Below are 57,671 nucleotides of genomic sequence, written 5' to 3' on the forward strand. Positions count from 1 at the left end.
GATCGCGATAACGCTGAGGTCGAAGTGGAAGATTTCCAATGTCGCAAGTGCACCAGCCGCCGCAGCTGGAAGACCGGTCAAGATCGTCAGCGGGTGGATGAAACTCTCATAGAGAATGCCGAGCACGATATAGATCGTCATGATCGCCGCGCCGATCAGCAATCCCTGATTGGACAGCGCCTGCTGGAACACCTTTGCCGTGCCGGTGAAGGACGAAGTGATACTGTCCGGCACATTGAGCTGCGTTTTAATCGAATTGATTTCCTCGACTGCTTTACCCAAGGCGATGCCTTGCGGCAGGTTGAAGGAAATCGTCACCGCCGGAAGCTGGCTCAACTGGCTCACAGCGAGCAAACCGGCACGTCGTTCAACGTGAGCAAAAGCCGACAATGGAATGAGTTTGTTGGTTGTGGTTGAACGCACCTGCATCTGGTCAAGTTTGTCCGTTGTCCACGGAATTTCCGGGTCCAGTTCTAGGATGACCTCATAGCTGTCGCCCGTCGAAAAGATAGTCGAAGCCTGATTTGTACCGAAAGCGTAGTAGAGCGAGTTGCGAAGCTGAGTCGAGGTGATACCAAGCAGCCGCGCTTTATCCGCATCAATGATGAGATTTGCCTGCAGCGCATTGTTCTGCAGATCACTGGTCACATCGGCAAAATACTGGCGGTCTTGCTGCATGGACAACAGAAACTTTTGCGACCAGGCATAAAGATCATCCGCATTGATACCCTGCAAGACAAACTGATACTGAGCGCGCGAGGATGTGCTGCCAATGCGGAGATTCTGGATGGCAATCGGATAGCTGTTAATTCCCGGAACTTTCGCCAGCGACTGACGCAGGTCGGTCAACAGAGGATCAAGCGCCAGACGTTCGGATTTGGGTTTCAGCTCGACGAAAAAGCTGCCTTGGTTGAGGCTGGATGAGTTGAACCCGCCGCCAATGGTGGACGCCACATGCGCAACGTAAGGTTTGCTCATGAGCACATCGGCAACCTTCTTCTGCAAGGCCACCATGGCATCGAAAGAAATATCCTGCCGCGCTTCCGTCGAGATCGAAAGCTGCCCGATATCTTCGGTCGGCAGGAAGCCTTTATCGATTGTGGAAAAGAGATAGAGTGTTGCGACAACGGTCAGGAAGAAGACACCAAGGACAACCAGGCGAAAGCGCAGACAGATGTCGAGCATCCAGCGGTAACCGTTGAGAACGGCATCAAAGGCGCGCTCCGTCAGTGGAGGCTTTTCACTTTCACTTTCCTTGTGCGCCGGAAGATGGCTGCACAGCATCGGCGTCAGGGTGAGCGATATCAATGCCGAGGCAACAATCGCGACGGTAACCACCACGGCAAATTCATTGAAGATACGGCCAACCACGCCGCCCATCAGCAAAACGGGGATGAACACCGCCACAAGCGACGCAGTGATGGAGACAATGGTGAACCCGATTTCCTCGCTGCCTTTGAGTGCGGCTTCGCGCGGCGGCATACCCTCTTCAATATGCCGGGATATGTTTTCCAGCATGACAATGGCGTCATCCACGACCAGCCCCACGGACAGTGTCAGGCCCAGCAGAGAAATATTATCGATGGAAAAACCGAACACATACATCACGCCGAGCGTCGCAATGAGGGAGAGCGGGACGGCAACGGTTGGAATGAGCGTTGCCGCAATACGCCGCAAGAAGACGAAAATGACCATAACCACCAGACCGATGATCAGAACAAGTGTGAACTGCACATCGGTTACGGCCTGCCGAATGGAGGTGGACCGGTCATTCAGCACATTCAGCTTTGTGGATGCACCAAGCTCTTCAGAAAACTTTGGCAGCATCGTTCGGACGCGGTCAACCACATCCACCGTGTTGGCGCCGGGCTGACGGAAAACCGCAAGCACCAGCGATTTCTTGCCGTCAAAACGGCTTTCCGTCTGCGTGTTCGCGACGGAATCAACCACACGCGCCACGTCCCCCAGACGGACGGGCTTGCCATTGGGCGATGCCACGAAAATCTGACGGAACGTGTCCGCATTTTTCGACTGGGTGTCAGCTTCAATCGCCATTTGCTGGGTGGGGCTTGTCAGCGTTCCAACCGGCGCGATCGAGTTGTTATCGGCAACCGCATTCGTCAGTTCGTCAATGCCGATCCCGCGCGCGGTCATCGCATTGGGATCGACCTCGATGCGCACGGCAAATTGTTTGGCACCAAAAACCTGTACCTCACCCACACCATCAACCGTGGACAGCGAGGGCGAAATGACTTGCTCGGCATAGTCATCAAGCTTGGAAAGTTGCGCCGTGTCACTCTGCAATGCCAAGAGCAAGATAGGCGCATCCGCAGGGTTGGTTTTACGGTAGCTCGGCGGCGTCGTCATGTTTGCAGGCAGCTGTTTCAGCGTGCGCGCAATGGCAGCTTCAACATCCGCTGCAGCCTGATCGATGTTTCTGTCGAGTTCGAATTCAATAGTGACGCGGGTCTGCCCCTGCGTACTCGTGGCGCTGATCGTTGAAACGGACGGGATCGTTTCAAATTGCTTGATCAGCGGCGTTGCCACAGCATTGGCCATGGTATCCGGCGCAGCGCCGGGCAATTGCGCCGACACGGATACAACCGGGAAATCAACCTGTGGAAGTGCCGCCACAGGAAGAAATTGGTAGGCAAAAAGTCCGGATGCAGCGAGCGCCACAGAAAGCAGGATTGTTGCAATCGGCCTTTGAATAAAGATCGAGGAAATGTTCATCGAACGGTGTCCGTCTTGATCGGATCAGTCGCGCTCGTGTCATTTACCGAAACCGTGGGGTTGCCGCTGCTTTCGTCAGCCAGGGTTTCAATAACGGTCGAACCATCCTGCAGATGCAGCTGGCCATCAACAACCACATGATCGCCCGACTTCAATCCTGCGGTGGTCACCGCAGTATCGCCCACCGTCTCGACAACAGTAACCATTTGTTTCGCAACGGTCTTGTCCGGTTTGACGACAAAAGCAAAAGTTCCGTCGCTTCCCTGTTGGATCGCAATGAGAGGCACCGTTACAGCGCCCTTATGCGTGCCGATTTCGACGGTAGCAGTCACATATTGACCGGGCCAAAGTGCACCGTTTTCATTGGTGACCTCAGCCTTCAGCACAATCGTACCGGACGCGGTATCAACACTGGAATCGACGAAATTGAGTGGCCCTGACGCCACGACATTCTTGCTGCCCGGAACTCTGATCAGAACATTGAGCGGTCGGTCTTTCATGGCATCCCGCAATGTCGGCAGATCGCTTTCCGCAACAGTGAACGAAACCCGAAGCGGAGCCATGCGGGTGATCGTCAGAAGACCAGCGCCAGTATCGGCGGTGCGAACAAGATTGCCGACCGACGTGTTGACCACGCCCACACGACCGTCAATCGGAGCCGTAATCGTCATATAGGAAAGCTGCACCTCGTCCGCCTGTATCTGGGCATTGTCCATGCCTATCGAGGCTTTGAGCGCATTTACAGCGGCAAGAGCCTGATAGGCCTGTTGCAGCGTGCCAATTTTGCGGTTTGACAAATCCTGCGCTGCGGCAAGATCCTGGCTTGCAGATTCCAGATTGGCCTGATCCTTGGCCAATGCTGCCTTGTCCTTATCGATCGTCGCTCGGATGGTACGGTCATCAAGCTGGAAAAGCACATCGCCCGTTTTCACCATCTGGCCGTCTTGGACATTTGTAACCGTTACCACACCATCAGCTTGCGGCTTGATCACAACCGTAGCGATTGGTTCGATGTTGCCAACAACCGTCTTGGTGATCGGAACATCCTGCGTCTTGGCCGTCGCAGCGACAATTGACGGAACAGCAGCCGAGCGCCCTTTACCTGCAGGTTTTCCGGCGGCTGCAGTGGTGGTGGCAATTGCCTTGCCGGCTGGTGGTGAACTCGTATGAGGGAGTAGGTACACGTAGCCGAGCCCGGCCAATATTACGAATACGACCGCGAGACCAAGACGTTTCACTGCACGCTACCTCCGGGGCACCGCCCACAAGCCAGACAACTTTATGCAACCGACTCTCTCACCTTCCCCACATCTTGTCGAATGACCATTTTGTCATGTTTGCTGCGGTGCACGCGCCCGTGCTGTGGCCATGCCGGGTAGAAGCCTTCTACCCTTGAAGTCACAGACGCCCGATCAGCCGCGAACCTGTCAGGGTTGTTGGGCGCCTGTTGTCGTCACAAACAGAGAATAGAGCGATTTCGTTGCCGTGATGAACAAGCGGTTACGGCGCGGGCCGCCGAAAGTCAGATTGGAGACCGTTTGCGGCACCTTGATCTTGCCGAGCAGCACGCCATCGGGGCCAAAACAATGAATGCCGTCCGCCGCACTTGACCAGAGATTGCCAGCCATATCGACGCGCATGCCATCGGGAATACCATTGTCGATGTGGGCAAAGACACGTCCATTGCTCAACGTGCCGTTGTTGACGACGTCAAAGACCCGGATATGCCGTGGAGCGCCTTCCTTGTGACTGGCGCCGGAATCGGCGATATAAAGCAATTTCTCATCCGGTGAAAAGACCAGGCCGTTGGGCTGAAGAAAGTCAGTGACGACTGTCGCGATATCACCAGTTGCAGGATCCAGCCGATAGACATTGCGCGATGGCTGTTCCGGGTCCGATTTATAACCCTCATAGTCAGACAAAATACCGTAGGTCGGGTCGGTAAACCAAATACCGCCATCCGAATGCACCACAACATCATTAGGCGAATTAAGCCGCTTGCCCTGATACTGATCGGCGAGGACAGTAATGCTGCCGTCGGCTTCCGTGCGTGTTACCCGGCGCGTGCCGTGTTCGCACGATACAAGGCGCCCTTCGCGGTCGCGCGTATTGCCATTTGTGAAATTGGACGGCTCCCGAAAAACCGAAACGCCGCCGCCCGGCACCCACCGCAGCATGCGCTGGTTCGGGATATCACTCCACAAAAGACAGTTGCTGTCATTGAGCCATACCGGGCCCTCTGCCCATCGGCAGGAAGAATACAATTCTTCAAGGTCGGCGCTGCCGACGATAAGGGAGCGGAAACGGGGATCATGGATTTCGTAGAGTGCGGTATTGGTCATTGACGGGGTACACCACTTTTAACGTTTAACGGAAGAATCGCGTCCACCGGCGAGTACGATAACGCCGATGATTATAATGCCGGTCATGATAAGGCGGATGCCAGCGTCGAACCCATAGGTGTTCAGCATCGACACGACCAGAAACATGAAAAGGGAAGCGCCCCATATGCCGGGCACATTGGAATCGCCGCCAGCGACAGCGGTTCCGCCGATCACCACGACGGCGATCGACATGAGCAGATATTCGGATCCCATATTGAGTGCCGCACCGCCTGAAAAGTTTGCCAACAGGTAGCCGCAGACCGACGCCAGAACCGCGCAGAGCACATAGGTGGCAATGCGAACACCATCGACAGGAATGTCGGTCATGCGGGCGGCCAGAATGCTTTGGCCGATGGCCGAGACCCAGCGGCCATAAATCGTCTTTTGCAGAAGGATATAGGCAAGTATCGACAGGCCAAGTGCGATCAGCGCAACATTGGGGATCCCGAGCGTGCTCGACGTGGTGAAATCAGCCAAAGCGGAAGGCGGCTTGATGCGCAGGCCGCGATTGGTCCAGATCGCCGTGGATTGCACGATGAAACTCATCGACAGGGTAGCAATAATGGGCGGAATGCGCAGCAGCTTAATCAGGCCGTAATTGCCAATTCCAATGGCGATGCCGATCCCGATTGCGATCAGCAAACCCGGCACGACCATTGAATTGTCAACGTTCATGACCTTCAGCGCAACCGTACCCGCCAGGGTCATCGTTGCGGGTACGCTGAGATCAATATTGCCCGGTCCGAGCGTGATGACAAACATCTGCCCAATGCCAACAATGATGGAAAACGCCGCAAAGGTCAGCGCCGCCTGGCTGAGACCAATCGTGCTGGCACCGCCGGTAAACATAATCGTAATAAACCAGACGATTGCGGTGGCAACGAACGACCATATCCACGGTTTGCGGAATAGAAGCTTTATCGCGGTCATGCGGATTTCCCCCGCTTCTCCAACCGGTTGAACAGCAACCGAAGGGCAAGAACAATAATCAGGATCGCACCCTGAGCGCCAATCTGCCAGTCCGGCGAAATACGCAGGAATGACAGGAACGAGCCCGCGAGTGTCAGTGTCAAAGCACCGATGACCGCGCCAATCGGCGAGACCCGGCCGCCAACAAACTCTCCGCCGCCTAGAATAACGCCGGCAATGGAAAGCAGTGTGTAACGCAGAGCGATATTGGCGTCAGCTGAAGTCGTGAGACCAACCAGTGCAATCCCGGCAAGAATGGCAAAGAATGCAGCCAGCGCGTAAATCGCAGCACGCGCCCGGACAATGGACCAGCCTGCCCGTTCGACCGAGCGGGCATTGCCGCCGACGCCGCGCAATACGACACCGAATGATGAGCGCATGATCAGAAAGTGAGCGCAAAGCGCGATGACGATGCTTGCAATGATGGCGGTCGGAACAAAAGGCGGCTTGGACGTCATGAGTGCCCGCGCCCATACGGGTGCCTGACCGCCCGGTGCAGGCAGGATCAGAACCGCCAGTCCGCCCCAGATAAAACTCATGCCCAGAGTGACAACGACAGATGGCAAATCCCGCACATGGATCAGAACTCCGAGCGCAGCATAAACGAGTATTGCTGCACCGAGGATCACGATCCCGAGCAAAGGATTTGTGTTCAGGAACGTCGCTACGACGCAGGCAACAAAGCTGACGAATGTTCCCATCGAAAGATCAAGATCATTGACCGTCAGGATCAGCATCTGCGCAATCGTCGCCAGCGCAATCGGCACGGCAAGATTAAACAGCAGGTTCATGCCGGAATAGCTCATCGCCCGCGGTTGCAGGGTGAAGATGACGATCAGCAAAATGGTGAGTGACAGTGCGGGGATCAACAGGCGAACCGCATCCCGTGTGAACAGATTTCTCATGCGGCAGCACCGATGAATGAGGCGGCCAGAACGTTTTTTTCCGTCACATCATCACCGGAGAGTTCCGCGACAATGATGCCATTGTTGAACACATAGACGCGGTCACACAGGCAGATCTCATCCATTTCCGTGGAATACCAGACAAATGTGCGGCCATTTTCCGCTTCCGACCGCAGAATCGAATAGACTTCCTGTTTTGTGCCGACGTCAACGCCGCGCATCGGATCATCCATCAGAACAGCGGCTGCCCGCGTCGCCAGCGCTCGGGCGAACAGGACTTTCTGCTGATTACCACCCGAAAGTGACAGGATACGGTTTTCAACATCCTTGGTACGAATTTCGATCCGCGACTTCCAGGATTGAACCAGCTCCGCTTCGCGTGTTTGACTGACGAACCCTTTGGACGAAAGGTCTGGCAGATTGCCAACGGACAGGTTCTTCTGGATACTCCAGAGCGGAAACACGCCGTTCAAGGTACGGTCGCCGGCAACAAAGGTCACCCTTGGCGTGCGTTCACGCAGCCAGCTGCGGCTATGTTTGAGATAAAGATCAATCAATGTTTCCGTCTGGCCGTGACCACCGAGCCCGGCCAAGCCAATGATCTCGCCCTTATGCGCCCGGAATGGCAGACCCTGCCCCCGGCGCTTGGCTGCAGAAAGGACAGGCTCATCATTGATGGCGATCCGGACAATTCTCGCCGAAGGCCCCTTCACCACGCTGCCCATGGATTCAACAAGGCTATGTTCGGTGAATTCGGACGACGGTCTGCACGCGACCACCTTGCCATCTTTCATGACGACAATCCGGTCGCAGGTGGAAAGGATTTCACCAAGGATGTGCGAAATGAAAATCACCGAACCACCGGCTTTGACGAAGGTTCGCACATAGTTCAAGAGTTGTGCTGCAAGGCCGGCATCGAGTGATGACGTGGGTTCATCCAGAATGATTAGCCGCACCTTTTGCGCCACTTCGGAAAAGGCAGTGGCGATCTCCACCATCTGCCGTTCAGCAATGGTCAGGTCACCCACAAGCGCAGTTGCCGGGATGTGATGGCCGGGGAAAATATCATCGAGCTTGGCACGAACAACCGCGCTTGCCCGTTTGCGCCAGCCCCAACCTTTCAGGCTGTGATACATGACGCGGGTGTTTTCGGTGACGGTGAGGTTCGGGCAGAGCGAAAGCTCCTGAAAAACGCAGCGCACTCCATGATCGCGCGCGACCTTCACGCTGTATTTTTCGACCGGCTTTCCATCCAGCGTAATACGCCCTTCATGCGGTGTGAGACCGCCATTGATAACATTGACAATGGTGGACTTGCCGGCACCGTTGTGCCCGACAAGGCCGATGCACTCACCGGCGCGGATCGTAACAGTAACGCCGTCCAGTGCCTTGACGGCACCAAAACTGATCCGGGCATCCGTCACCTCGATCACCGCATCCTGCGGCTCAACAACAGTCATCATTGAAATCCCTGATATCGCGGAAGTTCTGCCCGACACTATGGTCAGGCAGAACAGATCCTGTCGAGCGGCAGAACCTATTTGGCAGCGGCGATGGCCTTCTGTGTGTCTTCCAGCGAGTATTCCACATTCGCCACGCCGCCCTCCTGCGTTTTCGCAAGGTTGGCTTCCAGAGTATCCTGATCAATCTGCAGCAGAGGCACGACGAGGTCCTTCTTCACCTGCTTGCCGTCAAGGATTTGCTGGGCGACCCAGAATGCCAAGGTCGAGACACCAGGAGCGATAGAAACCGACATGGTCTCGTACTTGCTGGCATCCTTCTGCTTTTTCCACCAGACCAGTTCGTCCTGACGATTGCCCATGACAATCACAGGGGTCGGCCGCTTGGCAGCTTCGAAGGCTTGTGCCGTACCGTAGCCATCGCCGCCTTGGGTAACAACACCAGCGATTTCGGGCAAGCTTGGGAGGACGCCTGCCACGGCGCGCTGCGCAACGTCCTGCGCCCAATCGCCATGGACCGACCCGGCGATCTTGAATTGCGGAAACTGTTTGACGCCTTCATGGATACCGGCGGAGATTTCATCATCAACCGAAACGCCCGCAAGACCACGGATTTCCAGAAGATTGCCGCCTTTCGGAAGCTTCTTGGATAGATATTCAACTTGCTTACGGCCCATTTCCTTGAAATCGACCGCAATGCGCCATGCGCAAGGCTCCGTCACGATACCATCAAAGGACACCACGGTAATGCCGGCATCGCAGGCTTCCTTCACGGCGCCGTTAAGCGCAGTCGGAGACGCTGCATCAACAACGATGGCGTCATAGCCCTGCAAAATCATGTTCTGGATCTGCGCCGCCTGTTCTGTCGCCTGATTTTCCGCTGTTGTAAAAGAGTCAGCAGCAGCCACAACGCCTGACTTGACCGCTTCACCAGTTATTTTTGTCCAACTGGTCAACATGGCCTGACGCCAGGAATTTCCGGCATAGTTGTTGGACAAAGCAATTTTCTTGCCTGCCGTATCCGCCATCGCCACGCCCGGCACTGCCGCGCAAGCAAGCGCCACCGATGCCAACAGAATATTGGTAATCTTCATTGTTCTCTCTCCCAATTGTTACCATTTTCGAACAGATCTTGAACGGCACTTCGCCGGTCCAAGACTTCCTCCTGTCGAATTCTTCTCCCTCAAGATTTTCAAGATGAGTTATGGAGCAAGACTTGTATAGGCGCATTCAGGCAGGCATTTTGCGGGTTGTGCGATAAATGGTGCGGGATCACGCAAGACGAAATGCTGTGAGCGGGCGCTTTATTTAGACAAAAGTCTATGACTCGAAACTGCGTGGGTGATGCGATAGAAACAGTTCCAGCGGGAGATGCAACAATGTTGAAGATGGCGCCAGCGGCGCTGCTCAATCACTATATGGGAATTTCGCGGCTATTGGCCGGTCAGTTAGAGTTCCGCTCGGCTATACGCGCCGTTGCAGCAGAAATTTCGCATATCATTCCCCACGACCATCTCGACGTCTGCATCATCATGCATGGCGGAAAATATCACACCGCCTATGAAACCGGGCTCGAAACCGCATGGGGAAACACCCCGCCTGCGCTTGTCTCAGGCAGTCCGATCCGCGCTCTTCTCTGGGCGAGGTTCCCTATCAGTTGACTGATGATGCCTGCAACGACCCGCGTTTCAATTTCAAGGGTTCCTTTATCCGGCCAGTGTTCGAGCAGGGCCTGCGCAGCCGTATCCATGTACCTCTGAAAGTTGAGGGAGATATCATCGGCGCACTTAGTTGTTCGTCGCATCAAACGGGTCTCTACACCATGGACGATGTCGAGAATGCGCGTTCCATTGCCGATCTTCTATCCGCCTATTTCTTCGCCTTGCGCGCCGCCGAACAGGCACAGCAATCGGCCATTGTCGAAGCGGAAGCCCGTGTCCGGGAAGAAGGCCTGCGCCTTGGCGCGCTCAATTTGACCGAAGCGCTCGAGAGGGAACGCCAGCGTATCGGCATGGATTTGCATGATCAGACATTGGCGGACCTGACCCGTCTTGCCCGGCGTTTGGAGCGCCTGGCGCACGAGCCGCATGTCTCCGGCGAAGAGCTGGAGCCGCTTGTCCGCAGCCTGCAGCACAGTATGCAGGATTTGCGGCAGATCATCGAAGATGCCAAACCCTCGGTTCTCCAGCTCTTCGGCTTCAGTCAAGCCGTTGAAAATCATCTCGACCGGTCGGTGCGTGAGAGCGGTACCGGGGTTTCCACCGAATTGATTGACGAAACCAAGGGGATCATTGATCAACTCGATGAGACCATATTGATCGCTCTCTTTCGCATCACACAGGAAGCCATCAACAATGCCATTCGCCACGCCCACGCCAGACATCTTTTGGTGCGGCTGTTCGAACGGGGCGGCAGCATCTCCATCGAAGTCATCGATGATGGTTGCGGCCTGAAAACAGGACGGCGTTCTGGCGGCGGTATCAATAATATGAAAACGCGTGCACGGCTGATTTCGGCGAAGTTTTCAATTGGTTCCAACAGAGAGAATCTTGGAACCCATGTCACTGTTCATTTGCCACTGGCCACCCTGCGCGAGCGCCAATTGTGAGGAAGCCTTGATGAAAGTCCTGATTGTCGAGGACGATCCACTGCACCGGTCCTATCTGCACGAGGCGGTGAATGCAGCCCTCCCTGAGTGCGATACCATTGTTGAAGCCGAAAACGGCACCGAAGCGGAAAGGCTTGCGCGCGATCACAAGTCGGCTCACATCGTCATGGACCTGCAGATGCAGACCAGAAATGGCATCGAGGCTGCCCGGACCATCTGGAAGGAGCGGCCGGATACCCGCATCCTGTTTTGGTCGAACTATTCGGATGAAGCCTATGTGCGCGGCGTTGCCCGTATCGTGCCGGATGGCGCCGCCTTCGGCTATGTCCTCAAATCGGCTTCGGAGGAACGGCTGAAACTTGCTCTGCGCAGCATCTTCATTGAGGCTCAGTGCGTTATTGATCGCGAAGTGCGCGGCATGCAGCAAAAAAGTCTTGGCCAAACAAAAGGTGTCAGTGACAGCGAGTACGAAATCCTGATTGATATTGCGCTGGGATTGACAGACCGGGCCATTGCACGCCGCCGCAATCTTTCATTGCGCAGTGTCCAGAACAGATTGCAGCAGCTCTACGAAAAGCTCGACGTCTACCAGAGTTCATCGGATGAGCAGGACGAAGGCCGTTTCAACCTGCGGGCACGCGCCGTCGCTGTGGCATTGCTGCGTAAGCTTCTGAACTACAATGCTCTGGAGCGCGCTGAGACCGAGCTTGCCGAGTGGCTTGATATTCGAAACTAAACCGCAGGAAAGTCTGGGATCAATTCTTCTGCCGGCATGGATTGCAGCAGGGTTTCGCGGGCTGAGCGCAAATGGTTGCGGCAGGCAATATCGACCTTCTTCGGATCGCGTGAGCGCAGAGCGCTGATATAGTCCAGATGCTCTTCCAGCGCCTTGGCGTTGCGCGCCCGCTCGTTCACTTTTCTCCATTGATAATGGTAGTGAAACACGATCGCGATCACGTCATAGAAATCGATGACAAAGCGATTGCGCGAGGCCGAATGGATCATCCGGTGAAAGCGCTCGTCCAGTTCGGAAAAATCGAGATAGCGGTTCTCGATATCGCGCAGCAGCACATGGTGATCCGCCTCCAGAACATCCAGTTCGTGCAACGCGGGATGGTCTTCAGGCAGCTTCGTGAACGCTACCGCCGACCGCAGCTCAAATATTTCGCGGATTTCGAACAACTCAAGCGCGAATGAACGCGTAAAGCCTTTCAAGACCCAATGGCTGTTCTTGCGTTTTTCGATAAGACCAAAACGGCTGAAGCGGATCAGGAATTCCCGCACACTTGATGTACCCACACCAATATCCCGCGCCAATTCCAGCTCGTTGATTTGCATGCCGGGTTGCGAGCCGCCAGCGAGAATGCGCTGCATGAAACTGCGCTCGATGACCTCCGAAAGAGAATCTGTTTCTTCATCCGGGAAGTAATCTGCTTTGACAGGCTTGCGCAGCACGGTCTTGCTGCGTTTCGTCCATTCAATCAGCCCCTTCTCCACCATGGTGCCGAGGATGGCGCGAACCGTTGTACGGCTGATGCCGAGCTTTGCTCCGAGTTCAGGCTCTGAAGGAAGTGTCTCGACCTCCTTGAGAAGCAGAAGGCATTTATTGTAGCCTTCCTTGAACACCGTATTCTGCTTTGACATTTTGCCTCTTCATCTGTGCGACCGAGCACCATCCAGACACAGCCCATTGTGTTTTATCCATAATAAACGTTGACGGCAAAATGTATTTTGTCGATAAAAGACGAATTGCACGGATATTGACATCTCGCATCCTTGCTTTCACCATTAACTGGTTCTGGGAGGAGCAGTTGGATATCCGTAAAATTGGCAAAACGCCTCTGGCCGTTACAAAGATCGGCTTTGGCGGGGCTGCAATCGGCGGGCTTTACCGCGAATGCACGCGCGATGCAGCGATGGAAACGCTGCAGGCGGCGTGGGATGCTGGTCTGCGCTATTTTGATACGGCTCCCTTTTACGGTTTTGGGCTTTCGGAACGGCGGACCGGCGATTTCCTGCGTGACAAGCCGCGCGACACATACGTACTTTCGACCAAGGTTGGCCGGTTGTTACGGTCTGTCCCGGAGGATCAGGTGCCGGATCATTCCTATGTAAAGCCGCTGCCCTTCGCCGTGGACTATGACTACAGCTATGACGGCATCATGCGGTCCTTCGAGTTCAGCTTTGCCCGCCTTGGCTTGAACCGCATCGATATTCTCTATGTGCACGATATCGGCGTCTATACACACGGAGCGGCGAAGAATGCGGTTTATATGGGCCAACTTCTTGGCGGCGGACTGAAGGCACTTGAAGAACTGAAATCCTCCGGCGCCATTTCCGCCTATGGGCTTGGTGTCAACGAGGTGGATGTCTGCCTCGATGTCATTGCCAAACATCCGATTGATTGCATTCTTCTTGCCGGACGTTATTCCCTGCTCGACCGCTCCGCTGAGCGCGGCTTGCTGGACGTCTGCCGCGAGCAGCAGATATCTCTGGTGATCGGCGGTGTGTTCAATTCGGGAATTCTGGCAACGGGCCCGATTCACGGTGCCAATTTCGACTATGGTCCCGCATCCGAGGATGTTCTGGATCGGGTGCGCTCCTTGCAGAATATTGCCGTCAGACACAACATCCCGCTAGCGGCCGCAGCCCTTCAGTTTCCGCTGCGCGAACCGGTCGTTGCCAATGTGCTGATCGGCACCGCAAAACCATCAAGCCTGACGCGCAATATCGAGCTTTTATCCAGCAAAGTACCTGAATCCATCTACGCAGAAGCCGAGCAATTCACCATCCGTTGAGACGCTTGCAAAGAATACGCATTTAAATTAGCTTCGCATCATCGATGTTTTTTATCGATAAAGAGCGGATTGAAAGCGCCCTCTCAATCCGGATTATAAACAGTAAATTCGGCGCTTTGAGAGGAACGAAACCATGAATTCCAAGGGAACACATATCAATCGCAGAACAGTCCTCGGCGCCGCCGGCATTGCTCTGTTTGCCGGAATGATATCTGTCGCACCGGTTCAAGCCGCCGACGTTACCATTCCAATTATCGTCAAGGACACGACATCTTTCTATTGGCAGATCGTCCTCGCCGGCGCGCGCAAGGCAGGCAAGGATCTTGGCGTCAAAGTACCCGAGCTCGGAGCTCAGGCCGAGTCCGATATCAATGGCCAGATTACCATTCTGGAGAATGCGGTATCCGGCAAACCTGCCGCCATCGTCATCTCGCCGACCGAGTTCAAGGCTCTCGGCAAGCCCATCGATGAAGCGGCAAAATCCGTCAAGATTATCGGCATTGATTCCGCAGCTGACTCAAAGGCATTCACCTCATTCCTGACCACGGACAATGTTCAGGGCGGACGCGTGGCAGCCGATGGTCTTGCCGCCGCCATCAAGGAAAAATATGGCAAGGCTGAAGGCGATGTAGCCCTGATCACAGCGCTTCCCGGCGTAGGCTCCCTCGACCAGCGCGCCAAGGGCTTCAAAGAGCAGCTTGCCGCTAAATATCCCGGCCTCAAACTGATTGCCGACAAGGTTGCCGATGGACAGGCGACGACCGGCCTCAACATCACAACCGACCTGATTACCGCCAATCCGAACCTGCGCGGCATCTTCACATCCAACCTGATCATGGCGCAGGGTGCCGGTCAGGCGATTGCCGAAAACAAGGCGCAGGACAAGATCAAGGTCATCGGCTTCGACAGCGATGAAAAACTGATCAAGTTCCTCTCGAACGGCACTCTGGCCGGATTGATCGTCCAGGACCCTTACCGTATGGGCTATGACGGCATCAAAACCGCTTTGGCAGCATCCAAGGGCGAGAAGACCGAAGCCAATGTTGATACAGGGGCAAACCTGATCACCAAAGCCAACATGAACGAGGCGCGCGCGCAGGAGCTGCTCAACCCGAAGCTCAACTGATCCCAACCGGGCTTTGTCTCGACATGCTCAACAATCAGTGGGGCCACCATGACAGATCATGATATTTCGCACCGGTCCGGGAGCGGACCGGGTGAGGTTATATCCGCAGTGGCGGCCCACCTGCCTATTCTCGAATTGCGCGGACTGGAGAAACAATATCTCGGCACGCATGCCTTGAAACCTGCCGATCTCGCCTTCAAGGCCGGAGAAATCCATGCCATTGTCGGCGAGAACGGTGCGGGGAAATCGACGCTGATCAAACTCCTGACCGGCGTTATTCCCCGGACATCAGGGGACATATTCTGGCGCGGCGAACCCGTCGCATTGTCAACACCGCTGGAAGCGATTCAGCACGGTATCAATGCCGTGCATCAGGAAGTCGTACTGTGCCCGCATCTTTCGGTCGCTGCAAATATCTTTCTCGGTGAAGAGCGGCGCCGGTTCGGTCTGCTGCAGCATCGCCACATGGTGCGTGAAGCTCAGAAAATCCTCGATGATCTTGGTTTTGCCCTGCCTGCCCATGCCCTTTTGAGTGATCTGACCATCGGTCAGCAGCAATTGATCGCAACCGCGCGTGCGGCAACGCGTGGCGCGCGCTTCCTCATTTTCGACGAACCGACCGCCTACCTCACCCGCGAAGAAGCCGCCCAGCTCTTTGCGCTCATCCGCCGCCTGCAGCAGAGCGGTGTGACCATTGTCTATATCAGCCATCGCATGGAAGAAGTCTTCGAACTTGCCAACCGCGTTTCAATCCTGCGCGACGGGAGGCTGGTGGGCACACGCAACATCAATGAAACCAACGAGAATGAGTTGATCAGCCTGATGATCAACCGCTCGATCGAGCAGATTTATCACAAGGACCAGTATGCTTTCGGCAAGACCATTCTGGAGACGCGCAATCTTTCCGGCAATGGCTTTGAAGACATCAGCATCAGCGTGCGCGAAGGCGAGATCGTCGGCCTCTACGGCTTGATCGGCGCTGGACGCAGCGAGTTCGTCACAACGATCTTTGGCCGCCATCCGAAATCATCCGGCGCTATTTTCTGGGATGGCAAGGAAGTTAAGATCGAGCGCGAACGGGACGCAATCAAGCTCGGCATCGCGCTTGCCCCGGAAAGCCGGCGTGATCAGGGATTGTGCCTCTCCCTGCCCGTTTCGCTTAACCTCAACCTGCCGATTTACAAGCAGCTGAGCCAAAACCTTCTGATCTCGCATCGCGACGAATCCAGCCATGCGGATCGGCAGATCGCGGACCTTCGCATCAAGACGGCTTCGCGCAACGCCAGTGCTGCAAGCCTTTCGGGCGGCAATCAGCAGAAGATTGTCATCGGCAAATGGCTCAATCATGGCGCCAAACTGTTCATCTTCGACGAGCCTACCGTCGGCGTGGATGTGGGCACAAAGGCCGAGATTTACCGGCTGTTCTCGACACTTCTTGCCAATGGTGCGGGGATTATTCTGATCTCATCCTATCTGCCCGAGGTCTACGAACTCGCCGACACATTGCATGTTTTCCGCCGCGGCCAATTGGTGGCCAGCCATCCGCACAAATCGGTGACACATGAAGATATTCTAACCCAAGCACTCGGATCAGCGGCTGCTGATCCGGCCACACGCAATTGATCTGTTCCGCTGCGGCCTACTACCCGCGCCGACTATCTGGAGAACTTTCCTGATGAGCCTGGAAACCAAAGAGACTGGCACCACCCCCAAGCGGCGGTTCAATGTCCTGTTCGGACTGACCCTGTTCGCCTTGCTGGCTGTGCTTTGGTGCATTCTTGGCTTCTGGACCGAGAGCTTCATGACCGGGAACAATATCTCCAACCTCCTGCGGCAAGGTTCGATGATTGCGATCCTCGCCATCGGCCAGACCTTCGTGATTATCACCGGCGGCATTGATCTTTCCGTCGGCGCGATCGTCGGCTTCACCAGCGTTATTGTCGCCTGGCTGTTGGCCAACGGTTTTCCGCTCTGGGCTGCTATCCTCATCACGCTGGCCATTGGGGTCTGTATCGGCCTGTTTCACGGTTTCGGTATCGTTCGTCTAGGCCTGCCGCCGTTCATCATCACGCTGGCTACCCTTACGTCGCTCCGCGGCATCGGTCTGCTGATCACCAACGGCGCGACGATCTCCATCGACAATGACCCTTTTACCGAATTTTCACGCAACGATTTCATCGGCATTCCCAATCTCTTCTGGATGGTCATCGCCGTTGGCATTCCCGCTTATATCTTCCTGCACCACAGCCGTTGGGGGCGTTATCTGTTCTCGGTTGGATCCAATGCGGAGGCATCGCGGCTTTCGGGCGTCAATGTGAAAGGCACCATTTATCTCGCCTACACATTGTCTGCTGTCTGCGCATCGTTCGTCGGCCTGTTGCTTGCCTCGCGTATTGGCATCGGCAACGCCACACAGGCGGAAGGCTGGGAATTGCAGGCTATCGCTTCGTCCGTTATCGGCGGCACCAGCCTGTTCGGAGCCGTTGGTTCCATTCACGGGCCGCTGCTCGGCGCTTTCATTCTGGCAACGATCAACAATGGTGCGAACCTTCTCAACGTCAATTCGTTCTGGCAGCGCGTCATCACCGGCGTTCTTATTATCGTGATCGTTTATTTCGACCAGTTGCGCCGCCGCCGGAGATAGACCGCCGCCAGATCAGGGCTCAACCGGGATCAGCAATCGCACATTTGCTGATCTGCCTTGCAATATCAGGCATTGCATATTCCGCGCATCCCATTACATAAGGCTCGCTGGCCAAAACCAGTGTTCCGGCAGGCTTTTTGCGCCGGTAAAGAATTGAATAGTGAACAGAGCAACGCCCGGCTCTTTTCATGTGTTGATATGACGTATCAAGCGAGAGAGCCAGGGATGACTGCATCAGCGACTGCGACAGCAACAAACGTTCTTGAAACCAACGAGGTTTCAGCACCGGTTGCTTTTCCTATTCCGGACAATGTGTTTGCCGAAACCGTTACGGAGGTACGCCATTATACGGATCGCCTGTTCCGCTTTCGCATCACCCGGCCAGCCAGCTTCCGCTTCCGTTCCGGCGAGTTTGTCATGATCGGTCTGCCCAATGCTGAGAAGCCGGTTTATCGCGCCTATTCCATCGCCAGCCCGTCTTGGGATGAAGAAGTCGAGTTCTTTTCCATCAAAGTGGAAAACGGACCGCTGACCGAACATCTGCAAAAGATCAAAAAGGGCGACACTGTCCTTTTGCGCAAGAAGTCGACGGGTACGCTCGTTCTCGATGCGCTGCTTCCCGGCAAGCGACTCTATATGCTGTCGACCGGCACCGGCGTTGCGCCTTTTGCCAGCCTGATCCGCGATCCGGAAACCTACGAAAAATTCGAAGAAGTCATTCTGGTTCAGACCTGCCGCGATGTGGCTGAGTTGAAGTACATCACGGAAATGGTCGAAGGCATCAAGGATGATCCGCTGATCGGCGAGTTTGCAGCAGACAGCCTGCGGCTTTATACGACGACGACCCGCGAAACATTCACCCATATGGGACGCATCACCGATCTTATGAAAAGCGGCAAGCTTTTCAGTGACCTCGGTTTGCCTCCAATCGATCCTGAAACCGATCGCGGCATGATTTGCGGTTCCATGCACATGATCTACGACACGAAAGCCGTGCTGGAATCATTCGGGCTTGTCGAAGGCGCGAACAACAACCCGGCGACCTATGTCGTCGAGCGCGCATTCGTCGGTTAAGACCCAAGACGAATTTTGAAAGAATATACCCGGCTCGATCCATGAAGGATTGAGCCGGGTTTTCTTTGTGTGGTTCATCAAACATGCCACGGACGATGCGCTCACTGATTTGTGAAATTCCGGAAAATTCAGGCACAGCAAGCCTTTATCCGCTTTCGGCCGCTGTTTTGGCAGGAGCCTGCAAACCTGTGGCAACCTGCCTCTTCAAACTCATGAGGGCACATGCTATATGGTTCAATGTAATAAGCATCCTTATGAGTTTTAAATCTCGTATCATGAATAACACGCCCACTCTTGGCTTTCTGCTGCATGACGTTGCTCGGCTGTTGCGTAAACGGTTTGAGCAGCGGGCAAAGTCCTTTGGCCTAACCCGGTCACAGTGGCAGACCTTGGCTTACCTCAACAACAATGAGGGAATCCATCAGGCGGGACTGGCGGAAATTCTTGAAATTGAGCCGATCACGCTCGTGCGCATTCTGGACAAATTGCAGGAACGCAATTTGATCGAACGGCGCCGTCATGCCACCGACCGGCGCATCTGGCTGCTGTTCTTAACCGATGAAGCCCGGCCGCATCTGGCCGATATGCGCGTCATCGGCGATGTTACCCGCTCGGAAGCACTGGCAAACGTATCGGACGCTGACCGGGAACATCTTATCCGCACTCTAACTCTTATGAAGTCCAATTTGATCGATGCCTGTCAGACACCGGTCGATGACAGGAAGACACATCATGGCTGACGGATCCCCCAACTCCCGAATTCCCGCCAATTCAGACAAGGCTCTCACACCCGAACAGAACAAGACCGTTCTCGAAAAGCGTGACGCAAATACCGAAGCGCCTGCGGCAGCACGCGCTCAGGAGTCCGCGCCTCTGCCGGATATCAAACCGGTGCCAACGCGCCGCAGCCGCGCGCGGCCAATCCTCTTTGCCGCGCTTCCCATCGCTCTCATCGTCGGCGGTTATTTCTATGTGACCGGCGGCCAGATCATGTCCACGGACAATGCCTATGTTCAGGCCGATATGGTCGGCGTCTCGACCGATATATCCGGACTGGTCAGTTCGGTTGATGTGCATGACAACGAGATCGTCAAGCAGGGACAAATCCTGTTCCGCATCAATCCGGACGTCTATCGCATAGCGCTCGAAGGCGCACAGGCGCAACTCGGCACGGTGCGCAACCAGATCCTGAACCTGCAGGCCAGCTACAAGCAGACATTGGCGGAAATTGCGCAGGCAGAATCCGATATCCCCTTTTATCAGAAAACCCTGCAACGGCAGGCAGACCTGACCAACACCGCTGCCGTGTCCAAGGCCACCTACGATCAGGCCAAGCATGACCTCGATGCGGCCCAACAGAAGGTCGATGTCGCCAAGGCACAGGCTGCCACCACACTGGCCCAGCTTGGCAATGACGTCGATCAACCCGTTGAGCAGAATCCATCTTACCTCGCCGCAAAGGCCACCGTGGACAAGGCACAGCACGATCTGGATTCAACCACCGTGCGCGCATCTTTTGACGGCGTTGTCACCAATGTCAGTTCCTTACAGGTGGGTGCTTATCTTCAGGCAGCGCAGGCGGGCTTCAGCCTGGTTTCCACCACGCATATGTGGGTGGCAGCCAGCCCGAAAGAGACTGAGCTTACCTATGTAAAGCCGGGCCAGTCGGTCACGGTGACGGTCGATACCTATCCGGGCGTTGAGTGGAAGGGCACTGTATCAAGTATCAGCCCCGCCTCCGGCTCCAGCTTTTCACTTTTGCCTGCGCAGAACACGACAGGTAACTGGGTAAAGGTGGTGCAGCGCATTCCCATGCTCGTCAGCGTTGGCGACCTATCCGGCAAGCCACCCTTGCGCGTTGGCATGAGTGTGACGGCTGAGGTGGATACTGGCCATGCACGCGGTCTGCCACATTTTGTGGAAGCACTCTTTGGCAGCAAGGATCATGTCTAACATCATCGCGCTACCGGGCGTTGCGCCCATTGCCAATCGCGGCATGATCACGGCCTGTGTCATTCTGGCCGTGATCATGCAGGCGCTCGACACAACTATCGCCAATGTGGCGCTTCCCTACATTCAAGGCAGCGTTTCAGCCAGTGCGGATCAGATCAACTGGGTGCTGACGTCCTACATCGTCGCTGCGGCGATCATGACGCCGCCCTCGGGATTCCTCGCTGCACGCTTTGGCCGCAAACGCGTTTTGCTGACGGCCATTGCCGGCTTTGTCATCGCTTCCGTTCTGTGCGGCATCGCCCAATCTCTGCCTCAGATCGTCGCGTTCCGTCTGCTGCAGGGCTTTTTCGGCGCGTCGCTCGTACCGTTGTCACAAGGCATTCTGCTCGACATCTATTCGGTCGAAGAGCGCGGCTCGGCCATGGCCTTGTTCGGTGTATCGGTCATGGTCGGACCCGTGCTTGGACCTGTCATCGGCGGATGGCTGACAGACAATATCAGCTGGCGCTGGGTGTTTTACATCAATGTTCCCATTGGCCTTCTGGCCTTTGCCGGTATCGTTGCATTTGTCACGGAAACGGGACGCGAGGTGAAAGCCAAGCTTGACTGGTTTGGCTTTGGCACGCTCAGTCTGTCCATCGCCGCATTGCAGCTTTTCCTTGATCGCGGCGAACAGCTCGACTGGTTTTCGTCAGGCGAAATCCAGATCGAGGCACTGGTCTGTTTCAGCGCTTTTTACCTCTTCCTGACACATACATTCACGGCGCAGAAATCCTTCGTCAATCCAAGACTGTTTCTCGACCGGAATTTTGCCGTCAGCATGTTCTTCATCTTCATTGTCGGCGTAACCTACCTTGCCTCGCTCGCGCTGATGACGCCCTATCTGCAAACCCTCATGGGTTATCCGGTCACGACAGCCGGTATCGTCATGGGCCCGCGCGGTGTTGGCACGATGGTCTGCATGTTCATCGTTGGACGGCTGATCGGCAAGGTCGATACGCGGTTGCTGCTTGTACTTGGCCTCGGGCTGACGGCTTGGGCAATGTATGACATGACTGGCTGGACACCTGATGTTTCGCAATGGACCATTGTGTCCGTCGGCTTCGTGCAGGGTGCTGGTCTTGGCTTTCTGTTTGTTCCATTGACGACGATTGCCTTTGCCACGCTCCCCGCCAGCATGCGCGGCGAAGGCACAGGGCTTTACAATCTGTCGCGTAACATCGGCTCCAGTGTGGGCATATCCATCGTCACGGCGCTGATCACCGAGAATGTGCAGACCAACCACGCTTCGATTGCCGCTTATGTTACCCCCTTCAATCATGCGTTTGATGCACCGGCTGTCATGCAGCATCTTGATCCGCTGAAGGCCGCGGGCCGCGCATCGCTTGACGGCATGATCACCCTGCAGGCAACGATCATTGCTTATATGGATGACTTCAAGCTGCTGATGATCATGTCGCTCGTAGCGATCCCGCTTGTCTTCCTGCTGCGCAAACCTGCCGCAAGCGCTGCACCACCGGATCATAGCGCCGTGATGGAGTGATCAGAGCCTCCGGACCATAAAACGGGGCGGGCGTTCGATGAACAGCCCGCCCCTTTTCTGTCAGCAACTCAAATGCTTATGCTGTTGATACTATCGCGCGGGTGGTGCGTACATGAGTCCGCCCGCATTCCACAAAGCATTGATGCCCCGGTCGATTTTCAACGGACTATCCTTGCCGAGATTGCGGTCGAACATCTCGCCATAATTACCCGTGGTCGAGAGGATGTTATAAACCCAGCGCTGATCAAGTCCCATGGGCTCACCTGTATTGCCTTCGGCGCCCAGGAACCGCCGGATCGAAGGATTGCCGGATTCCAACATCTTGGCGACGTTTTCCTTGGTCACACCCAGTTCCTCGGCCTCGATCAGGGAGAAGAGCGTCCAGCGGACAATGTTGAACCACTTGTCATCACCCTGCCGTACTGCCGGTCCCAAAGGTTCCTTGAAATGATCTCTGGCAGAACCATGAAGCCGTCCGGATCAGCCAAAGTCAGCCGCTGCGAATAGAGTGCGGATGCATCTGTCGTATAGACATCGCACCGCCCCTTGTTGAGGGCGCCGATTGTTTCGTCAGGCCGGTCAAACGCGATGATTTCATAGGTAAGATTGTTGGCCTTGAAATAGTCCGCAACGTTCAATTCGGTCGTGGTCCCGGTTTCCGTACACAGCGAGGCACCGGACAGTTCCTTGGCACTCTTCACGCCGAGCGACTTTTTCACCATGAAGCCCTGCCCGTCATAATAGGCCGTGCCGACGAACTTGAGACCCATTGATGTATCGCGCGAAAGCGTCCACGTGGTCTGGCGGGATAAAAGATCCGCTTCGCCGGATTGCAGTGCCGTAAACCGGTCCTTGGTCGACAACGGAATGAAGTTGACCTTGCTCGCATCCCCAAAGATCGCCGATGAAACGGCACGGCAGAAATCAATATCGAAACCTGTCCACTGTCCCGTATTATCAGCATTGGAAAAGCCGAGAACGCCTTGGCTGACGCCGCAATTGACGCGTCCCCGTTCCTTGATGACCGAAAGCGTATCAGCCTTGGCTGGCGTGACTATGAAGGCTGCTGACGCCAGCAGCAAAGCAGCAATAGAAATCCGTTTCATTGTGTTCTCCCTTGTTTTCATTGAGCAATACAGTGCCTGCGCGCCTGACGCACATCAGGGCGTTAAAGTTTTCGTACCTGCTATTCCCTGTCACTGAGCCGACAGAACTGCCTCAAACGTGTCCTCCAACACATCAATGAGATAATCCGCATTTTCCCGGCTGAAGATCATGGGCGGACGCAGTTTCAGGATATTGTCGTGCGGTCCCTCGGTACCCATGAGGATACCGCGTTGCTTTGCACCATTGTTGATTTTACGCGCGATGTCGGTAGCCGGCTGCTTGGTCTTCCGGTCGCTTACAAGTTCGATACCAAGGAACAGACCCTGCCCACGCACATCACCAATGACATCATAGCGCGCTTTCATCTTCTCAAATCGCGTCAGGAGATAGTTGCCGATGTCCAGTGCATTGCGCCGCAGATTGTCCCGTTCAATCACGTCGAGCACAGCGAGGCCCACGGCACAGGATACTGGATTGCCGCCAAATGTATTGAAGTATTCCATGCCATTATTGAAGGATGCTGCGATCTCGCGCGTCGTCACCACAGCCGCCATTGGATGACCATTACCGATTGGCTTGCCCATAGTGACGATGTCCGGCACCACATCCTGCGTCTCGAACGCCCACCAATGGCTGCCGACACGGCCGAAACCCACCTGCACCTCATCGGCTGCACAGATGCCGCCAGCGGCACGGACCATTGCGTAGACCTCTTTCAGATAGCCGTCCGGCAGGAACACTTGTCCGGCGACACTGGGAATGGACTCCGCCAGAAACAGTCCCGGTGCTTTGCCGGCCTTGCGCATCAATTCAATCTGCTCGGCAATATTCTTAGCATAACGTTTGGCAATCTCTTCGCGCGGCCAATCCTCAGGCGCACGGTAACTGTCCGGAATGATCGCCTCATACACATGCGACGGTCTGCCTTTGCCGCCCTTGCGCTTGTATTTGTAAGGGCTGAGATCAATCAATTCCTGCGTGGTACCGTGATAGGCCCAGTCAAGCACGATGGCCTCTTCGCGCCCCGTATGGGCGCGCATCATGCGCAGCATCAGACTGTTGGCTTCGCTGCCGGAACAGGCAAATGTTGCAACCGCCAGATCGCCCGGCAGCGTGGCAGTCAACCGTTCGGCATAGGTAATGATGTTGTCGTGCAGATAGCGCGTGTTTGTGTTGAGCAATCCGGCCTGCCGCGCCAGTGCATCCACCACATCCGGATGTGCATGGCCGAGATGGCAAACATTGTTGAAGCAATCGAGATAGGCCCGTCCGCGATCATCAATCAGCCATGCGCCATCGCCCCGCACAAACTTGATCGGCTCGGAATAGGAGATCGAGAGATTCGGCAGAAGCGAGGCTTTGCGTGCTGCAACAATGGCATCCTTGCTGCGACCAGTCTGATGAAACGTCTCAACAGGCAATCCGGCAAAATGCATTGGATCAGGAAAAAGCTCGGCCCAAACCGGGAGATAACGCTCTTCACCAACGCCCAATATGTCCGTCGCTGACAATGTTGTATCCACGGACAATTGCAGATGGAGATGTGGTGCCCAGCCGCCGTTCTCGGCAGGCGCTCCCATCTCACCCACGATGTCACCCGCCTGCAGTTGTTGGCCCGAATGAAGCCGCCGCATAGCTTCATGCGCCATATGTCCCCAAAGCGTTACGAAGGGCGGACATCCTTCAGGCCTATGCTCAAGTTTGATCAGGCAACCATAGCCAAGCGGATCGTCTTCAATGACGACTTCTTTGACCGTCGCTGCAATGGGCGTGAAGAGTTTGGTGCCTGCCGGCAGAAACAGATCAAGTCCCAAATGCCGCGTGCGCCGTTCACCTTTGACAAACCGGGATTCAAACATTGCGCCCGTATAGACAGAGCGCTCTTCGCCCCACGGCCCGATGCCAAGTTCGACATCATTCTTCGCGCAGTGATCGTCCCACCATTGTGTGGCCTTGTCAGGTTCCCGCGACGCGGAATGCACCGTCATCGGGTTCTCTGGATCATGATAGGGAACCAGTCCCTTGCTGAGGGTTGCCGGGTGTTTTGCCAGGATCGAAGCAAAGGACCTGTTGTTGTGCTCGATCCATCGCGCAACAGATTTAGCGCCTGTCACCGTGTCAAACCCGCATGCCTGTCTGAAAATCGCAGTCGCAAAGCCGCGATTGATAGAATCGAGCCTGCGAAGCAGCGCCCAAGCCGGTGCTTCGCTGATTGCAAGATAGGGGTTGTCGCCGGTCTTTTCCTTGCGCTGCGCCGAGAGAGTGACACTTGTTACCAACCGCATGGCGATCAGATCGAACAGCAGATCGAGTTCCTGCTCGTGCAGCGGATACTCACCGTGAAACCCAGCCGCGATGCTCGCCGCTGCACCAATAGGGTCTTCCAAATCCAGAATGGAATAGGCGCAGGCAACAGCAACTTCGGCAATCAGAACGCTGTGCAGCGCATCGCCAAAATCAATCAATCCGGCGACTTGCTTTGGATCATCGGATTTGACCAGTACATTCCAGTCATTGGCGTCATTATGAATGATAGCTGCCCGCAACATCGGTAGTCGCGGGGCGACATGAATATCAAACTGGTCGATGAAACGGGTCAGAAGCGCGCGGTCATCGGCACTGTCGATGTATTTCAAGCGTTGGCGCGAAAGACCGGCGGACCGGATATCCCAGTCGAATGTCCTGAGTGCTCCGGCATGCATAAAACCCTGCATTGCCTTATCGAGCCGACCGAGCATCCGGCCCAGATCCTGTAACACCTCCGGCGTACGGTCCCGCTCAGCCAAGGGATCGCCCTCCTGCCAGGAAACCATGCGGATGAAATGCTGCTCGCCAGTTCCAGATTGAGCCTGCGCCAGAGCCTGCCCTGATCGTGTCCGGCGTAATCTGGGAACAGCCATATCAGGTGCGTTGATCTCGAGATGATCGAGCAAAGCCGTTTGAAAATCGCTTTGATCTTTGGGCTCGCTGGAGTTGACTGCCTTCAATATCCACGTGGACCCATCCGCTGCATCGATCTTGAAATTCTGATCGCGCTCGCTGGCAAGAGAACTGATCCGGCCTTCAATGCCAAAATGCTCCCTGGCAATGGAAAGTGCTTCCGCATTCGAAAATGACGGTGCCGGATGGGATAGATTGATCATGCAACAGCTCCTTTTGTTGGAGCTTGGCATGAGCTCAAAAATCGGGCATCCGTTAATCTGCCGGTTTGGCCGTCGTAAAGACGGCTTTAACCGGCATTTTGCCGGGGAGAGAGCGGGCGATGAAAGAACTGGATGAAAAAGACCGGAACATTTTGAGCATCCTTTCACGGGATGCCAAGATTCCCGCTCAAAACCCTCGCCGGAAAGATCGGTCTATCCCGCAGCGCGACCAGTGAGCGCATTCTTTTTCTCGAACGGTCGGGTGTCATTCGCGGCTATCGCGCCGATATCGGCCAGCTGAATGAAGGACTCATTTGTGCGTTTTTGCTTATCAGTCTCGTACGCACTCCGTCGCTTGGCGTGCTGGATAAGCTCGCCGCCTATCCTGAAGTCAGGCGCGTCTCTTCGGTCAGCGGACAGCTCGATCTCATCGTCGAGGTTGAGGTGCCATCAATCAATCATCTCAATACGATCCGCAACAAGGTAGCGACACTGCCGGAAGTGGACGATGTCACAACATCAATCATCCTGCGCCGCGATATCGACCGGCTTGCCGGCGAAACGGGTATGGAGGCCGGATAAACCGTTACTTCGCTGCCTTGCGCATAAGCAAAGTTTGAAGCCGTCGCCATAGTCTTGCAAAGCCCGGTTCATCGAGATCAGAGATCGGCAGATAATCACCCTTTCTCTTGCTCAGCCAGTTGAGGTCTGTCTTGCCGGCAAGATGCAGATAGGCAACCGCGTCAGCAAACAGCCGCGTACGAAGATGCCGGGCCTCAAGATGAAACCCGCGCGTGCCCTTCAGTCCGGACATGAAAGCCGCCCGTTCGGGCTGATCCACATAGGAGCGCACAAAATAGGAAAACGACCCGTCTGAAAACGTATAGACATCGTACTCGTAATAATAGTCGTAAGACCCATCAGCCTCTGGGTCTGAGGCGTCGATATGGTGCGAGACTTCAACATTCATCGGCATAGGGCTTGAATACTATGAGACGGCGCTTTTCACAACGACCGCTGCACACACGGGATGAGCCAAAATTCGCCGCTTTCCGATTGAAAGCTGACTGAAAGGTTCGCTCGTCTAGAGTGTTCAGGCATCCACAAAAAACACATTCAAATGTGACAAGAATTCAGGATGCGGGAAACCAAATCAAGGACGGAACAATGACCCTTTCACGCTCGCTTTTTCACACAGCTTCTTTTGCTCTTCTCATGGCCTCCAGCGCTTTTGGCGGCATCTCCCCGGCCCACGCGGATGACAAAGTAACAATCATGGTCGGCGGCTATGAAAAGCATATCTATTTGCCCGCAAAACTCGCCGAAGCTCTCGGTTATTTCAAGGATGAGGGCCTTGAGGTTGAACTGCTCAATGAGCCGGCTGGCGTTGACGCTGAAAACCAGTTGCTGGCTGGCGCCGTTCAAGGTGTTGTCGGCTTCTACGATCATTGCATTGACCTTCAGGCCAAGGGAAAGCTCATTGAATCGATCGTTCAGTTCAGTCAGGCGCCGGGCGAAGTAGAGCTGGTTTCCACAAAACATCCCCAGATCAAGTCAGCTGCGGATTTCAAAGGCATGAGCTTGGGTGTTACCGGGCTTGGCTCCTCCACCAATTTCCTCACGCAATACCTGGCGTTTAAAAGTGGCTTGCAGCCTGGTGAATTTACATCGGTGCCTGTTGGTGCCGGAGCAACCTTCATCGCCGCTATGCAACAGGACAAGATCCAGGCAGGTATGACAACCGAACCAACGATCTCGCGTATGCTCAAAACTAAGGAAGCAAGCGTATTGATCGATATGCGAACAGTTGAGAGCACGCGTGCTGCACTCGGCGGTACTTATCCTGCGGCATCCCTCTACATGGAAACATCATGGGTTGAAGCACATAAGGCAACGACGCAGAAACTTGCCAACGCCTTCGTCAAGACTTTGAAGTACATCAACACCCACAGTGCGGATGATATTGCTGACAAAATGCCAAAGGATTTTTACGTTGGCGATAAGGAAGGCTATGTGAAAGCACTCGCCGACGGCAAAGGCATGTTTACTGCTGACGGCGTGATGCCGGAAGACGGACCGCAGACCGTACTGAATGTGCTGTCCAGCTTCTCCAAGAATGTCAAAGGCAAGCAGATTGATCTTTCAAAGACTTACACTTCCGAATTTGTAAAAGCTGCCAAATAATTTTTCCGGTCCTATTGCTTCCAGTCTCGGTGACTGGAAGCAATATCCTTTGGTATCGGGCATTGCGTGCACGCCCGTTATTCAGCACGCGTCAGGTATTTTGCCATGCAACAAAATCCATCTCAGGCTCCAGCCATTGAGCTGATCAATGTCAGCCGCCGCTTCGTCTCGCCAACGGGCAAGTCTCTTACCGCCTTGCGCGATTTCAACATGACTGTTGAACCCGGCGAATTCGTCGCCGTCGTCGGCCCCACCGGTTGCGGCAAGTCCACAACCCTCAACCTTGTCACAGGCCTCGCCAAGCCAAGCGCCGGTGAAGTGCGTCTCATGGGCGGCCCGGTCAACGGTATCGATCCCCGGGTTGGATTTGTCTTCCAGACAGACGCCCTGTTCCCTTGGCGCAATGTCATCGACAATGTCATGGCCGGGCCACTCTTCCGCGGAAAATCTGCAGCAGAAGCCCAGCGGACAGCCAAGGATTGGCTCGCCCGGGTTGGGCTGTCCCGCTTTGAGCAGCATTATCCGCATCAGCTGTCAGGCGGCATGCGCAAGCGTGTTTCGCTCGCCCAGACGTTCATCAACGAACCCGAAATCCTGTTGATGGATGAACCGTTCTCGGCGCTGGACGTCCAGACCCGTACGGTCATGCATGAGGAACTTCTGCGTCTTTGGGCGGAGCGCAAGGCTTCGGTTGTGTTTGTCACCCACGATCTTGAGGAAGCGGTTGCGCTCGCCGACAAGGTCTATGTGCTGACCGCCGGACCGGCAACGGTGAAATCAGTTTATCCCATCGACCTGCCACGGCCGCGTGTCGTTGCCGACATCCGCTACGAGCCCCGCTTCATCGAATATTGCCGCACGATCTGGGAGGATCTGCGCGACGAAGTGGAAACGAGTTATCGCCGCGCCAGCCAGGCAGCCTGAATCGGAGGAGACATTATGACAGATACCCCCCTCGACAGCACCGCGCCCATTTTCCGCGCCGGAACGTCCGATGCCGAAATCGAAGCGGCTGCATTCAAAGTCATTCAGCGCCGCAAACGCGCAGTTTTCTTCTGGCAGATCGTTATTCTGGTTGGCATTCTCGGCATATGGGAACTGGCTTCCAATCAGCTTTGGATAGACCCGTTTTTCTACTCCAGCCCAAGCGGCATCATTGCACGCCTGTATGAATGGATAACCGAGGGAACCGCCGAAGGCTCGCTCTGGTTCAATCTTTGGGTAACGATGGAAGAGGCCCTGATCGGCTTCGTCACCGGCTCGGTCGCCGGTGTGCTGGTTGGCATCGGTCTCGGCCGTAACCAGTTCCTGTCGGATATCTTTTCGGTTTACATCAAGGCGATCAATTCGATCCCGCGTGTCGTTCTGGCGCCGATCTTCATCATGATCATGGGCCTCGGGCTGGCATCCAAAGTCGCTCTGGCCTTCATCATGGTGTTTTTCGTGGTGTTCGCCAACGCCTTTCAGGGCGTACGGGAAGCCGACCGCAACATGATCGCCAATGCCAGAATTCTTGGTGCGTCCAACTGGCAGGTGACGCGGACGGTGATCGTCCCGTCTGCCATGAGCTGGATTTTTGCGAGCCTGCATGTGAGCTTCGGCTTTGCCATCATCGGCGCCATTGTCGGCGAGTTCGTCGGCGCACGTTTCGGCATCGGCCAGCTCATTTCCATCGCCAAGGGCACGTTTGACGCCGCTGGCATGTATGCAGCCATCATTCTTGTGATGATTGTGACCCTTATCGCCGAGGTTATCATGACGCTGATTGAAAACCGGCTGGCCAAATGGCGGCCGCAACAACAGAACGACATGCAATAGACTGACAATCAGGCCGGAGCGATCCGGCCTTTTTCATGCGGCTGGCAGTTTGACCTCAACATTCAAGCCCCCACTGACGGGCGTTGTCAAAGCAACGGTTCCTCCCGCTCGCTCTACGACTTCTTTGACAATCGCCAGCCCCAACCCGCTGCCCTCGGCTTGCGTGCCAATAATGCGATAGAAGCGCTCGAGTACCTGCTCTTTTTCCTGATCCGGAATACCCGGTCCATTGTCCTCGACACGCAGCAATACCCATGCGCCGTGTCTGGAAACACTCACCGTGACTGTTCCACCGGGCAGCGTATAACGGAGTGCATTGTCAACAAGATTGACGATCATTTCGGACAGCATGGGACCATCACCTTCAACACGGCATGGCTCATCCACATCGAGCCCGAGATCAATCTGTCGTTGCAACGCCGTTTCCGTAAAGGTCTCAAGAACCTGCCGCGCAGCAGCAGCCAGATCGATCTTGTCATGCCGTGGCCGGCGGCTGCCGGGTTCGGCACGGGACAAGGTCAGAAGCTGGCTTGCCAGCCGCGTCAATTGCTGGGTGCTTGTACGCAACGCCTGCAATGCCTCGTTTCGGCTGTTACTATCCTGTTCACGCGCTGCAACGCTTGCCTGCGTTGCGACCAGCGTCAAAGGAGTGCGCAATTGATGGGCCGCATTGGCAACAAAGCGCCTTTGTGCCGCCATCTGGCTCTGCACCCGCTCCATGTAATCGTTGAGTGCATGCACTAGGGGACGCAGCTCACTTTGCACATTCTCCGGAGAAAAAGGATCAAGTTTTTCCCGTCCCTGTTCGCGCACGGCATCGCGCAAACGCAGCACCGGAGCGAGCCCGCGCTGCAGACCGACAATGGCAACAAAGCCCGTGACCAGAACGAGCAGAAGTTGTTTTGTAAAATCTGAAAGCCATAATCTCTGCCGCATTGCCTTTTCGTTGTTCAATGTCACGGCAACAGACACCGAAATTTCCGCATCTTTGGCTAGACCCACCACCGGGTGATTAAGCGTCATGACACGCACAGGATCGCCGCGAAAATTGAGATCCTCTGCCGATTGATCTTTCTTGGTCTCCGGCAAATCGGCAACGCCGGAAACAAGGCTGCCCCATGCCGTGATCACACGGTAAAAAACCCGGTCACCATGGCCAGTATCAAACATTTCGAGTGCTGCTGGAGGAATATCAACCTGGATGGTCCCATTGGCATCCACCATCACCGCTTCAGCAATGGTACGGGCGGAGGCGAGCAGCATCTGGTCGTTGATAAGATCGGCTGTCGTATCGGCGGATTGAAAACTCAGCAGCAGGTTGACGCAAATCACCCCGATCAGTGGAAGAATGATCCAGACGAGAAGCTGAACCCGCAGACTTTCTCTCAATCGCTTCCAGAGGCGAGCCAAGTTTGAACGTGGCAGAGTGGTATTGTCATTCGCCATGGCGCAACAAATATCCCAAGCCACGCAAGGTCGCGATTTTCACCGAGCTTCCCTCGAGTTTCTTGCGTACACGATGAACGTATATTTCTATGGCGCTTGGATCGGCCAGATCATTGAAACCAAACACACTTTCGGACAGGGTTGCTTTACTGACCGTCGTTCCCGCTTTCACCATCAAATACTCCAGAACAGCATGTTCGCGCGGGGTTAGCGATAACACGCTTCCCGCCAGCGAAAATTGCCGCGTTCGGCCATCGAACAGCAACTCACCCATCGAAATTTCCGGATTGGCACGATTGTTCCCGCGACGCAGTTGGGCGCGGATGCGGGCCTCCAGTTCGGCAATTTCAAATGGCTTGGCGAGATAATCGTCAGCCCCTTCGTCCAGTCCGGCGACACGTCCGCCAAGACTGGCATTCGCAGTCAGAATAATAACGGGCACGGCGTTTCCGCTTTTGCGCAGCCGCCGAAGCACGGTCATTCCGTCCATTTTCGGCAAGGAAAGATCGAGAATGACGAGCGCATAATCTGCAACCTGAAGCGCGTGCTCGGCATCCTCGCCGTCATGCACCGTATCGACAGCATATTGCGCCTGTCGCAGCGCTTTGCCGAGCCAGGATGCAAGTTCACGATTGTCTTCAACGAGAAGTATCCGCATTGACGCAATTTATACTATGGCACCAGCAATTCACCAATGCCGTAACGTGCCGCAAAATCTCAAACTTTAGGAGGATCGGGCAATGTCTCCGGTCGAACGTTCTACCGGGTTTGGCGGACAAAAGGCACAATGCAGTCTCTTCACCAAGCATTTGGCGAACAGAGAATGAGAAAAAACATGAATATTTATCGCAGTTATATCGCGTGGCGCAATGCGCGTCGCACCATCGAAGAACTCAACCATTTGCCATCGGACCAGCTTGTCGATCTCGGCATAGATCCCCTGACCGGCGTGCTGGGTATTCCAGTCCGCTCTTTCGGCCGGGCCACCTCCAAACAATAGCCCTGATCATTTCATTGATGTCAGAAAAGGCGCCGCAATCCGTGGCGCCTTTTCTGTTTCTTCTGACGGCTATGCCACTTCGTGATTGGCTGTGCGTTCCAATGCCCGCACGAGACCGGAATGATCAAGACCGCTGTCGCCATTGGCTGCACAGCTGTTGAAGAGCTCCTGCGTTGCTGCAGTGTTTGGCAGTGAAACACCGAGCGTCTTGGCACTCTGCAACGCGAGGTTAAGATCCTTTTGATGCAGCGATATCCGGAAGCCCGGCTCGAACGTACGCTTGATCATACGGTCGCCATGCAATTCAAGAATGCGCGATGATGCGAAGCCGCCCATCAATGCTTCCCTCACCCGCGCAGGATCAGCACCCGCTTTCGACGCCAGAACCAGCGCCTCAGCGATGGCCTCGATGGTCAGCGCTACGATGATCTGGTTGGCTACCTTGGTAATTTGCCCATCGCCACAATCGCCAACCAGCGTAATGTTCTTGCCCATCAGCTTGAACAGCGGCAAGGCACGGTCAAAAGCGCTCTGTTCACCGCCAGCCATAATGCTGAGCGTCGCGTTCTTGGCGCCCACTTCGCCGCCCGATACGGGAGCATCGATATATTCGCTGCCGGTTTCGCGGATTTTCCTGGCGAATTCTTTGGTTTCAATCGGCGAAATCGAACTCATGTCGATAACCAGCTTGCCGGGTTTAAGCCCGAAGACCACACCATTTTCGCCGAACAGAACATCTTTGACTTCCGGCGTATCCGGCAGCATCAGGATAATGATGTCCGTTTTCTCAGCCAGAGCTTTCGGGCTTTCGACAATCTTCAAACCGTTGTCGACCAGACCCTGATGCGGCGGGATAAAGAACTTCGATGTGTAGAGATCATGCCCGGCATCCTGCAGATGACGCGCCATTGGCGTTCCCATGATGCCCAATCCTATAAAACCGATATCGGCCATATTTTCAGCTCCTCATTCTCAAAATATCTGCAGAATTCTGTGCTGCTGAAATTTCCTTCAACCAGCCCAGTCCCCGTTGTGTTTCTGTTTTGGGTTTATATTCGCAGCCAATCCAGCCATCATAAGCGGCAAGGTCGAGGGCTTCGAAAATGAAGCCGTAGTTGATCTCGCCAGTGCCGGGCTCATGCCTGCCCGGATTATCGGCGAGCTGGATATGCGCGATGCGATCCTTGTGGCGTTCATAGGTGGCCACAAGCTCACCGCGCGTGCGCTGCTGGTGGTAAAGATCATACTGGATGAAAAGATTGTCGCTGCCGACTTCATCGATAATTGAAGCCGCCTGTTCAACGGTGTTCAGATAGAAACCGGGAATATCGTAGGTGTTGATCGGCTCGATCAGCAAACGGATATCATGTTTGGCCAGTTCACCGGCAGCCAGGCGAAGATTATGCACCAGCGTTGTGCGCAGGACAGAATCCGGCAAGCCGTGCGGTGCTATACCGGCAAGGCAGTTGATCTGTTTGCAGCCAAGCTCTGTGGCATAATCGATAGCGGTCCCGACACCGCGGCGAAATTCGTCGATCCGGTCCGGCATCACGGCAATGCCGCGCTCCCCTCCCGCCCAGTTTCCCGCCGGGAGGTTGTGCAGCACCTGAACCAGCCCGTTGTCGGTCAGCTGCTGCTTGAGGTCAGTGGCGCCGTACTCGTAAGGGAACAGATATTCGACGGCTTCGAAGCCTGCTTTGCTTGCAAGGGCAAAGCGCTCCAGAAACGGAACTTCATTGAAAAGCATTGTCAGATTGGCAGCAAATTTGGGCATGGTTCGCCCTCCTCATAAATTGCGTTAGTTGAAAGCGGCGACAGCAGTGGGGGCGTCCTCCGCTTTTTCAGCGAGGTCTTCGAATTCCACGACCGCATTGATGTCCGCGCCCATCGCGATGTTCGTGACCCTTTCGAGAATGAACTCGACGACGACCGGCACCTGATGTTCTTTCATCAGGGCCTGCGCCTGTGCGAATGCATCGGCGAATTGGTTGGGGCTGCGAACACGGATGGCCTTGCAGCCCAGTCCTTCGGCAACAGCGACGTGGTCCACTCCATAACCAGCTTCCGCATCACCATTGGCATTGATGTTGTCGAAGGCCAGGCTGACCTCGAAATCCATGTTGAGGCCACGCTGCGCCTGACGGATCAGTCCGAGATAGGAATTGTTGACCACCACGTGCAGATAGGGAAGCTTGTGCTGCGCGCCGACTGCCAGTTCCTCGATCATGAACTGAAAATCATAATCGCCGGAAAGGGCAACAATCGGCCGGTCAGGATCGGCTGCCCGAACACCGAGTGCTGCTGGAAGCGTCCAGCCAAGCGGGCCCGCCTGACCGCAATTGATCCAGTTGCGCGGCTTGTAAACGTGCAGGAACTGCGCGCCTGCGATCTGGCTGAGACCGATTGTCGTGACGTAGCAGGTTTCGCGGCCAAAGGCCTTGTTCATTTCCTCATAGACCCGTTGCGGCTTCAGCGGCGTCTGATCGAAATGGGTCTTGCGCAGCATGGTCCGCTTGCGCTCACGGCATTCCTCCGCCCAGCTTGACCAGTCACGCAACTTGCCGGCGGTTTTCCATTCGGTCGCAACATCGAGAAACAGCTTCAGTGCTTTTCCTGCGTCGGAAACAATACCGAAATCTGGAGCGAAGACCCGCCCGATCTGCGTTGGCTCAATATCCACATGGACGAATTTGCGCCCCTCCGTATAGGTCGCAACATTGCCCGTATGCCGATTGGCCCAGCGATTGCCGACACCAAGCACAAAGTCCGATGCAAGCATGGTCGCATTGCCATAGCGATGCGATGTTTGCAGGCCGCACATACCTGCCATCAGCGGATGATCGTCCGGAATCGTCCCCCACCCCATCAATGTCGGGATGACGGGAACACCGGTAATTTCGGCGAATTCAACCAGAAGATCAGATGCATCCGCATTGATGATGCCGCCACCCGCGACGATCAACGGCCGCTCTGCCGCATTCAGCATCGTCAACGCCTTCTCAACCTGTGCCCGGGTGGCTGCGGGTTTGTACGCTTCCAGAGGTTCGTAGGTATCGGCGTCAAATTCGATCTCCGCCAGCTGAACATCAACCGGCAGGTCGATGAGAACGGGTCCGGGACGGCCTGACCGCATAATATGGAAAGCCTTCTGAAACACGTAGGGCACCAGGCCTGGCTCCATCACTGTCACGGCCCATTTGGTGACTGGTTTGGCGATGGACGCGATATCGACCGCCTGAAAGTCTTCCTTGTCGAGCCGGGCGCGGGGCGCCTGTCCGGTAATGCAGAGGATCGGAATGGAATCGGCCGACGCCGAATAGAGCCCGGTGATCATATCTGTTCCGGCCGGACCGGATGTGCCAATACATACGCCGATATTGCCCTGACTGGCGCGGGTATAACCTTCGGCCATGTGCGAGGCACCCTCGACATGGCGTGCCAGAATGTGACGAACCGAACCGCGGGCTTTCAACGCGGAGTAAAAAGGATTGATGGCCGCGCCGGGAACACCAAAGGCGCAATTGATCCTCTCCTTCTCCAGGATAAGGACTGCAGCATCAACAGCACGCATTTTGGTCATGATCATTCCTCCATATTTATTGGAAGCATAATCCAAAATTCTCTTCCATCAATACACTTATGGAAATTAATCTCACTATATGGAAATAAACATTTTCAATAAAACTGGTAAAATGAAATCGGCACGGCTATGCCAAGGGAGGGATACGCAGACCGGGAACACACACGCATGGCCGAACAAACCTCTCCAGTAAAAAACAAGCGGGGCCGCAAGGCCGGTGCCAACGCCATGCCGTCTTCTGTTCAGGTTCTGGATCGCAGTCTCAATCTTCTCAGCATCATTGCCGACAATGACGGCTCGTCCCTCAGCGACCTTGCTGAAAGGACAGGTATGGCGCCATCCACTGTTCACCGGCTGCTGACATCATTGGCAAACCACGGAATGCTCGCGCACGATCAGGAAACCGGCAACTGGACGATTGGTGTGCGCAGCTTTGAAATCGGCAATGCTTTTCTGCGTTATCGCAAACTGGGAGCAATCAGCCGCCCATTCCTCAAGCAATTGATGGATGAATGCGGAGAAACTGCCAATATTGCCATCGAAGACGATGGTGATGTGGTCTTTATCTCCCAGATTGAAAGCCACGCTCCGATGCGCGCCTTTTTTCGTCCGGGCCGTCGCGGACCAATCCATGCCTCGGGCATTGGCAAGGCGATCCTTGCGACGTGGTCGGATACGGATATCGGGCAGGTGCTCAGCGGCAAGTCCCTTGACCATTTCACCAGCCACACACTCGACACGCTGCCCGCCCTGTTGAAAGATGTTCAGGAAATTCGGGCGCGGGGCTGGTCCATCGATGATGAGGAACACACACTCGGCATGCGCTGCATAGCGGCTCCCCTGTTCAATGAATATGGTGAGGCCATTGCCGGGATTTCGATCTCTGGCCCCGCGGTTCGTTTACCCAGGGACAAATTGAGCGTGTTCGGTCCCATTGTTCAACGCACGGCCGATGCCTTGACCAAGGCAATGGGCGGCAAGCGGCCAGCTGAATTGTAAGCCGGGAAAGAGGGTATTCTTGATACCCTCTTTCTGTGTCAGGCTGTCTGTAATTCCAGTGCAGTTTCAACACGGGCATTCGTTGCAGCGGGTTTGTTGAGATTGCTTTTCATTGGTTTGCCGGCCACATAAACTTCGGCCACGGAACGGTCATCCCCCATCGTCTGCAGGATGAACAGCTCTTCAGCCAGCGTCTTTGCCGTCTGCATGCGCAGATCCATTGCCGGTTTGGCGCGGCTGTCGAGCACTGTGATATCAGCATCGGCACCTGCATGCAGCGAGCCGATGCGATCCTCAAGCCCGAGCGCCCGCGCATTGCCAAGTGTCATCATGTAGTAGGAATTGAACGGGGACAGACGCTGGCCCTGAAGATGCAGCACCTTGTACGCTTCCGCCATTGTTTCCAACATGGAAAAACTGGTGCCGCCGCCAACATCGGTCGCTACCGAATAGCGGGCTCCGAGCTTCCTGAAACGGTCGCGATCAAACAGACCACTTCCAAGAAACAGATTGGATGTCGGGCAGAACACGGCCACGGATTTACTCTCCGCCAAAGCCGAGATTTCCCGGTCGGACAGGAAAATACAATGGCCGAGCAGCATCTTCGAACCCAGCAAATCATAGCTGGCGTAGATATCGGTGTAATCCTTGGCTGAAGGATACAGCGATGTCGCGTAGGTGACCTCGTCCCTGTTTTCCGACAGATGCGTTTGCACGTAACATTCCGGATGCTCGCGAACGAGCTCGCGGCTCATCTCCATCTGCCCGGGTGTCGATGTGATGGCAAAGCGCGGGCTGATCGCATAATGGGCGCGTCCACGCCCATGCCACTTGGCAATCAAAGCCTTGGTATCGTCATAGCCTGATTGCGCCGTGTCACGCAGCGCGTCAGGCGCATTGCAGTCCATCATCACCTTGCCGCCGATCATCAGCATGTTGCGCTTTTCGGCAGCAGCAAAGTAAGCGTCAACACTTTCGCGGTGAACGGAGCAATAGGCGGCAGCGGTCGTCGTGCCGTTGCGCAACAATTCGTCCATGAACCGCCCGGCAATGAAATCGGCATGGGCCGTGGAAGCGAATTTCTGTTCTTCAACAAAAATATAGGTATTCAGCCATTCAAGCAGCTGTGCACCATAGGAGGCAATGGCTTGCGTCTGCGGAAAATGCAGATGGGTATCGATAAGCCCGGGAAGGATAAGATTGGGGCGATGGTCAACGATCTGCGTTTGCACATCCGCAGCAGATGCAAGGGCTGCATAGTCACCCACAGCGGCAATTCTGTCATGCTCAACCAAAACCGCACCATCCTCGAAATAGCGATAAGATGATGCATCGTCAGCACTCTGGGGCTCATCAACAAACGTCAGCACCCGGCCGCGCAACAACAATTTGCTCATTGGATTTTTCCTCCGTTGACTGTGGTTTCGTACCAGCTTGCAAGCAGCCGCCGTTCCTCATCGGAAATGCCGGTGACATTGGCGGGCGGCATCGCATGGGAACGACCGGCCTGCAGATAAATCTCGCGGGCATGGGCTGCAATCTGGCTGTCGGTTTCCAGCATGACGCCCTTTGGCGGGGCAATAATGCCCTCCCATCCCGGTTCCTTGGAATGGCACATGGAGCAGCGGCCAAGCACCGTATCGCGCACTTTGGGAAAGCTCGTCGCGCTGACAAATGGCTGCTGAACGGCGGATATCTTTTCCTCGCCGCCAACGCCGGACAGAATTTTCGGAACCGTCGACAGCCACATGATGATGATGAACAGGATCGCCGTTACCAGCCACGTCCATGTCGGATCACCCTTGCGGGCATGGCGAGTGTTGAACCAGTGGCGGATCGTAACGCCCATCAGGAATACCAGCGAAGCGATGATCCAGTTATATTGCGTGCCAAACGCCAGCGGATAGTGGTTCGACAGCATCAGGAACAGGACAGGCAAAGTCAGATAGTTGTTATGGGTGGAGCGCTGCTTTGCCTGTTTGCCAAGGGCGGGATTGGGCGTTTTGCCAGAGATGAGATCAGCCACGACCTTCTTCTGGTTGGGGATGATGATCATGAACACATTCGCCGACATGATCGTCGCGGTGAACGCACCCAAATGCAGGAAGGCGGCGCGTCCGGTGAAAAGCTGCGTATAACCCCAAGCCATTCCCACCAGAATGAAATAGAGAAGCACCATCAGCCGCGTGTCGTTCCGGCCGAGCGGCGACTTGCAAATCGTGTCATAAACAAGCCATCCGCCAAAAATGGAGGCGAGCGATATTCCGATGGCGACTGGTCGCGAGACATCGAGCACATGCGGATCGATCAAATAGAGATCAGCACCCGCATAATAGACAATGCAGAGCATGGCAAAACCCGACAGCCACGTCGCATAGGATTCCCATTTGAACCAAGTGAGGTGTTCGGGCATCTGCTCGGGCGCCACCAGATATTTCTGAATGTGGTAGAAACCACCGCCATGCACCTGCCACTCCTCACCATGAGCTCCGGCGGGAAGTCCCGGACGCTGGCGCAGACCGAGATCCAGTGCAACGAAATAGAAGGATGAGCCAATCCAGGCAATGCCTGTGATCACATGCAACCAGCGAACGGCAAAGTTCAGCCAATCCCAGGCTATGGCAAATTCATACATGCGGCTCTCCCTCTTCTTGCCGCTCAGTATGTGCCAAAGCCCGCGCATCGGGGAAACGCCCTAATTCACCCATCTCTTTCAAAAAAAACTATAAAATGCTAGATCAATGGACAGTGTAAGACTGGGGCGGAAACCATGTCATATTTCGATAATCTTCGAGTTTTCGTTCGCGTCGTCGAACTGGGAAACCTTTCCGCTGCCGGGCGCGATCAGCGCGCCTCTCCGGCTGTTGCGAGCAATCGTATCAAGGAGTTGGAACGCTATCTCGGCGTTCGCCTCTTCAATCGCACCACACGGAAATTGACCCCCACCGAACACGGACGCGTATTCTACGAAGGCGCGGTCAAAATCATCGAGGCTATCAACGAAGCCGAAGCCGCCATCGCCGATCTTTCAAAAAAACCAAAGGGTGCAATCCGTATCACCGCACCACTGGGCATTGGCAGGCGGCTGATTGCTTCGGGCGTTCCGGAGTTTCACGACAAATACCCTGACATTGAGGTCCGGCTGCGATTGTCCGACCACAATATCGATATTATGAGCGAGGGCGTCGATATCGCCTTCAAGCTCGGCATTCTTGAAGATTCCAATCTGCGCATGCGCGGTATCATGAATTGCGAGCGCGTCATCTGCGCAGCGCCGGATTATCTGGAAAAACGCGGCACACCAACGACGCCCGATGAACTGATATCTGCGCACCACGATTGCCTGCTTCTGCGCTATCCCGGCTCCAAGGAATATTACTGGACGCTGCAAACCCCGGAAGGACCACGCAAGCTTGAAGTGAGCGGCCCTTATGACTCTGACGATGGCGACGTTCTGACCAAATGGGCGCTCGATGGTCGCGGCATCATCAACAAGCCGTTGTTCGAGGTCAAAAGCCACCTGAAGGATGGAACGCTACGCACCATTCTGGAGAATACGCCACCCGTCAGCATCCAGCTTGCGGCCATCTATCCGCACAAGCGGTTTCAGGATCCCAAGGTGCGTCTGATGATTGATTTCATGACCGAACGCTGCCAGCGGCTGGTCAGTGCGATGCTTGAATAATCAGAGCGGGAACGTCAGGCGGGAATGCGTACCCGCTGTTTTACCGGCAAATCCTGCAGATGATAATTCAGCGCTGAGGTCATGATTTCAGCGGCAGCGAGCGTCGCTATAACCGACGGACGTTTATCCTTGACCGCCGTGCCGCCAACCGGACAAACCAGCCTGTCGAAAATCTCAGGGCGGCCGACTTCCCGTTCCAGCCAGCTGCGGAACGTTGCCTTCTTTGTTTTCGATCCAATCATTCCGACATAGGCCGCATCAACTCTGGCCAGCGCTTCGGCGGTTATCAGAAAATCAAGGGCGTGATCATGGGTCAGAACAACAAAAGCGCTTCCGTCAGGCGCATCCCGAACGACAGTCTCCGGCATTGCCGTCAAACATGTCTCGATGCCGGGAACCTGCGTGGCCGAAAGCTCATCTTCGCGCGTATCCACCAGAATGACTCTGAGTGGTGCAAGCGACAGCGCCATGGCCAAAGCGTCGCCGACATGACCCGCACCAAAGATATAGACGTGCGGACGCCGGGCGATTTCAAGGTCGACCTTCTCGATCAGCGCTGCCGCCAGATCCCGGCCGACCCGTTCAAAGCCGAGAGCAACACGCCCGCCGCAACACTGACCGATCTCAGGTCCAAGCGGCACCGACATATCGCTATCGCCAGTGCCATGATGCAATAGTTTGCGGGCATGATCGATGGCCATGAACTCCAGCTGCCCGCCGCCGATCGTGCCGAAGATGCTCTCCCGCGCCACCAGCATCCAAGCTCCGGCATCGCGGGGCGTGGACCCGTTGGCCGCTTTCACCTCGACCAGAACAGCCTGTTTGCGGCGGTTGAGAAAGTCCCTGATATCGTCACGGTTCGACGGCATCGGATGCTCACCTTCCCCTATCCGCTGATCGCAGCCGCTCGACCGCCATCAGAACCCGTTCCGGCGTTGCGGGAGCATCAAGACGGGGAGACATGCGATAATCGGCAACACTGGCAACAGCCATGGAAAGCGCTTCCAGGACGGAGATTGCCAGCATGAAAGGCGGCTCACCAACGGCCTTTGACCGGCGGATCGTTTCTTCCCGATTGACCGACCAGCTTGCCAATTGCACATTGAACTGGCGCGGGCGGTCCGACGCGAGCGGTATCTTGTAGGTGGATGGCGCGTGCGTGCGCAGACGGCCCTTGGCATCCCACCATAATTCTTCCGTGGTCAGCCAGCCCATTCCCTGCACGAACGCACCTTCCACTTGCCCCAGATCAAGCGCCGGGTTCAGTGACCGGCCAACATCATGCAAGATGTCGGTGCGGTCGACCTGATATTCGCCGGTGAGTGTATCGATACTGACTTCGGATACGGAGGCACCATAGGCAAAGTAAAAGAACGGACGCCCTTTGCCTTCGGCCCGGTTCCAATGGATTTTAGGTGTCTTGTAAAAGCCTGCGGCCGAGAGCTGCACGCGTGCGCCGTAAGCAAGTTTGATGAATTCCGGAAAAGGAATGAGCCGGTCGCCAACCCGAATAGTGTTCGGTTCAAAGAACACCTGTTCCTTCACCACGCCATAGTGTTCGACGGCAAACTGGACAAGCCGGTCCTTGATCTGCTGCGCGGCATTCGCTGCTGCCATACCGTTGAGATCCGAGCCGGACGATGCTGCGGTCGCCGATGTATTCGGGACTTTGGCCGTCGTGGTCGCCGTCACCTTGACCCGATCAAGATCAACCTGAAATTCATCGGCAATGACTTGCGCGACTTTGGTATAAAGCCCCTGCCCCATCTCGGTGCCGCCATGGTTGAGATGGATCGAACCGTCCGTATAGACGTGCACCAGCGCACCGGCCTGATTGTATTCGGTCTTGGTGAACGAGATACCGAATTTCACCGGCGTCAGCGCTATGCCGCGCTTAATGATCCGGCTGCCGCGATTGAAATCGATAATCGCCTTGCGCCGCGCCGCGTAGCCGGATGATGCCTCCAGCTCTGCAACGATTTGCGGAATGATATTGTCTTCCACCGTCTGATGATACGGCGTGATGTTGCGGTCTTCATTCCCATAGAAATTTGCCTTGCGAATATCCAGTGGGTCCTTGCCAAGTGCGTAAGCGATCTCCTCAATCATCCGTTCGCCGCCAACCATGCCCTGCGGGCCGCCAAAGCCACGAAACGCTGTGTTGGAAACCGTGTTGGTTTTCAGCGGCCGCGAGCGCAAGCGAACATTCGGATAGAAGTAGCAATTGTCCGCATGGAACAAGGCCCGGTCGGTCACCGGCCCGGAAAGATCGGCCGAAAAACCGCAGCGCGCCGAAAAGGTTGCGTCGACAGCCTCAATACGCCCCGCATCGTCAAAGCCAAGATCATAGGCCACATGGAAGTCATGGCGTTTGCCCGTTGCCACCATATCGTCGTCGCGGTCCGGTCTGATCTTGACTGCGCGGTGATATTTTTTGGCAGCAACCGCCGCAACAGCAGCAAAAAGATTGGCCTGCGTTTCCTTGCCGCCGAAACCGCCACCCATGCGCCGGACATTCACGGTCACCGCATTGGACGGAACACCCAGGACATGCCCCACCATATGCTGGGTTTCGCTTGGGTGCTGGGTCGAGGAGAAAACCGTCACTTCGTCATCTTCGCCGGGAACGGCAAAAGCGATATGGCCTTCCAGATAAAAATGATCCTGACCGCCAATGCGCATCTCGCCCTGAATGCGGTTCTTCGCATTGGAAAGACCCGAGGCGATATCCCCGCGCTCCAGTTTCAGCGGGTCAATGACCAAGGGATAATTGGCCTTCTCCGCTTCCAGAACATCAATGGCGTGGTCGAGATCGCGATACTCGATCTTGACCTTGGCAGCCGCTGCCCGCGCGTGCTGGCGTGTCTCTGCAATCACCGCAAAAATCGGCTGGCCATGAAATTCCACCTTGCCAACGGCGAAGACCGGATCGTCGTGCTTGCCAGCCGGACTAACGTCATTATGACCGGGAATGTCATCGGCTGTCAGGATGCCGATGACACCGGGACAGGCGGCAACCCCGGAAAAATCCATCGACAATATGTCCGCATGCGCACGCTGTGACAGGCCGAGATAGGCATGGAGCGTGTCGGAGGGTTCCGGCATATCATCGATATATTCGGCGGTGCCTGAAACATGTTTGTGGCCGGATTCATGCGGCTGCTGTTCGTGCACACCACCGCGAATACGCGCCATCGGTTGAATTGAGTTCATCGCCTGCTCCTCACCCGACAGCCGCTGCATAGCGGTTGAGCCGAACGTTCGTCTCACCCGTGCTTTCCAGATAGAACCGGCGCAGCAGGTTTTGCGCGGTCAGCAACCGGTAGTCGGCGGAAGCGCGCCAATCCGTCAGCGGCGTAAAATCCGTGGCAAACTGTGAAACGGCATGATCGATTGTTTCTTCGGTCCAGCTCGAACCAATGAGTGCCTGCTCCACACTCCCGGCACGCTTTGGCGTTCCCGCCATGCCACCAAATGCAATAATCGCCGTATCAACTTTGCCGTGCGCATCGAGGCTGATTTTGAATCCACCGCACACCGAAGAAATGTCTTCGTCCAGCCGTTTGGATATCTTGTAGACGCCAAACTGTTCGCCGGGCTTGAGATAGGGAATGCGGATGGCCTCGACGAATTCACCGGGCAACCTGTCCTGTTTCCCATATTCGATGAAGAAGTTCTCGATGGGCACAGACCGGCGGACATTCCCCTTGCGCAGGAGCACCGTCGCGCCAAGTGCAATCAACAGAGGTGGCGTATCGCCAATAGGCGAACCATTGGCAACGTTTCCACCGATCGTTCCCATGTTGCGGACCTGTTCGCCGCCAATGCGGTTCCAGAGTTCCGTCAATTGCGGAAAGTGCTGAATCACCAGCGGATAGGCATCGGTATAGCTGACACCGGCGCCAAATCTCAGACCATCCTGTTCCTCGGTCATCCCGCGCAGTTCATCCAGATGCGAAATGAAAACAACCGGGCCAATTTCCCGCATGAACTTGGTCACCCACAGCCCGACATCGGTCGATCCCGCAACGATGGTTGATCCCGGATTGGCATCCATGAATTCTGCGAAATCATCGAGGTCGGCTGGCAATACAAGGCGCTGCTTGCCGGCGCCGACTTCCACACGCCTGCCGTCTTTCAATGACAATAACTGCTCGCGCACGCGCGCACGTTCCGTCACCAGCGGATCTTTGTTCACATCGCCCACCGCCGATATGCTTTCAGCTGCGCGGATAATCGCGGCATACCCGGTGCAGCGGCAGAGATTACCCTGCAATGCCTTTTCGATCTCCCGCACGTCCGGATGCGGGTTCTGCATCCACAGACCATAAAGTGACATGACAAAGCCTGGCGTGCAGAAGCCGCACTGTGAGGCATGGGTATCGACCATGGCGCGCTGCACCGGATGCAATGTTCCATCGCGTGCGGCCAGCGCCTCGACGGTGACCACATGGCAACCATCGAGCGAGCCGACAAACCGGATGCAGGCATTGACCGATTCATATTTGAGCTGACTGTCGGACAGGCGACCAACCAGCACCGTACAGGCGCCGCAATCGCCCTCCGCACAACCCTCCTTGGTACCGCGCAACCGGCGCTCAAGCCGGAGAAAATCCAGCAACGTTTCCGTCGGGGAAATATCAGCAAGCTCGATCAGCTTGTCGTTCAGCAGAAAGCGGATGCTGTTGCGGATTGGAGTGTTCATGGGAAGTCAGCTCCCCCGATAAGTTGAATAGCTGAAAGGCGAAACAAGCAACGGCACATGGTAGTGCGCCTGCTGATCGCTGATGCCGAAGCGGATCGGAATGATGTCAAGAAACGGCACATTGTCCGCTGCCTGCTGGCCACCGAAATACGCACCCACATGGAAGCGCAGTTCATAGGTTCCCAAACGCATATTGTCCCCTGTCAGCAGAGGGCTGTCGCAACGGCCATCATCATTGGTATGGGTACTTTGCACAGATGAGAACCGGTCATTTTCCAGTCGCAGCAGGTCGATACGCAGCTTGGCAGCGGGTTTGCCGCTTGATACATCAAGCACATGGGTCGTCAGACGACCGCTTGCTTCATTTTGAAGGCTCATGAGCTTTCCTCCTCCCAAGGCGGACTTTGCAATTTTCCATCGCTCAATTTGCCCCTCCGTCCCGTCATGGGCTAGGCGGCGCTTGATTACAGGACTTTCAAAATTTTCTAGGGGAATGGATTGCGCTTTATTTGATTATTCAAGGGATCAACTGAGTGCAGGCGAGGACGGATCACGTCATGAAATACCTCCGGGACATGCATGGATATGGCGCAAACCCGCCACACGCCCATTGGCCGGATGGTGCCAAGATCGCAATTCAGTTTGTTCTCAATTATGAGGAAGGCGGCGAAAATTGCGTTCTGCATGGCGATGCCTCTTCCGAAGCATTCCTGTCGGAAATCGTCGGCGCACAACCCTGGGCCGGACAACGGCACTGGAACATGGAATCGATGTACGAATATGGCGCACGCGCCGGTTTCTGGCGTCTGCATCGGCTGTTCACAGCAAAAAACGTGCCGGTCACCGTTTATGGCGTCGCTACGGCCTTGCAGCGCTCGCCCGCACAGGTCCGCGCCATGCAGGACGCCAATTGGGAGATCGCATCCCACGGTTTAAAATGGATCGATTACAAGGATTACACTCGGGAAGCAGAACGCGAGCATATGCTTGAGGCCATTCGGTTGCACACCGCCCTCACCGGCGAGCGGCCAAGGGGCTGGTACACCGGCCGTTGCTCCGTCAATACAGTTGATTTAGCGACTGAGGAAGGCAGCTTTGAATATGTTTCGGACTCCTACGCTGATGATCTGCCCTATTGGCATGAAGCGGGTAACCGTCAGCAACTGATCATCCCCTATACGCTCGACGCCAATGACATGCGCTTTGCAACGCCTCAAGGGTTCAATGCCGGGGATCAATTCTTCTCCTATCTGAAGGACAGTTTCGACACGCTTTATGCCGAGGGTGAAGCTGGTTCGCCCAAGATGATGAGCATCGGCTTGCATTGCCGTCTGGCGGGTAGGCCCGGAAGGACAGCCGCTGTCGCCCGCTTCATCGACTATGTGCAAAGCCATGCGAATGTCTGGCTGGCCCGGCGTATCGATATTGCCCGGCACTGGGCAAAAGTTCATCCGGCTCGATCAAACACAATTCGTCCCTCGGCGCTTGCTGAAGTGGCGTTTGTCGAACGCTTCGGCGGCGTCTTCGAACATTCCGACTGGATCGCCAAGCGCGCCTTCGCAGCAGAACTCTCCTATGCCAACGACAACGCCGAAGGGCTGCATGCTTCATTGGCAACCATCTTCCGCACGGCGTCCGAAGAGGAACGTCTCGGCGTTCTGCAGGCGCACCCGGATCTTGCTGGAAAGCTCGCCCAGGCCAAACGGCTGACCGCAAGCTCGACGATGGAACAAGCGTCGGCTGGACTGGATGCATTGACGGATGATGAGCGCGCGCAGTTTCAGGCGCTCAATGGTCTTTATGTCGAGACCTTCGGCTTTCCCTTCATCATCGCCGTCAAGGATCACAGCAAGGACGAAATTCTTCAGGCCTTCAAGACGCGCATCGCCAATGACCGGCAAACCGAATTCAACACCGCATGCAGGCAGGTGGAGAGGATTGCTCTTCTCCGGCTGCAGGCCATGCTGCCAAACTAAGGAACGGACATGTCAAACACGACGGAACAGCTGCCCGCATTCGCGCGCAATTCAATCAATCTTGCCTCAGCGGGTCTTGGTGCAAAGCCGATCTTTGCAACGGACGAATTCTTTGCACCGCTGGCACGCATGCTCAATGATGATCCCGCGATCTTCTACCCAGAGAAGTTTGACGATCACGGCAAATGGATGGATGGATGGGAAACCCGCCGCCGCCGTAGCACCGGGCACGATTACGCGATCATCGCGCTCGCAGCACCAGGGACCATTTCCGGTTTCGATGTTGATACCGCGCACTTCACGGGCAACTATCCACCCGCATGCCGTATCGAAGCCTGCAACTCGGCCGCCGAGCCTGATGACGCCACTGTCTGGACCGAGGTGCTCGGCTTGAGCCAGTTAGGCGCTAGCGCCCACCACTTCTTTGCCTGCACATCAAAGACCGTATGGACCCATGTGCGCCTGCACATCCATCCGGATGGCGGCGTGGCACGGCTGCGTGTCTACGGCCAGCCTTCACTTAATACAGGCAACCTTAACGGTGAAACCCTCGATCTTGCCTCATCGCTGCTCGGCGGCCGTGTCGTTGCCATGTCCAATGCGCATTACGGCTATCACCGTTTGCTGGCACCGGGCCGCGGCATCAATATGGGTGACGGATGGGAAACCCGCCGTCGCCGTGAACCCGGCAATGACTGGATCATCGTCAAACTTGCAGCGCGCGGAACCGTCGAAAGTGCCGTCGTCGACACTGCACACTTCAAGGGTAACTATCCTGACTCCTGCTCCATTCAGGTAGCCGATCTCGGCAATGCCGGGGAAAGCCTTGACGAACTGGTGGTCGCCTCATCCATGTTCTGGGAAGAAATCCTGCCGCAGCAGAAACTCGCGGCCGATACGATCCATGAATACGGCGCCAACCAGATTAAACAGAATGGTGCCGTCACCCATGCCCGGCTGAACATTTTCCCGGATGGCGGTGTGAGCAGGCTGCGCCTGTTCGGCAAGATCGCGAGCGAATAGAGATGCGCGAGATCATCGCTCAACCCTTGACCCGTGAGGCTTTCCGACCTTTCGGGGACGTGATTGAAGTGGAGGGCTCAGCAAGCTTCCCGATCAATCATGGCATGTGCGACCGCTATCACGATCTGGCAAAGGTCGAAACTACGGGCGAAAACGCGCGCACGCTTATCAGCCTGTTGCGTGGCAAGCCTTACGAATTGCCGCTTGAACTCACCATGGTCGAACGGCATCCCTTTGGCAGTCAGGCCTTCGTGCCTCTGTCAGCCAATCCGTTTCTCGTTGTGGTCGCCCATGACCAGACAGATTGTGCCAGCTATCCCATTGCCTTTCTGACCAAGCCGGGTCAGGGCGTGAACATTCATCGCAATGTCTGGCACGGCATTCTGACGCCGCTTGGCGGCGTCTCGGATTTTGTTGTTATTGATCGCGGCGGTGATGGCATCAACCTGCAGGAATATTTCTATAGCGAGCCATTCCTTATTCGCGAGAGCTAAAAACAACAAAGCCGCCGCTTCACCGGCGGCGGCTTTGTTTGTTCACTCAACTATTTAATTCAGCGGGATGGAATTCTGATCTTTCCCGGACTGATATTGGTTCGACAGAACCGTATATTTACCGGCAATTGTTTCAACACGGTGCTTCAGCCGCTCCCGATCAGGCTCGGATATGTCTGAGATCAGCTTCGTTATGGAATAGCTTTTCCAGAAAGCATTCTCCGTATTGTAGCCGCCGGGTTCCAGTGTGAAGACCTCCTTGAGAATCTTAAGATCATGTGGAATGGCAAATGCGTCGCGTGAATCTTCATGGCTGAAGAAATAATAAAAGTTGTCAAAGCCAGCCCAGGTAATGGCCGAAAGACACATTGAGCAAGGCTCGTGCGTCGACAGGAAGATCAGGTCTTTTGCGTCCGGCCGCTTTTCGCCGTTCATTTCGTAAAAACGTTTCAGTGTGTGAACCTCGCCATGCCATAGCGGGTTTTCCGTTTCATTGTTCGTTTCGGCCAACACAACGGACAGATCCGATTTCCGTAGCAATGCTGCACCGAATATCTTGTTGCCTGCCGCTACGCCCTGTTCGGTCATGGGGATGATTTGATGCTCCATGGCATCAAGCAGTGCATCGATAACATTGACCGGCAATATTTTCTCATTCATCGGAAACAGCCTCTTTGTGGGGATGGAATACAACCATCAGTCAGGCAAGACGTGCGATGGCCCGGATACGATTATTGCAGCCGGGCCGATCCACATTATACCGGGAACAGAGTGTAGCGAACGACAAAGAGGATCGCCACAAGCCACGTTGCCAGATGAATATCCTTCACCCGCCCGGTCAGCGACTTCAGCACAACGTAGCTGATGAAGCCAAACGCGAGACCGTTGGCGATCGAGTAGGTGAAGGGGATCATCAATGCGGTGAGTGCCGCTGGGGTGGCTTCCGTGATATCACCCCATTCAATATCGACGAGCTCGCGCATCATCAGACCGGCGACGTAGAGCAAGGCTGGTGCTGTTGCGTATCCGGGAACCGAGCCCGCCAGCGGTGCAATGAACAAAGCCGCCAAAAACAACACCGCAATCGTCAGCGCTGTCAGGCCTGTGCGTCCGCCTGCCTGAACGCCCGAGGCGCTTTCGACATAGGCCGTGGTACTGCTCGTGCCCAACAGCGAACCGGCAACGATTGCCGTGCTGTCAGCAAACAGAGCTCGACCGAGGCGATTGGGCTTACCCTCTTCAATCAATCCCGCACGTTTGCTGACGCCGATCAATGTTCCTGTTGCATCGAAAACCTCAACGAGTACGAACACCAGAATGACCTGCAGGAGTCCTGTGTGCAGAGCACCCATAATATCCAGTTGCAGGAATGTCGGAGCAAGGCTTGGCGGTGCCGAGAAGACGCCTTTGAACTCACTCGCGCCTGTCAGCATCGACAGGACCGTCACAACCAGAATACCGATCAGGATTGCACCGCGTATCTTCAGCGCATCCAAAACTGCGATCACGAAGAAGCCCAAAATAGCGAACAGGGCGCTCGCGCTGCCCAGATGGCCAAGCCCGATAAACGTTGCCGGATTGGCGACGATGATACCCGAGTTTTTCAAGGCGATGAACGCCAGAAAGAGACCGATACCTGCCGCGATGGAACTGCGCAGCGATTTGGGAATGCCCGCGACCAGCCAGCTGCGGACACCCGTGACGGTCAGTACGAGAAAAATACATCCGGAGATGAAAACAGCGCCCAGCGCCTGTTGCCAGGTAAAGCCCATGGCCGCGACGACTGTGAAAGCGAAGAAGGCATTGAGGCCCATGCCGGGCGCCATGCCGATTGGCCAGTTGGCGACAAGCGCCATGACCAGCGAGCCGAGCGCTGCTGCGATACAGGTCGCAACAAAGATGGCGTTGCGGTCCATTCCCGTTGACGACAGAATATCTGGATTGACAAAAATAATGTACGACATCGTCAGGAATGTCGTCAGACCAGCAAGCATTTCGACGCGCACTGATGTGTTGTGTTCTCTCAGCTTGAAAAGCTTTTCGAGCATAATTCCTCCCCCTGGCTTTCGCCGAGTCTCCGGTTGCTGCGCGATTGCCCAGTCTGGCGAATCGCGTGGCTGCCTGTTTTGAGTTTTCACTAATCTCCAATCAAGAGAAAACTGGCAAGCACTCCTCCGCTGCCAGTCCCCTCCTCAGTGTCACCACTGCCGACGTGATTGTGCGTCTTCCGCCGCAGCGATGCTAGGCGTCTATTTCCGCAGTCATGAGCGAAACAGCTTCAATATTTTATTGATGCCAGCTTGGCTTTTGACTGTGTTTTGAGGGGAATGCGTCCATGAATACTAGCTCGACTTTTCCATGTCACTACAAAACGTCAACATTGCGAGAATAAATCATCACCGAGCGTTGTCGGGCGCGCCTATGAACATGTCTCATCGCTATATCGCGCATACGACTTAGGTCGTACGTGAGGGGTTGACCTTAGCCCGATGCGCGCGATTCAAAACCTGTCTAATTTGCCCTCACCGCCGCAACCCGTGTTGCAATAAGAGAGACAGACATGGCCCGATCAAATGACGCGCGTCTAACGACACTATACATTCTTATCCTGCCCGCCTTGAAATCAGCGGAATGATCATGCGTTTCCAGATACAGATTCTGTCGGTCGAATATATTATACTGTCATTGATACTCGGCCTCGTGATGATACCCCTGCTATCACCGTTCTTCTGGAATGCACTGCTTGAACGATCGGCTGTTCTGTTGCGGCTTCTTGCTGCCCTTGGCAGAAAGAAGGCGGCTGCTCCCGAGCAATCCGTCAGGCTGATGGACATACGCCCTCGTTTGCTTCGCCCCAATGGTTCCACACCCAACTTTTATCGGGTGGCGAAGAAGACGCATTTTGCGGCCAAAAACAACATTCGTTCCACCGAGTGGTATGGACCCAAGCGCCGATCTGTGAGACGTCGGCTTAAGTAATCACGGGGAATGAAAACTTGGCTCTGCTGCGTGCTCTTGGTTTGAGAGGCCTGTTCATCAAACTCGTGTTGATGTTCATGATCGTCGGCTTTGGCGCTCTGTTCATCGTCAGCATTCTGATGAGCCAGTTTAATGCCAGCCGTTATGAGAGTTCGATCCGCGGTGTGATCAACGGATTGGACAGGCAGCAATTCAATGCATCTGCCACCGCTGCCAATCTGCGCGACAAGGCAGCGTGTGATGCGCTGGCCAGTAAAATCTTCTGGAATCTGGTCGATACCGGCGTCACGCAAATGCTCGACTTCCCTGCCATGTTCTCATATTTCCACGATGGCAAACTGCAGGTCAAAATAATCAATGATCAGGGCATTTTGTGTTCGACACTTCCGGCTGCCACACCTCTTCTCGATCAGGCAATGATCGAGGCAGCCCAATCCAGTCAACCGGAAGTTCTGCATCGGCAAGGCGAGGATTGGGCGCTGATAACCCGGATCAATCTGCCAGCGGGCGATGGGGTGCAGGCCCTAGTTGGCGTGCACTATTGGTCACAATGGCAAATTTACGATGAAGTACTCAGTGGCACAGTTTCCGATTATATCCGCACATTCATCCTGATCAATTCCATGGGTGCCAGCGTCGCTGCGCTGTTCGTCTGGCGATTGCTGCGCCGTATCAAACGCGCCACCAATGCCGCCGATCAATGGGCGGCGGGTGACCTGCGAACCCGCATCAAGGACAATTCGAAGGACGAGTTCGGCAGGCTTGCCGAACGCTTCAACAATATGGCCGACGCGTTGTCAAAAAGCTTTGATATGCAGAAAGCCCTCGCAATATCCGTTGAGCGCAACCGCATTGCCCGCGATCTGCATGACACGGCGAAGCAGCGCAGTTTTGTGCTTGGATTGAAGCTGACTGAACTTGAATATGAAGCACAGCAGCATGCGCCCTTGCTGCCAACGGTTGAATCGGCCCGACGGCTGGCCGATCATTTGCAGAAGGATCTCGAAAACGTCGTTTCGGGTTTCAATCTGCCGGCTATCGCCGATCACGGGCTGCACGAAACGCTCGTCCGCAGTGTGCGCGATCTGCTCTCGGGCTCGGGGATTCAATGGTCTATCGACTGGCCGGACAGGATAGGAGCCCAGCTTGATACGGCACCGGAGCTGGCGCAGGAATTGCTGATGATAACCCACGAGGCCATAGCCAACGCCTTGCGGCACAGCCAATGCCGCAACATCCACATTGCCTGTAAGCCGGGGCATCCTTGGCATTGGTCTGTCACCGACGACGGCCACGGTTTCGACACTGCAGGCGCTCCGATTGGCATGGGATTGTCCAATATGCGCTGGCGTGCCAATACATTGCCCGGTGGGGACCTTGCCCTTTCGTCGAGCCCGAAAGGCACGATTGTCGATATATCCTTTGAGTTGCCGGTTTTAGCAAAATCATGAGCACAACAATCGTAATAGCCGATGATCATGCCGTGGTGCGCGAAGGCATACGCGGCCTGCTGCGGCTTGACCCGAGTTTCACTGTCCTGGCCGAAGCGGAGAATGGCGAAGCCACAGTGGCGATGGTGCGTGAACACCGCCCTGACGTGCTTCTGCTCGATCTCATGATGCCCGGCATGGGCGATGCAGCTCAATCCATGATAAGCATCATCCGCAAGGCCAGTCCCGACAGTCACATCATGATTCTAACATCCAGTGATGATGATCAGCTCGCATTTTCAGCGATTGAAGCGGGTGCACGTTCGTTCCTGCTCAAATCCATGCGCGGTGAACATCTGCTGAGCGCCATCCATGCAGCAGCAAACGGGACCCCTACACTTCACCCGCTTGTGGCACAGCGCATTTTGAATTCCATCCGCAATCCGCAACCACGTCAGGTTGATGATCTGACCGCGCGCGAACTTGAAGTGCTGCGTTGTCTTGCCGAGGGTGGCAGCAATGCAAAGATCGCCGCGCAGCTCAACATCACCGAAAAGACCGTGAAAGCCCATCTTGGCAGCGTCATGTCCAAGCTCGATCTTTCCGACCGGACCGAGGCGGTCGCCTATGCCTGGCGCGCCGGGCTGATGAAACCGTGACGGTCATCGAATTTCGGATCAATGCATCAACGTATATTCGATCACGCGGCTGCGGCTGAGGACCAGCTCCACCTTTTCCTCGGACAACCGGTTGAGACAGATGCGCTTTTTCCAGGGGCCGTCGTCAAGCGTGAACAAATAACGGCCGTTGCCGAGGCCAAGCAATGGCATGAACTGGCGGGCCGGGCCTGCGCCCATGATCACCACGCCATGGCGGATATCGAAATGTGCGCCATATTCTCCCGCTGTCCAATGGCCATCAAGTTCAGCGCTCGCAGGCTCTGGTATCACCGGCAGGAACCGGCGCTGGACATAACCCGCTTCACCTTCGATCGCGGCCCCTGTTTGACGTAACCGCATGGGCGAAGAAGCAGACCGGGATAAATACCAGCCGTTGCCGTCATCGTAGAGCGTCTCTTCGGCGTCGAGATAGCTGACAACTCCGTGTTTCAGTTCGATCCAGTGCGGGCCATCTTCTGTCACATAGAAACCATCGCGAAGCATGCAATTGGTCTGTGGCAAGGGCAAAGCTGTGAGGGCACTCATAGCGGCCAGGGCAATCTGCGACGTATTAACGTCTTCGCGATTGGAGACGACGACAAATCCAGTGCCTGCCTCCGGATCAAGAAGAAAATGCGACTTGTAACCGGGATGCGAACCACCGTGCCCGACAAAGTACCGGTCCGCCAATCGAGACCAGTACAACCCAAGTCCGTACCCGGACGGGCGCCCATCATGCAAATGGCGTATTGCCGAGAAGGCAGCGAGCAGACCAGAGAATTTGCCACTGCCCGTCAACAAATGCTGGAGCCAGCGGGCGAGGCTGGTGCCGCTGCCTGTCAAACTACCCGAAGCCGAAAGGTGCAATCCCGCAGCGCTGAGCTGCCACTTGTTCCCGGTCTTGAGGTAACCCGGCGCAAGTCCTTGGACGGGCTCTGCCCAAATGTCGGGTGCTTTGAAAGCAATATCCAATGGCCCGGCAATCTCATTCTGAATAAAGTCGTCAAATGCAAAGCCTTTGCGTTCAAGCGCTGCCTCGACAAGCCGGTAGCCAGTATTGGAATAAGAAATATCTGTGCCTGCATCAAAGTTCAGGCGGGTCAACGTGGCGAGAAAATTCAAAAGCTGCTGCTTGTGCGTTTCCGAATAGACCGAAAGTCCCAGCAGGGTCAGACACTCGCGCACGTCAGGCAGCCCCCCGCTCATATCAAGCGCACGGCCCACTGATACGTCGGCGAGAGGTTTTTGTAGCTCTGGAAGATGATCACCAAGACGATCATCAAGGCCGACTGCATCGGAATGGTGCAGGGCCATGGCTGCAAATATATGTTTTGTCACCGAAGCGTAGCGCACCACACTGTCGGCAGAAAAGGCTGTCCCTGTGGAAAGGTTTTCCAGGCCACCTGCCTGAACAAATTGAACATTGTTCGTGTCAAAGCCAATGATTGCGCCACCTGGCTCGTCACCCTGCCATTCATCAGCAAAGCTCCTGGCACGCTCGGAAGCGGCCAACCAATTTAACATAAGAGACATTCTGCGCACCGCTCAGGCTGGAATCTTGAGTACCGATGCTTAGTAGCGCGTTAGCAGGAACGCAACATGTTCCGGGGCGTCCATGGAATAGATCGTTTGCATTGGTCAGTCAGATAGGTCGTTGGCATATGCCAGCTGTCCAGGGAGCAACGTCCGAATATGTTGTCCCACAATCAAGGCAGATGATCTGCATGCTGCAAGATTGATGGCGCGAGATAATAACTGGAATCCATAAGACAAGGAGATTCTCTATGGCAGAAAAGATCGTCGTTGGCGGGTTGGAATTGGAGTTTCTGCACAGCAAGGACACAACCAACGGCAGCCTCGATATGTTCAAGGTGGTCGTGCAGCCAAATTCACGCATGCCGGTGCCCCATTATCACGAAAGCTGGGATGAGACAGTTTATGGCCTCGTCGGGACGCTGAATTTACGCGTCGATGGGCAGGACATCACTGTCGGCCCGGGGCAATCCGTCTTTATCAAGCGCGGTATCGTTCACAGTTTCAGCAACGACACACAAGAACCGGTGACTTGCCTCTCGGTTCTTACACCAGGCGTGCTCGGTCCCGCTTATTTTCGCGAAATTGGCGCGCTCGTTGCCAAAGGGCCACCAGACCCCGTCCTGATGAAGGAAATTATGCTGCGCTACCGGCTGATACCCGTTGCTCCAGGCGCCTGACCGCGTCAATTGCACCGCTAGCCGATCATCCACCCAGGACCACGCGAATATACTTCGCCATTTCCGATATGGACGGTGCTACATCGCCTTTCGGCATATGCAAACCGATAGCAAATTGCGGCAAGGCGGGAAGTCCGTCACCACTGGTCAACACGTCAAGATCAGCTGGCACCGTACTGGCAAGCAATATGGTAATAGCCAGATCCGCCCGGACCATTGCCATTGTCGCTTCAATATTGCCGTTCTCAAAAACTGTTCTCCATGGCCGCGCCTGATGATCAAGTGAGGAGAGAACGGCAGGCCGGAACGCGCAGGTTTCAGCGACCATCGACACGGGTAACGGCGTCTTCAAATGCGCGCCGCCGTTTCTGGCACCGACCCAGACCAATTGTTCCACGCGCGAATATTCCGCCTGGCTGGAAACAACTTCCTCTTCGACAAGAGCAAGATCGACCTCGCGACGCTCCAGTGCAGTCATAAGCTCCGGTGAAGACGCACAGACCAGAGACACTTCCACAAGTGGATAAGCTTCCGCATAGGCCTTCAGGACCGGTACTGTGATGATGCTGACAAGATCATAGGGCAAGCCAAGCCTGACCTTGCCCTGCAGCGCATCGGCAGTCATCTCAGACCAGATGTCGTCATTGAGAGCCAATAGGCGCCGGGCCTTGGTAAGCAGCAGCTCGCCCGGCGGCGTCAGTCGAAGCCCCCGTCGATCCCGTTCAAACAGGGCTGAGCCGAGCATATCCTCGAACCGCCTGATTTGCTGGCTGACTGCACTTTGCGTGAGATAACGTGCATTGGCGGCAGCCGTCATGCTGCCATGATCAGCCACCGCCATAAACGTTCTCAGAAGGTCGATATCCAGATTGCGTGACATTGCCTGCATTATGTATCGTAATGCTCAATCCATTCAACATTAATTTTCTTGATCCTCGATAGTAGACTATCTTCGCCTGTCTTGAAGATCCGGGCCCTACTGAATGAATCCTGCTTACCCTTCTTTTTATACCCCTCGCCCTCGTCGCCCGGG

General features: G+C 55.4%; 46 protein-coding genes and 3 pseudogenes (1 of these 49 only partly in view). 23 read left to right on the forward strand and 26 right to left on the reverse strand.

The features are described 5' to 3' along the window. The 7 genes from HB779_RS00300 to HB779_RS00330 form a co-directional block, all read right to left on the reverse strand. Positions 1–2,733: the 5' portion of an efflux RND transporter permease subunit gene (locus tag HB779_RS00300; protein ID WP_188342375.1), read on the reverse strand. 387 nt of this gene lie to the left of the window's left edge; 2,733 of the gene's 3,120 nt are visible here — the first part of the coding sequence; the start codon lies at positions 2,731–2,733; its stop codon lies off the left edge, out of view. Next, a complete protein-coding gene (locus HB779_RS00305) occupies positions 2,730–3,971 on the reverse strand; it encodes an efflux RND transporter periplasmic adaptor subunit (protein ID WP_188342376.1) in 1,242 nt (413 codons plus the stop codon). Before HB779_RS00305 ends, HB779_RS00300 begins: the two co-directional genes overlap by 4 nt. Before the next feature lie 189 nt (positions 3,972–4,160). Continuing rightward, positions 4,161–5,075 (reverse strand): SMP-30/gluconolactonase/LRE family protein, encoded by a 915-nt coding sequence (locus HB779_RS00310; protein ID WP_188342377.1) that lies wholly within the window; start codon positions 5,073–5,075, stop codon positions 4,161–4,163. Between the two features lie 18 nt (positions 5,076–5,093). Continuing rightward, positions 5,094–6,047 (reverse strand): ABC transporter permease, encoded by a 954-nt coding sequence (locus HB779_RS00315; protein ID WP_188342378.1) that lies wholly within the window; start codon positions 6,045–6,047, stop codon positions 5,094–5,096. Further along, a complete protein-coding gene (locus tag HB779_RS00320) occupies positions 6,044–6,991 on the reverse strand; it encodes an ABC transporter permease (RefSeq protein WP_188342379.1) in 948 nt (315 codons plus the stop codon). Before HB779_RS00320 ends, HB779_RS00315 begins: the two co-directional genes overlap by 4 nt. After that, positions 6,988–8,451: a sugar ABC transporter ATP-binding protein gene (locus HB779_RS00325; protein WP_371823841.1), complete on the reverse strand. Its 1,464-nt coding sequence runs from the start codon at positions 8,449–8,451 to the stop codon at positions 6,988–6,990. Before HB779_RS00325 ends, HB779_RS00320 begins: the two co-directional genes overlap by 4 nt. Before the next feature lie 77 nt (positions 8,452–8,528). Continuing rightward, on the reverse strand, positions 8,529–9,545 hold the full coding sequence (locus HB779_RS00330) for an ABC transporter substrate-binding protein (RefSeq protein ID WP_188342381.1): 1,017 nt from the start codon (positions 9,543–9,545) through the stop codon (positions 8,529–8,531). Between the two features lie 285 nt (positions 9,546–9,830). Here HB779_RS00330 and HB779_RS00335 point away from each other — a divergent pair. After that, positions 9,831–11,059 (forward strand): annotated as a pseudogene (locus HB779_RS00335) (GAF domain-containing sensor histidine kinase). A gap of 10 nt (positions 11,060–11,069) precedes the next feature. Further along, positions 11,070–11,795: a response regulator transcription factor gene (locus HB779_RS00340; protein WP_188342382.1), complete on the forward strand. Its 726-nt coding sequence runs from the start codon at positions 11,070–11,072 to the stop codon at positions 11,793–11,795. On the opposite strand, the gene HB779_RS00345 is transcribed toward HB779_RS00340, so the two are convergent. Next, positions 11,792–12,703 carry a GntR family transcriptional regulator gene (locus HB779_RS00345; RefSeq protein WP_188342383.1) on the reverse strand — a complete coding sequence of 304 codons (912 nt, stop codon included), beginning with the start codon at positions 12,701–12,703 and terminating at the stop codon, positions 11,792–11,794. The genes HB779_RS00340 and HB779_RS00345 overlap by 4 nt on opposite strands. Positions 12,704–12,870: 167 nt before the next feature. Here HB779_RS00345 and HB779_RS00350 point away from each other — a divergent pair, with 167 nt between their 5' ends. From HB779_RS00350 to HB779_RS00385, 8 genes are all read left to right on the forward strand, one after another. Further along, complete coding sequence (locus HB779_RS00350) at positions 12,871–13,857, forward strand: aldo/keto reductase (protein ID WP_188342384.1); 987 nt, start codon at positions 12,871–12,873, stop codon at positions 13,855–13,857. A gap of 133 nt (positions 13,858–13,990) precedes the next feature. Next, complete coding sequence (locus HB779_RS00355) at positions 13,991–14,983, forward strand: ABC transporter substrate-binding protein (protein WP_188342385.1); 993 nt, start codon at positions 13,991–13,993, stop codon at positions 14,981–14,983. 48 nt (positions 14,984–15,031) lie between these two features. Then, a complete protein-coding gene (locus HB779_RS00360; protein ID WP_188342386.1) occupies positions 15,032–16,606 on the forward strand; it encodes a sugar ABC transporter ATP-binding protein in 1,575 nt (524 codons plus the stop codon). Positions 16,607–16,658: 52 nt separating this feature from the next. Then, positions 16,659–17,627: an ABC transporter permease gene (locus HB779_RS00365; RefSeq protein ID WP_188342387.1), complete on the forward strand. Its 969-nt coding sequence runs from the start codon at positions 16,659–16,661 to the stop codon at positions 17,625–17,627. A gap of 225 nt (positions 17,628–17,852) precedes the next feature. Then, a complete protein-coding gene (locus tag HB779_RS00370) occupies positions 17,853–18,701 on the forward strand; it encodes a ferredoxin--NADP reductase (RefSeq protein WP_188342388.1) in 849 nt (282 codons plus the stop codon). Positions 18,702–18,976: 275 nt separating this feature from the next. Next, positions 18,977–19,441 carry a MarR family winged helix-turn-helix transcriptional regulator gene (locus HB779_RS00375; protein ID WP_188342389.1) on the forward strand — a complete coding sequence of 155 codons (465 nt, stop codon included), beginning with the start codon at positions 18,977–18,979 and terminating at the stop codon, positions 19,439–19,441. Next, complete coding sequence (locus tag HB779_RS00380; protein WP_188342390.1) at positions 19,434–20,654, forward strand: HlyD family secretion protein; 1,221 nt, start codon at positions 19,434–19,436, stop codon at positions 20,652–20,654. Before HB779_RS00375 ends, HB779_RS00380 begins: the two co-directional genes overlap by 8 nt. Beyond that, positions 20,647–22,197 carry an MDR family MFS transporter gene (locus tag HB779_RS00385; protein ID WP_188342391.1) on the forward strand — a complete coding sequence of 517 codons (1,551 nt, stop codon included), beginning with the start codon at positions 20,647–20,649 and terminating at the stop codon, positions 22,195–22,197. The genes HB779_RS00380 and HB779_RS00385 overlap by 8 nt, the downstream gene beginning before the upstream one ends. Before the next feature lie 90 nt (positions 22,198–22,287). Here HB779_RS00385 and HB779_RS00390 read toward each other — a convergent pair. Together HB779_RS00390 and HB779_RS00395 are read right to left on the reverse strand one after the other, a co-directional pair. After that, positions 22,288–23,303, reverse strand: a pseudogene (locus HB779_RS00390) (amino acid ABC transporter substrate-binding protein). Between the two features lie 90 nt (positions 23,304–23,393). Continuing rightward, the gene (locus HB779_RS00395; protein ID WP_188342392.1) at positions 23,394–26,447 is read right to left on the reverse strand and encodes an aminotransferase class III-fold pyridoxal phosphate-dependent enzyme; all 3,054 of its coding nucleotides are present in this window, start codon (positions 26,445–26,447) and stop codon (positions 23,394–23,396) included. Positions 26,448–26,566: 119 nt separating this feature from the next. Here HB779_RS00395 and HB779_RS00400 point away from each other — a divergent pair. Next, positions 26,567–27,029: pseudogene (locus HB779_RS00400) on the forward strand (Lrp/AsnC family transcriptional regulator). A 4-nt stretch (positions 27,030–27,033) separates the two neighbouring features. On the opposite strand, the gene HB779_RS00405 reads toward HB779_RS00400, so the two are convergent. Continuing rightward, positions 27,034–27,423, reverse strand: coding sequence for a hypothetical protein (locus HB779_RS00405; RefSeq protein ID WP_188342393.1), 390 nt, complete (start codon positions 27,421–27,423; stop codon positions 27,034–27,036). Positions 27,424–27,614: 191 nt separating this feature from the next. Here HB779_RS00405 and HB779_RS00410 point away from each other — a divergent pair, with 191 nt between their 5' ends. From HB779_RS00410 to HB779_RS00420, 3 genes are all read left to right on the forward strand, one after another. Beyond that, positions 27,615–28,631, forward strand: a complete 1,017-nt coding sequence (locus tag HB779_RS00410) for an ABC transporter substrate-binding protein (RefSeq protein ID WP_188342394.1) — start codon at positions 27,615–27,617, stop codon at positions 28,629–28,631. Between the two features lie 105 nt (positions 28,632–28,736). Next, on the forward strand, positions 28,737–29,555 hold the full coding sequence (locus tag HB779_RS00415) for an ABC transporter ATP-binding protein (RefSeq protein ID WP_188342395.1): 819 nt from the start codon (positions 28,737–28,739) through the stop codon (positions 29,553–29,555). A 15-nt stretch (positions 29,556–29,570) separates the two neighbouring features. Next, entirely contained in the window at positions 29,571–30,449 is an 879-nt protein-coding gene (locus HB779_RS00420; protein ID WP_188342396.1) for an ABC transporter permease, read from the forward strand. A gap of 33 nt (positions 30,450–30,482) precedes the next feature. Here HB779_RS00420 and HB779_RS00425 read toward each other — a convergent pair whose 3' ends face one another. Both HB779_RS00425 and HB779_RS00430 read right to left on the reverse strand, forming a co-directional pair. Then, the gene (locus HB779_RS00425) at positions 30,483–31,895 is read right to left on the reverse strand and encodes a sensor histidine kinase (protein ID WP_188342397.1); all 1,413 of its coding nucleotides are present in this window, start codon (positions 31,893–31,895) and stop codon (positions 30,483–30,485) included. After that, a complete protein-coding gene (locus HB779_RS00430) occupies positions 31,885–32,553 on the reverse strand; it encodes a response regulator (RefSeq protein WP_188342398.1) in 669 nt (222 codons plus the stop codon). Before HB779_RS00430 ends, HB779_RS00425 begins: the two co-directional genes overlap by 11 nt. Positions 32,554–32,730: 177 nt before the next feature. Here HB779_RS00430 and HB779_RS00435 point away from each other — a divergent pair, with 177 nt between their 5' ends. Continuing rightward, entirely contained in the window at positions 32,731–32,895 is a 165-nt protein-coding gene (locus tag HB779_RS00435; protein ID WP_188342399.1) for a DUF1127 domain-containing protein, read from the forward strand. Positions 32,896–32,964: 69 nt separating this feature from the next. Here HB779_RS00435 and HB779_RS00440 read toward each other — a convergent pair whose 3' ends face one another. Genes HB779_RS00440 through gcl form a run of 3 tightly spaced genes read right to left on the reverse strand, consistent with a single transcriptional unit; the run spans position 32,965 to position 36,475 of the window. Further along, on the reverse strand, positions 32,965–33,849 hold the full coding sequence (locus tag HB779_RS00440) for a 2-hydroxy-3-oxopropionate reductase (protein WP_188342400.1): 885 nt from the start codon (positions 33,847–33,849) through the stop codon (positions 32,965–32,967). A 4-nt stretch (positions 33,850–33,853) separates the two neighbouring features. Further along, positions 33,854–34,669, reverse strand: a complete 816-nt coding sequence (hyi, locus tag HB779_RS00445) for a hydroxypyruvate isomerase (protein WP_188342401.1) — start codon at positions 34,667–34,669, stop codon at positions 33,854–33,856. A gap of 24 nt (positions 34,670–34,693) precedes the next feature. Beyond that, entirely contained in the window at positions 34,694–36,475 is a 1,782-nt protein-coding gene (gcl, locus tag HB779_RS00450; RefSeq protein ID WP_188342402.1) for a glyoxylate carboligase, read from the reverse strand. A gap of 168 nt (positions 36,476–36,643) precedes the next feature. Between gcl and HB779_RS00455 the strand changes: the two genes are divergently transcribed. Further along, positions 36,644–37,474 carry an IclR family transcriptional regulator gene (locus HB779_RS00455; RefSeq protein WP_188342403.1) on the forward strand — a complete coding sequence of 277 codons (831 nt, stop codon included), beginning with the start codon at positions 36,644–36,646 and terminating at the stop codon, positions 37,472–37,474. 38 nt (positions 37,475–37,512) lie between these two features. On the opposite strand, the gene guaD is transcribed toward HB779_RS00455, so the two are convergent. Together guaD and HB779_RS00465 are read right to left on the reverse strand one after the other, a co-directional pair. After that, positions 37,513–38,871, reverse strand: coding sequence for a guanine deaminase (guaD, locus tag HB779_RS00460; RefSeq protein ID WP_188342404.1), 1,359 nt, complete (start codon positions 38,869–38,871; stop codon positions 37,513–37,515). Then, complete coding sequence (locus HB779_RS00465; RefSeq protein WP_188342405.1) at positions 38,868–40,109, reverse strand: urate hydroxylase PuuD; 1,242 nt, start codon at positions 40,107–40,109, stop codon at positions 38,868–38,870. Before HB779_RS00465 ends, guaD begins: the two co-directional genes overlap by 4 nt. A gap of 135 nt (positions 40,110–40,244) precedes the next feature. Here HB779_RS00465 and HB779_RS00470 point away from each other — a divergent pair, with 135 nt between their 5' ends. Next, positions 40,245–41,159: a LysR family transcriptional regulator gene (locus HB779_RS00470; protein WP_188342406.1), complete on the forward strand. Its 915-nt coding sequence runs from the start codon at positions 40,245–40,247 to the stop codon at positions 41,157–41,159. 14 nt (positions 41,160–41,173) lie between these two features. Here the strand turns inward: HB779_RS00470 and xdhC are convergent, their stop codons facing one another. The 4 genes from xdhC to uraH are packed head-to-tail and all read right to left on the reverse strand — an operon-like array spanning position 41,174 to position 46,242. Next, entirely contained in the window at positions 41,174–42,028 is an 855-nt protein-coding gene (gene xdhC, locus HB779_RS00475; protein WP_188342407.1) for a xanthine dehydrogenase accessory protein XdhC, read from the reverse strand. 7 nt (positions 42,029–42,035) lie between these two features. Beyond that, positions 42,036–44,372 carry a xanthine dehydrogenase molybdopterin binding subunit gene (gene xdhB, locus HB779_RS00480; RefSeq protein ID WP_188342408.1) on the reverse strand — a complete coding sequence of 779 codons (2,337 nt, stop codon included), beginning with the start codon at positions 44,370–44,372 and terminating at the stop codon, positions 42,036–42,038. Between the two features lie 10 nt (positions 44,373–44,382). Next, a complete protein-coding gene (gene xdhA / locus HB779_RS00485; RefSeq protein WP_188342409.1) occupies positions 44,383–45,864 on the reverse strand; it encodes a xanthine dehydrogenase small subunit in 1,482 nt (493 codons plus the stop codon). Positions 45,865–45,870: 6 nt separating this feature from the next. Continuing rightward, positions 45,871–46,242 (reverse strand): hydroxyisourate hydrolase, encoded by a 372-nt coding sequence (gene uraH, locus HB779_RS00490; protein ID WP_188342410.1) that lies wholly within the window; start codon positions 46,240–46,242, stop codon positions 45,871–45,873. 179 nt (positions 46,243–46,421) lie between these two features. On the opposite strand from uraH, the gene puuE reads away from it, so the two are divergent. From puuE to HB779_RS00505, 3 genes are read left to right on the forward strand one after another with little or no spacing between them, the layout of a single operon-like run. Further along, on the forward strand, positions 46,422–47,840 hold the full coding sequence (gene puuE, locus HB779_RS00495) for an allantoinase PuuE (protein ID WP_188342411.1): 1,419 nt from the start codon (positions 46,422–46,424) through the stop codon (positions 47,838–47,840). A gap of 9 nt (positions 47,841–47,849) precedes the next feature. Further along, complete coding sequence (gene alc / locus HB779_RS00500; RefSeq protein WP_188342412.1) at positions 47,850–48,863, forward strand: allantoicase; 1,014 nt, start codon at positions 47,850–47,852, stop codon at positions 48,861–48,863. A gap of 2 nt (positions 48,864–48,865) precedes the next feature. Next, positions 48,866–49,357: an ureidoglycolate lyase gene (locus HB779_RS00505; RefSeq protein WP_188342413.1), complete on the forward strand. Its 492-nt coding sequence runs from the start codon at positions 48,866–48,868 to the stop codon at positions 49,355–49,357. A gap of 54 nt (positions 49,358–49,411) precedes the next feature. Here HB779_RS00505 and HB779_RS00510 read toward each other — a convergent pair whose 3' ends face one another. Both HB779_RS00510 and HB779_RS00515 read right to left on the reverse strand, forming a co-directional pair. Continuing rightward, positions 49,412–50,017 (reverse strand): deaminase, encoded by a 606-nt coding sequence (locus HB779_RS00510; protein ID WP_188342414.1) that lies wholly within the window; start codon positions 50,015–50,017, stop codon positions 49,412–49,414. A 95-nt stretch (positions 50,018–50,112) separates the two neighbouring features. Further along, entirely contained in the window at positions 50,113–51,405 is a 1,293-nt protein-coding gene (locus HB779_RS00515; RefSeq protein WP_188342415.1) for an NCS2 family permease, read from the reverse strand. Between the two features lie 948 nt (positions 51,406–52,353). Between HB779_RS00515 and HB779_RS00520 the strand changes: the two genes are divergently transcribed. Together HB779_RS00520 and HB779_RS00525 are read left to right on the forward strand one after the other, a co-directional pair. Then, positions 52,354–53,787 carry a HAMP domain-containing protein gene (locus HB779_RS00520; protein WP_244642331.1) on the forward strand — a complete coding sequence of 478 codons (1,434 nt, stop codon included), beginning with the start codon at positions 52,354–52,356 and terminating at the stop codon, positions 53,785–53,787. After that, positions 53,784–54,425: a response regulator transcription factor gene (locus HB779_RS00525; protein ID WP_188342416.1), complete on the forward strand. Its 642-nt coding sequence runs from the start codon at positions 53,784–53,786 to the stop codon at positions 54,423–54,425. The genes HB779_RS00520 and HB779_RS00525 overlap by 4 nt, the downstream gene beginning before the upstream one ends. 18 nt (positions 54,426–54,443) lie before the next feature. Here the strand turns inward: HB779_RS00525 and HB779_RS00530 are convergent, their stop codons facing one another. Then, a complete protein-coding gene (locus tag HB779_RS00530) occupies positions 54,444–55,958 on the reverse strand; it encodes a serine hydrolase (RefSeq protein ID WP_188342417.1) in 1,515 nt (504 codons plus the stop codon). Between the two features lie 251 nt (positions 55,959–56,209). Here HB779_RS00530 and HB779_RS00535 point away from each other — a divergent pair, with 251 nt between their 5' ends. Then, positions 56,210–56,638 carry a cupin domain-containing protein gene (locus tag HB779_RS00535; RefSeq protein ID WP_188342418.1) on the forward strand — a complete coding sequence of 143 codons (429 nt, stop codon included), beginning with the start codon at positions 56,210–56,212 and terminating at the stop codon, positions 56,636–56,638. 25 nt (positions 56,639–56,663) lie between these two features. On the opposite strand, the gene HB779_RS00540 is transcribed toward HB779_RS00535, so the two are convergent. Next, positions 56,664–57,518, reverse strand: a complete 855-nt coding sequence (locus HB779_RS00540; protein WP_188342459.1) for a LysR family transcriptional regulator — start codon at positions 57,516–57,518, stop codon at positions 56,664–56,666. Positions 57,519–57,671: the final 153 nt, after the last annotated feature.

Source organism: Phyllobacterium sp. 628 (assembly GCF_014189505.1).
Classification (GTDB): Bacteria; Pseudomonadota; Alphaproteobacteria; order Rhizobiales; family Rhizobiaceae; genus Phyllobacterium.

Coding starts and splice junctions, on each gene's coding strand:
- HB779_RS00310 (WP_188342377.1), bottom strand. CDS start 5,075: ATGACCAATACCGCACTCTACGAAATCCATGATCCCCGTTTCCGCTCC.
- HB779_RS00315 (WP_188342378.1), bottom strand. CDS start 6,047: ATGACCGCGATAAAGCTTCTATTCCGCAAACCGTGGATATGGTCGTTC.
- HB779_RS00320 (WP_188342379.1), bottom strand. CDS start 6,991: ATGAGAAATCTGTTCACACGGGATGCGGTTCGCCTGTTGATCCCCGCA.
- HB779_RS00325 (WP_371823841.1), bottom strand. CDS start 8,451: ATGACTGTTGTTGAGCCGCAGGATGCGGTGATCGAGGTGACGGATGCC.
- HB779_RS00330 (WP_188342381.1), bottom strand. CDS start 9,545: ATGAAGATTACCAATATTCTGTTGGCATCGGTGGCGCTTGCTTGCGCG.
- HB779_RS00340 (WP_188342382.1), top strand. CDS start 11,070: ATGAAAGTCCTGATTGTCGAGGACGATCCACTGCACCGGTCCTATCTG.
- HB779_RS00345 (WP_188342383.1), bottom strand. CDS start 12,703: ATGTCAAAGCAGAATACGGTGTTCAAGGAAGGCTACAATAAATGCCTT.
- HB779_RS00355 (WP_188342385.1), top strand. CDS start 13,991: ATGAATTCCAAGGGAACACATATCAATCGCAGAACAGTCCTCGGCGCC.
- HB779_RS00360 (WP_188342386.1), top strand. CDS start 15,032: ATGACAGATCATGATATTTCGCACCGGTCCGGGAGCGGACCGGGTGAG.
- HB779_RS00365 (WP_188342387.1), top strand. CDS start 16,659: ATGAGCCTGGAAACCAAAGAGACTGGCACCACCCCCAAGCGGCGGTTC.
- HB779_RS00370 (WP_188342388.1), top strand. CDS start 17,853: ATGACTGCATCAGCGACTGCGACAGCAACAAACGTTCTTGAAACCAAC.
- HB779_RS00375 (WP_188342389.1), top strand. CDS start 18,977: ATGAATAACACGCCCACTCTTGGCTTTCTGCTGCATGACGTTGCTCGG.
- HB779_RS00380 (WP_188342390.1), top strand. CDS start 19,434: ATGGCTGACGGATCCCCCAACTCCCGAATTCCCGCCAATTCAGACAAG.
- HB779_RS00385 (WP_188342391.1), top strand. CDS start 20,647: ATGTCTAACATCATCGCGCTACCGGGCGTTGCGCCCATTGCCAATCGC.
- HB779_RS00395 (WP_188342392.1), bottom strand. CDS start 26,447: ATGATCAATCTATCCCATCCGGCACCGTCATTTTCGAATGCGGAAGCA.
- HB779_RS00405 (WP_188342393.1), bottom strand. CDS start 27,423: ATGCCGATGAATGTTGAAGTCTCGCACCATATCGACGCCTCAGACCCA.
- HB779_RS00410 (WP_188342394.1), top strand. CDS start 27,615: ATGACCCTTTCACGCTCGCTTTTTCACACAGCTTCTTTTGCTCTTCTC.
- HB779_RS00415 (WP_188342395.1), top strand. CDS start 28,737: ATGCAACAAAATCCATCTCAGGCTCCAGCCATTGAGCTGATCAATGTC.
- HB779_RS00420 (WP_188342396.1), top strand. CDS start 29,571: ATGACAGATACCCCCCTCGACAGCACCGCGCCCATTTTCCGCGCCGGA.
- HB779_RS00425 (WP_188342397.1), bottom strand. CDS start 31,895: ATGGCGAATGACAATACCACTCTGCCACGTTCAAACTTGGCTCGCCTC.
- HB779_RS00430 (WP_188342398.1), bottom strand. CDS start 32,553: ATGCGGATACTTCTCGTTGAAGACAATCGTGAACTTGCATCCTGGCTC.
- HB779_RS00435 (WP_188342399.1), top strand. CDS start 32,731: ATGAATATTTATCGCAGTTATATCGCGTGGCGCAATGCGCGTCGCACC.
- HB779_RS00440 (WP_188342400.1), bottom strand. CDS start 33,849: ATGGCCGATATCGGTTTTATAGGATTGGGCATCATGGGAACGCCAATG.
- hyi (WP_188342401.1), bottom strand. CDS start 34,669: ATGCCCAAATTTGCTGCCAATCTGACAATGCTTTTCAATGAAGTTCCG.
- gcl (WP_188342402.1), bottom strand. CDS start 36,475: ATGACCAAAATGCGTGCTGTTGATGCTGCAGTCCTTATCCTGGAGAAG.
- HB779_RS00455 (WP_188342403.1), top strand. CDS start 36,644: ATGGCCGAACAAACCTCTCCAGTAAAAAACAAGCGGGGCCGCAAGGCC.
- guaD (WP_188342404.1), bottom strand. CDS start 38,871: ATGAGCAAATTGTTGTTGCGCGGCCGGGTGCTGACGTTTGTTGATGAG.
- HB779_RS00465 (WP_188342405.1), bottom strand. CDS start 40,109: ATGTATGAATTTGCCATAGCCTGGGATTGGCTGAACTTTGCCGTTCGC.
- HB779_RS00470 (WP_188342406.1), top strand. CDS start 40,245: ATGTCATATTTCGATAATCTTCGAGTTTTCGTTCGCGTCGTCGAACTG.
- xdhC (WP_188342407.1), bottom strand. CDS start 42,028: ATGCCGTCGAACCGTGACGATATCAGGGACTTTCTCAACCGCCGCAAA.
- xdhB (WP_188342408.1), bottom strand. CDS start 44,372: ATGAACTCAATTCAACCGATGGCGCGTATTCGCGGTGGTGTGCACGAA.
- xdhA (WP_188342409.1), bottom strand. CDS start 45,864: ATGAACACTCCAATCCGCAACAGCATCCGCTTTCTGCTGAACGACAAG.
- uraH (WP_188342410.1), bottom strand. CDS start 46,242: ATGAGCCTTCAAAATGAAGCAAGCGGTCGTCTGACGACCCATGTGCTT.
- puuE (WP_188342411.1), top strand. CDS start 46,422: ATGAAATACCTCCGGGACATGCATGGATATGGCGCAAACCCGCCACAC.
- alc (WP_188342412.1), top strand. CDS start 47,850: ATGTCAAACACGACGGAACAGCTGCCCGCATTCGCGCGCAATTCAATC.
- HB779_RS00505 (WP_188342413.1), top strand. CDS start 48,866: ATGCGCGAGATCATCGCTCAACCCTTGACCCGTGAGGCTTTCCGACCT.
- HB779_RS00510 (WP_188342414.1), bottom strand. CDS start 50,017: ATGAATGAGAAAATATTGCCGGTCAATGTTATCGATGCACTGCTTGAT.
- HB779_RS00515 (WP_188342415.1), bottom strand. CDS start 51,405: ATGCTCGAAAAGCTTTTCAAGCTGAGAGAACACAACACATCAGTGCGC.
- HB779_RS00525 (WP_188342416.1), top strand. CDS start 53,784: ATGAGCACAACAATCGTAATAGCCGATGATCATGCCGTGGTGCGCGAA.
- HB779_RS00530 (WP_188342417.1), bottom strand. CDS start 55,958: ATGTCTCTTATGTTAAATTGGTTGGCCGCTTCCGAGCGTGCCAGGAGC.
- HB779_RS00535 (WP_188342418.1), top strand. CDS start 56,210: ATGGCAGAAAAGATCGTCGTTGGCGGGTTGGAATTGGAGTTTCTGCAC.
- HB779_RS00540 (WP_188342459.1), bottom strand. CDS start 57,518: ATGTCACGCAATCTGGATATCGACCTTCTGAGAACGTTTATGGCGGTG.